The following is a 57,671-nucleotide window of genomic DNA, read 5'->3' as shown; positions in this document are numbered from 1 at the left end:
AGACTTTCCCTACACTTTAGAATAGCCTTGGTTAATCATCGGTTAATCAACGCCACACATTGTGTGCTGACTTGCAACGAACTAAGGCTTGACCATGCGGCATCTGTTTACCTTTTTGCTGGTGTTGTTCGCGGGATTCGCCCAGGCAGCGCCGGGCAATCCGTTTGAGACCAAACCCGACTTCCTCCCGGTGGGCAAAGCCTTCACCTTTACCTCCGAACGCCTGGAAAGTGGCGAAACCCAGCTGTATTGGCAGATTGCCGACGGTTATTACCTGTACCAGCAGCGCATGAAGTTCGACGGCCTGGCCGAAAAACCGACGCTGCCCCAAGGTGAAGCCCACAGCGACGAATTCTTTGGCGAACAGCAAGTGTATCGCCAGGGCCTGGAAGTGAAGATCCCGGCCGGGGCCACCGGTCAGGTCAAGCTGGGCTGGCAAGGCTGCGCCGATGCTGGCCTGTGCTACCCGCCGCAATCGATCACCGTGGACCTGGGCGGCAACCCTGCCGTGGCTGCCACCGCCCAAGCCCAGGACCAGAGCCTGGCCAGCGGCCTGCAACAGCGCAGCCTCGGTTGGAGCCTGCTGGTGTTCTTTGGCCTCGGCTTGTTGCTGGCATTTGCCCCGTGTTCATTGCCAATGCTGCCGATCCTGGCCGGCCTGGTGGTAGGCAGTGGCGCCAGCCCGCGTCGCGGTTTCGCCTTGGCCAGCAGCTACGTGGTGTGCATGGCGCTGGTGTATGCAGCGTTGGGTGTATTGGCCGCGCTGGCCGGCAGCAACCTGGCCGCACTTTTGCAAACGCCGTGGATCCTTGGCAGTTTCGCCGCGCTCTTCGTGATCCTCGCCCTGCCGATGTTTGGCTTCTTTGAACTGCAACTGCCCGCCTTCCTGCGTGATCGCCTGGACAACGTCAGCCGCCAGCAAAGCGGCGGCAGCCTGGTGGGTGCAGGCATCCTTGGCGCGCTGTCCGGCCTGCTGGTGGGCCCGTGCATGACTGCGCCCCTGGCCGGCGCCCTGCTGTACATCGCCCAGAGCGGCAACGCGTTGCACGGCGGCCTGATCCTGTTCGCCATGGGCATCGGCATCGGCATTCCGCTGTTGCTGCTGGTGACCGTGGGCAACCGCTTCCTGCCCAAACCGGGCACCTGGATGAACGTGCTCAAGGGCGTCTTCGGTTTCCTGTTCCTGGGCACTGCCGTGCTGATGATTCGCCCGGTCATCGGCGAAAGCCTGTGGCTCGGCCTGTGGGGCGTGTTGGCGCTGGTGATGGCCTACTGCGGCTGGACCCTGGCCCGCGAATACGGCCTGGCCGCCAAGGTGTTCGGTGCCGGCTCCCTGGTGCTGGGCCTGTGGGGCGCGGTACTGGTGGTGGGTGCGGCCGGTGGCAGCGATGATCTGTGGCAACCGCTGAAGGTCTACAGCGGCTCGAAAATGGCGGCTGCGCCTAGCGCCCACGACGCCTTCATGACGATCAACGACCCGGCCGTGCTGCAAAGCCAGCTCGACGCCGCCAAGGCCCAGGGCCAATGGGTGCTGGTGGACTACTACGCCGACTGGTGCGTGTCCTGCAAGATCATGGAAAAACAGGTCTTCGGTAAACCTGAGGTGATGGACGCCCTCAAGGACGTGCGCCTGCTGCGCCTGGACGTCACCGCCGACAACGCCGCCAGCCGCGAGCTGCTCGGCCGCTACAAAGTGCCAGGGCCGCCAAGCTTTGTGTGGATCGGCCCGGACGGTGAAGAACGCCGCGCCCAACGCATCACCGGCGAAGTGGATGCCGCCGCCTTCCTGCAACGCTGGACGCAAACCCGAGACGCGCGCTGATGCTGACCCTGACCATCGGTACTTTCGCCATCGCCCTGAATCACATCCTGCTGATCAGCGCGCTGATCCTGGCCACCGTGGTGGGCTGGCGCGTGGCCAAGCGTGGCGGTGAGAACCCGGAATCGGTGCTGTTCAGCCTGTTCCTGCTGGGCATGTTGGCGGCGCGCATCAGCTTTGTGCTGATGTACTGGAGCGATTACCGCAACGACTGGCTGCAGATGGTCGACCTGCGCGACGGGGGTTTCCTCGCCTGGCCCGGCGTGATCGTGCTGATACTCGGTGCCTTGGCCTACGGCTGGCGCCGCCCGGCCCTGCGCAAGCCGCTGGGTGCCGGGGTGGTGACCGGCCTGGTGTTCTGGGGCCTGACCAGTTTGTCCCTGAGCCTCTACGACAAGGGCTCGCAGCTGCCGGACATCACCTTGCGCAATGCCAATGGCGACGTGGTGCAACTGGCCGATTACAAAGGCGGCCCGTTGGTGATCAACCTGTGGGCCACCTGGTGCCCGCCGTGCCGGCGCGAGATGCCGGTGCTGGAGCGCGCGCAACACCAACGCCCCGACGTGACCTTCCTGTTCGTCAACCAGGCCGAAAGCATGCAGAGCGTCAGCACCTTCCTCGCCACCCAGGGCCTGACCCTCGACAACGTGCTGTTCGACGCCAGCGGCCGCCTCGGCCAGGCCGTGGGCTCCATGGCGTTGCCGACTACCCTCTTCTACCAAGCCGATGGGCGGCTGATCAACAGCCATCTGGGCGAACTGTCCCAGGCCAGCCTGGCCCGTGCCATGGAACCCTTCGACGCCACAATAAGGAAACCGACATGCCAAGCCTCCGCCACCTGCTGATCTCGCTGCCGCTGACGCTCGCGGCCACCCTGGCCCAGGCCGAAGAGTGGCCCGCTCCGATCAAACAGATCGAGGCCAAGGGGGCCAAGATCCTCGGCAAATTCGACGCCCCCAGCGGCCTCACCGGCTACGCCGCGCAATACCAGAACCGGGGCATGGCGCTGTACCTGACCGCCGACGGCAAAAGTGTAATCGCCGGCAACCTGTACGACGCCCAGGGCAATGACCTGAGCAGCGCGCCCCTGGACAAACTGGTGTACGCGCCGATGGCCAAGGAAGTCTGGGCCAAGATGGAAAAAAGCAGCTGGATCCAGGATGGCGACGTGAAAGCGCCGCGCATCGTCTACCTGTTCAGCGACCCCAACTGCCCCTACTGCAACATGTTCTGGGAACAGGCTCGCCCGTGGGTGAAGGCCGGCAAGGTGCAGTTGCGCCACATCATGGTCGGCATCATCCGCGAAGACAGCCCGGGCAAATCCGCCGCGCTGTTCGCCGCCAAAGACCCGCAAAAAGCCCTGGAAGAACACGAAGCCGCTGGCAAAGGCAGCAAGTTGCAGGCACTGGACAAGATCCCGGCCGATATCGAAGCCAAGCTGGATGCCAACATGAAGTTGATGGATGAGCTGGAATTGTCGGCGACGCCGGCGATTTTCTATCTGGACGACAAGGGTGGGCTTCAGCAGCAGCAAGGGGCGCCGTCGCCGGATAAGTTGGTGAAGATCCTGGGGCCAAAATAAGCGGCGCCTAGGCAAACGCCATCGCAGGCAAGCCAGCTCCCACATTTGAATGTATTCGCAATTCAAAATGTGGGAGCTGGCTTGCCTGCGATGAGGCCCGTCTGGACTGCCGAGATTAAAGCCCCTCCAACTCCGCCATCAAATCACTCAACCGATCCACCTTCTCGGCACTGATCTCATTGGCCGCCAACCCGTCGATATACTCGGCCAACTCCGCTACCGTGCTGCACTCGAACATCGCCCGCAGCGGCACATCCCGCTGCAAGGTCTTCTGTACGCGCGAGGCAATTTGCGTGGCCAACAGCGAGTGCCCGCCCAGTTCGAAGAAGTTGTCCTGCACCCCCACCCGCTCCACTTTCAACACTTCAGCCCAGATCGCAGCCAAGGTGGTTTCCAGTTCGTTACGCGGCGCCAGGTAATCCTGGCTGTGCAACTGGCCGATCTCCAGGGCCGGCAGCGCCTTGCGGTCGAGTTTGCCATTGGCGTTGAGCGGCAGGCGGTCGAGCCATAGCCAGTGCAGCGGCACCATGTATTCCGGCAATTCGGCACGCAGGCGCTGCTTGATGCGGTCCAGGCGTTCGCTTGGGTTCAGCGCTTCATCCGCCGCCACCAGATAGCCGACCAGATGCTTGCCGTTGACGCCTTCCTGCACGCCCACCGCCGCATCCCGGACTTCCGGTTGCTCATGCAGGCGCGCTTCGATTTCACCCAGTTCGATGCGGTAGCCGCGAATCTTCACCTGATGGTCGACACGCCCAACGTATTCCAGCACGCCGTCACCGCGGCGGCGCGCCAGGTCGCCGGTGCGATACAGCCGCTCACCCGGTGCGCCGAACGGGTTCGGCACAAACACCGGTGCCGTGCGCAATGGGTCGCTGACGTAACCGCGACCGACACCGGTGCCCGCCACGCACAACTCACCCACGGCGCCTTGCGGCACCAACTCCAGTGCGCCATCGAGCAGGTACAAGCGGTTGTTGTCGGTCGGCGTGCCAATTGGCAGGTAAGTACCACGGGTAGAGGCCAGATCGACACGGAAGAACGCCACGTCATCCGAGCATTCCGCAGGGCCATAAGCGTTCACCAGGCCAATCCCTGGGTAACGCAGCAACCACTGGTGCGCCAATTCAGGCGGCATGGCTTCACCGGTCGGCAGCATCCAGCGCAGACCGTCCAGGCCGATGCGGTCCTGGGCCAACATGCCCTGGATCAGCGACGGTACGCTTTCCAGCACCGTGATGCCCTGGGCCTGCACATGTTCCAGCAGGCCCTGGGGATCATGGGCCAGGGTGTTCGGCACGATATCCACCCGTGCGCCAAACAACGGCGCAGCGAGGAACTGCCACACGGAAATATCGAAGCTTTGCGAGGCAGTCTGCGCGATCACGTCCACCGGACTCAGGTCCAGATACGGCACCTTGCTCAACTGGTTATTGAGCATGCCGCGCTGCTCCACCATCACGCCTTTGGGCAGGCCGGTAGAGCCGGAGGTGTAGATCACGTAGGCGAGGTTGTCCGGGCCGCTGTAGACGCCGGGATTTTCGCCACGCGCCGGGATTTCTTCCCACACCAGCAACTGGCAGTCGAAACCCTCCAGCAATTCGATGGCCTGCTCGCGGGATGCTTCGGTGCAGACCAGCAACGGCGTGCGGCTCAGGTCGATGATGCTGCGCAGGCGCTGGCTGGGCAGGCCTGGGTCCAGCGGTAAGTAGCCTGCACCGGCCTTGAAGCTGCCGATGATCATGCCGAGCAGGTCGAGATTACGTTCGGCCAGCAATGCCACCGGCTGATCCAGACCGACACCCGCGGCTATCAGCGCATGGCCGAGGCCGTTACTGCGGCGGTTCAGTTCGTCATAGCTCCATTGCTGATCAAGGCAACTGGCGGCAATGCGCTGTGGATGCGCGGCGACCTGTTCTTCGAACAGTTCGATGTAGCTGCGCCCCAGCGGGTAAACATGCTCACTCTGGTTGCAGCCCTCCACCAGGAACTCACGCTCCTGCTCGCCAATCAGCGGCAGGTCGGCCATGTCGCCATGGAAGCCTTGGACCAACGCCAGCAGCAGGCGCTTGAACTCGCCGAGCATGCCTTGCACGGTGGTTTCGTCGAAGTAGCGCTGGTCGTAAGACAGGTGCAAGCCCAGGTCATCGCTCGGATAACACACGGCCGTCAGCGGGAAGTTGGTGTGGGTGCGGCCGGAGTCCGAGGTGGCATTCAGGCTTTGTGCATGGTCCAGTACCGAGACCTCCACCGGGGCGTTTTCGAACACGAACAGGCTGTCGAACAGCGGCTGGCCCTTGGGCAGTTCGCTGTGCTCCTGAATGGTCACCAGCGGCAGGTATTCGTACTCGCGCAACTGCATGTTGCTGTCGAGCAGGTTGCTCAACCACTGGCGCACGCTGCAGGGTTGATCGTCCTCGGGCAGCTTCACCCGCAGGGCGATGCTGTTGATGAACAGGCCGACGGTGCGCTGCATCTCCGGCATTTCCACCGGGCGCCCCGCCACGGTGACGCCGAACAGCACGTCGCGATCGCCGCTCAGACGGCGCAGCACCAAGGCCCATGCCGCCTGGGCGAAGGTGTTGACCGTCAGTTGGTGAGCCTGGGCCAGCTCAAGCAGTTGTGCGCCGTCACGGGCATCGAGGCGGGTGTAGCAGTCGCCCACCACCATGCCGCCGTGGCCGGCGTGGTCACGCATGAATGGCCGGTCGCTCGGGATCGGCGTGGTGCGCTCGAAGCCTTGCAGGTTCTGCTGCCACCACTGGCGCGCTTCATTAAGGTTCTGGCGTTGCAGCCAGGCGATGTAGTCGCGGTAGCGCGGCGGCGTGGCCAACTGCGCGTCGCGGCCTTCGCCAAGGGCCCTGTAGATCTCGAAGAAGTCATTCATCAGCAACGAACGGCACCAGGCATCGATGAGGATGTGATGGTTGCTCATCATGAACCAGTAGCGCTCGGCACCGACGCGGATCAGGCGCAGGTGGAACGGTGCCTGGTTGAGCAGATCGAACCCGGCTTCCCGCTCGGCCTTGAGCAAGGCTTGCAGGCGCGGCTCCTGTTCGCTTTCCGGGTCGTTGCTCCAATCCAGGTATTCGATCGGCGTGCTGCCCGGCTTGTGGATCACTTGCAACATGTCTTCGCCGACGTTCCAGCAGAACGACGCGCGCAGGGCTTCGTGACGGGCGATCACCGCCTGCCAGGCCTGGGCGAAACGCTCGGGGTCGAGGGCACTGTTGATGCGGTAGCGATCCTGCATGTAATAGAGGCCGGTGCCCGGCTCCAGCAAGGTATGCAACAGCAGGCCTTCCTGCATCGGGGTCAGCGGGTACACGTCTTCGATGACGCCGGCCGGCACCGGCAGCGCATCCAGTTGCAGCTGGGTCAGGTGCGCCAGGGGGAAGTCGGACGGCGTCAGGCCACCGGCATCGTCCTGCAGGCAATGGGCGACCAGGCCTTGCAACTCGGCCAGGTACGCATCCGCCAGTTCACGGATGGTGTGTTGATCGTGGCGCTCGCGGCTGAAGGTCCAGCGCAATACCAGTTCACCGCCGTACACCTGGCTGTCGACGCTCAACTCATTGGGCAGCGGCGCGTCGGGGTCGTGGGCCAAACCTGCGGATTCGTCCAGCGGGTGGAACAGCGCATCGCTGCCGAAGCTCTGGTCGAACTGGCCGAGGTAGTTGAAGGTGATGCTTGCCGTCGGCAATGCCGCCATGGCGTGCTTGACCCCGTCCTCCGCGAGGTAACGCAGCACGCCATACCCCAAGCCTTTGTGCGGCACGCCGCGCAGTTGCTCCTTGATCGCCTTGATCGAGTCGCCCTGCCCGGCTTGCGGCGTCAGGCGCAGCGGGTAAGCACTGGTGAACCAGCCGACGCTGCGGGTCAGGTCGATGTCATCGAACAGCGCTTCGCGGCCGTGGCCTTCCAGCTGGATCAGCGCCGACGCATGGCCGCTCCAACGGCACAGCACACGGGCCAGGGCGGTCAGCAGCAGGTCGTTGACCTGGGTGCGATACGCACTCGGGGCCTGTTGCAGCAACTGGCGGGTACGCTCGGCATCCAGGCGCACGCTGACGGTGTCGGCATCGCGGTTGCGCAGCGAGCCTTGTGGGCGTGCCACCGGCAATGCCGCGTCAGGCCCGGCCAACTGGTGTTGCCACACACTCAACTCTTCACGCAGGGATTCGCTGCCAGCATAGGCCTGCAAGCGGGCGGCCCAGTCACGCAGCGCGCTGGTCTTGGCCGGCAGGCTGACGGATTGGCCGTCGCTCAGTTGGCGATAGACATTTTGCAGGTCTTCAAGCAACACACGCCAGGACACGCCGTCCACCACTAGGTGATGAATCGCAATCAGCAGGCGTTGTTGGCCCTCGGGACCGTCCACCAGCAAGGCGCGCAACAGCGGGCCGTGTTCCAGGTCGAGGCTGCGTTGGGTATCGGTGAACAGCGCGGTGCAATCAGCCATGTCACGCACCTGCGCCTGCATCAACACGCCACCTTGCGGCACCGCCAAGTGTTCGGCGTGCCATTGCGCATCACGCGAGGTGAAGCTCAGGCGCAAGGCGTCGTGGTGTTCCAGCACCGCCAACAGCGCTTGCTCCAGGCGGTGTGGGTCGAGCAATTGCAACGGCTTGAGCAGCAGCGCCTGGTTCCAGTGCTGGCGGTTCGGGATCTCGGTGTCAAAGAACCAATGCTGGATCGGCGTCAGCCCCGAGCGGCCGGTGAGCACGCCCTGCTCCGCGGTGACTTGCTCGGAGCGCGTGGCGACGGCCGCCAGGGTTTGCACGGTCTGGTGCTGGAACAGGTCGCGGGGGCTGAAATGAATGCCCGCCTGCCGCGCACGGCTGACCACCTGGATCGACAGGATCGAGTCGCCGCCCAGTTCAAAGAAGTTATCGTCGAGGCCGACTTGCTGCACGTTCAACACCGCGCACCAGATGGCGGCCAGCGTGCTTTCCAGTTCATTGCGCGGAGCCACGTAGTGTTGACGGTTGGCCTCCGGGTCCGGTTGCGGCAAGGCACGGCGGTCGAGTTTGCCGTTGGCGGTGAGCGGCATGCTGTCGAGCACGATCAGGTGCGCGGGCACCATGTAGTCCGGCAGTTGCGCCTTGAGATGAGCCTTCAGCGCGTCACGCAGCGCGCCGTGTTCGGCATCGCTGGCCAGGTACGCCACCAGCTGTTTGCCACTCGGCGAATCCAGCGCCAGCACCACGGCTTCACGCACGGCTTCGTGCTCCAGCAGGCGGGTTTCGATCTCGCCCAGCTCGATGCGGAAACCACGGATCTTCACCTGATGGTCGATCCGCCCCAGGTACTCCACCAAGCCATCGGCGCGTTGGCGCACCAGGTCGCCGGTGCGGTACAGGCGCCCGCCGTCATGGGCGAACGGGTCAGCGACAAAACGCTCGGCCGTCATGCCCGGGCGTTGGTGATAACCCTGGGCCAAACCCGCGCCGCCGACGTACAGCTCGCCGGTCGCGCCTTGGGGCACCAGCGCCAGGTCGGCGTCGAGAATGTAGGCCACGCGATCGCCAATGATGCTGCCGATCGGCACGCTGCCAGCGCCCTCTTCCAGTTGCTCGGGCGCAAGGCTGGCCAGCGGCATGACCACGGTTTCCGTCGGGCCATAGGCGTTGAAGAACACCTCGGGCTGGAAGGCCGCACGAATGCGCTGCAAGTGTTCGCCAGTCAGTGCTTCACCGCCGGTGATGCACATGCGCACCGGCAAGGTCTGTTGTTGGGTCGCCAGCCATTGCGCCAACTGGCTGCCGTAGCTGGGCGTGAAGCCCAGGATGTTGATGCGATGAGTGCGGATCAGCCCGCAGATTTCCTCGGCATCCCACTGGCCCTGGGCGCGCAATACCACCTGGGCACCGCTGAGCAACGGCACCAGCAAACGCTCGGTGGCGGCATCGAAGTTGATCGAGTAGAAGTGCAGCTCGCAGTCGTCCGCACGCATGCCGAAGCGCTGGATCACTGCCGCGCAGTGCATGGCGATCTCACCGTGTGCCACCACCACGCCTTTCGGTTTGCCGGTGGAGCCGGAGGTGTAGATCAAGTACGCCTGGTGTTGCGGCAGGCTGATAAACGGCAGCTCATCCGACGGGTAGTTGGCGAGCACCGGCAGGTCATCTTCCAGGCACCAGCACGCCACCGTCGCCGGCAATTCGCCGAGGGCTTCGAACATCGCCGCGTCGCTGAGCAGCAGGCCGATGCCACTGTCTTCGATCATGTAGTGCAGGCGGTCGAGCGGGTATTCCGGGTCCAGCGGCACATAGGCGCCGCCGGCCTTGAGGATCGCCAGCAGGCCGACCACCATTTCCAGGGAACGCGGCAACGCCAGGCCGACACGCACCTGCGGGCCCACGCCACGCTCGCGCAGCATCCAGGCCAGGCGGTTGGCGCGTTCGTTCAGTTCGCGGTAGCTGAGGGTAGCGCCGGCAAAGGTCAGTGCAGGGGCATCGCCACGGGCTGCGGCCTGTTGGCTGAACAGCTGATGAATGCACTGGTCGAGGCGATGCTCGCCCTTTTCGATGCCCAGGCTGTCTTGCAACGCGTGTTGCTCGACGACGGTGAGCAAGGGCAGTTCGCTGAGTCGCTGCTGCGGATCGGCGATCAGCGCTTCCAGCAGGTTGCGCCAATGCTCGGCCATGCGTGCAATGCGCGGCTCGTCGAACAGGTCGGTGCTGTAGGTCAGGCAGCAACCCAGGCGATGGTCGAGGTCGGTGACTTCCAGGTTGAGGTCGAACTTGGTGGCGCGGGCATCGTTGGCCAGGTACTCGACGGTCATGCCGGCCAGTTGCCGGCTTTGCTGGAATTCCCAGCGCTGCACGTTGCACATCACCTGGAACAGCGGGTTGTACGCCGCACTGCGCGGCGGTTGCAGGGCTTCCACCACGTGGTCGAACGGCAGGTCTTGATGGGACTGGCCTTCGATTACGGTGTGACGCACTTGCTCGAATAGCTCGCCGACGTTCATCTGCCCGTTGAGCTGGCAACGCAGTACTTGGGTATTGAGGAACGCGCCGATCAGCCCTTCGCTTTCCGGACGGATACGGTTGGCCACCGGCGCGCCGATGCGCAGGTCAGTCTGGCCGCTGTAGCGGTAGAGCAACACGGCCAGGGTGGCGGTCATGGTCATGAACAAGGTCAGGCCGCGCTCGGCATTGAAGGCACGCACGCGGGCGGCCAGGTCATCGCTCAAGTCAAAGCGGTACAGCTCGCCCTGATGGCTTTGCACCGGTGGCCGTGGGCGGTCGCCGGGCAGTTCCAGCAGCGGGTGTTCGTTGCCCAACTGCTGCGTCCAATAGTCGAGTTGGCGCTGGCGCTCGCCAGACTCCAGCCACTGGCGCTGCCACACGCTGTAGTCGAGGTATTGCACCGGCAACGGCGCCAGCGGCGAGTCACGCTCATCGATAAAGGCTTCGTACAGCGCGCTGAGTTCACGGGCAAAGATGTCCATGGCCCAGCCTTCGGTGACAATGTGGTGCAGGGTCAGCACCAGGTAGTGTTCCTGCTCGCCGGCCTTGACCAGGCAGGCGCGCAACAGCGGCCCGGTTTCCAGATTGAACGGGGTGTGGGCTTCAACATCGGCCAGTTGCTGCAGACGCTGCTGGCGCTCGGTTTCGTTGAGCGCCGAGAAGTCCTGCCAGTCCATGCGCAGGCCGGTCTGTGGCGAGACCTTCTGGTACGCCACGCCATCCACGCTCGGGAAGGTGGTGCGCAGGGTTTCGTGGCGCATGATCAGCGCTTGCAACGCGGCCTCGAAACGGCCAACGTCGAGCACGCCGCGCAAGCGCGCCATACCGCCCACGTTGTACGCCGGGCTGTCCGGCTCCATCTGCCAGAGGAACCACATGCGCTGTTGGGAATAGGACAACGCCACAGGCTGGCGGCGGTCGACCTTGGCAATGGCGGTTTGCTGGTTGCGTTGGCCCGAGGCCTGGATCTGCCCGACCTGCTCGGCAAAGGCGCCCAGCTCACTGGCTTCGAACAGGGTGCGCAGCGGCAGCTCCACATCGCACGCCTGACGGGTGCGGGAGATGATCTGGGTGGCGAGCAACGAATGTCCACCGAGGGCGAAGAAGTCATCACGCAAGCCGATGCGTGGCACGCCAAGGACTTCGCGCCAGATTGCAGCGATCTGCTGTTGCAACGGGGTTTCGGGCTCGATGTGCTCGCGGGTTTGCCACACGGGCTCGGGCAACGCACGGCGGTCGAGCTTGCCGCTGGGGCTCAGGGGCATGTGCTCCAGGCGCATCAACAGCGCGGGTACCATGTACTCCGGCAGTTCGGCGGCCAGGGCGGTTTTTACGTCGACTTCATCCCGCTCGGCGTGGGCGGTGTAGTAACCGATCAGTTGCGCATCACGCACCAGCACCACGGCCTGGGCGATGCCGTCCAGGGCCAGCATGCGTGCTTCGATTTCTTGCGGTTCCACACGGAAGCCGCGCAACTTGACCTGCTGATCGAGGCGGCCGAGGTACTCGATGACCCCATCGGCCGTCCAGCGGGCACGGTCACCGGTGCGATACAGGCGTGCGCCCTGGTGGTCGGCGACAAAACGCTCGGCAGTCAAGCTGGCGCGCCCCAGGTAACCCCGGGCCAGGCCGATACCGCCGATGCACAACTCGCCCGGTACACCCAGCGGCACGGGGTTGAGCTGTTCATCCAGCACGCGGCAGATCACATTGCCCAGCGGGCGGCCAATCGGCGAGCGCTCGCCATCTGCAGCGGTGCAGTGCCAATGGGTCACGTTGATCGCGGTTTCGGTCGGGCCATAGCGGTTGTGCAATTGCACCGCCGGCAACTGCGCCAACACGCGGTTGCGCAATTCGGCAGGCAAGGTTTCGCCACCGGAGAACAGGCGACGCAGGCTGGTGCATTCGGCTACCAACGGCTCATCGATAAACAGCTGCAACAGCGGCGGCACAAAGTGCAGCGTGGTCACGCCATGCTCTTGCACCAATTGCGCGATGCGGTGCGGATCACGGTGTTCACCCGGGCCAGCGAGTACCAGGCGGCAACCGGTGATCAGTGGCCAGAAGCATTCCCACACCGACACGTCGAAACTGATCGGCGCCTTTTGCATCAGCACGTCGGTGTCGTTGAGTTGATACGTGGCTTGCATCCACTGCAAGCGCTCGGCCAAGGCGCCATGGGTGTTGCCCACGCCTTTGGGTTGACCAGTGGAGCCGGAGGTGTAGATCACGTAGGCAAGGTTATCGCCGTCGAGGTGCAGGCCGGGGGCCTGGGTCGGCCAGCTATCGAGGTGCAGGCTGTCCATGGCGATGACGCACACGCCCTCGGCCGTCGGCAGGTGTTCCAGCAACGCGGTCTGGGTCAGCAGCAGGTGCACGCCGCTGTCCTTGAGCATGTAGGCCAGGCGGTCGGCGGGGTAATCCGGGTCCAGCGGCACGTAGGCACCACCGGCCTTGATGATCGCCAGCAAGCCGATCAGCAACTGCGGCGAACGCTCGGCGGCGATGGCCACGCACACGTCCGGGCCGACGCCTTTGTCGCGCAGGTAATGGGCCAGGCGGTTGGCCTGGGTGTGCAGTTGGGCGAAGGTCAGGCTGCCGCCGTCCCAGACCACGGCGGTGTTATCCGAGACCTGCTGGTTGAGCAGTTCGGGCAACCACTGCCGGGCCGGCGCGCAGGGAGCCTCGCTGTAACGCGCCTGCTCATCATGCTGCATCAGCACGAGGTCGCCGATGGCTTGCTGGGGGTGCTCGCAGACGGCCTGCAACAGGTGGATGTAGTGCTCGGCCAGACGTTGGATGGTCGCGTTTTCGAACAACTCATCGGCGTAGTCGAACGACAGGCTCAGGCGCCCGTTGCGGTCCTCTTCGGTGTGCAGTTGCAGGTCGAACTTGGCTTCGCGGCTGTGCCACGGCAACTCGTCGGCGAGCATGCCGGGCAGGCGGCGCAAGGCGCTCAAATCGCGTTGCTGGTGGTTGAACATGACCTGGAACAAGCCTTGCTCGCGGGCTTGGGGGAAGGCTTCCAGCAGCTGTTCGAACGGCAGGTCCTGGTGAGCCTGGGCACCCAGCGCTGCTTGGCGGGTTGCGGTCAGCAGTTCAGTGAACGGCAGGCGCCCATCCAGCGCAGCACGCAACACCAGGGTGTTGATGAAGAAGCCGACCAGGCCTTGGGTTTCCTGGCGTGGGCGGTTGGCATTGGGCACGCCGATGCGGATATCACGCTGGCCGCTGTAGCGATAGAGCAGGCTCTGGAACGCGGCCAACAACAGCATGAACGGCGTGGATTCGTTGGCCTGGGCGGTCTGGCGAATGGCTTCGCTGAGGCTCGCGCCCAGGCGCACCGTGTGGCGCGCGGCAGTGTGGCGGTGTTGTGCCGAGCGCGGATGGTCGGTGGCCAGGCTGAGCGTCGGATGCTCATCGCCCAATTGCGCTTTCCAGTACGCCAGTTGGCGCTGGCCTTCGCCTTCAGCCAGCCATTGGCGCTGCCAACTGCCGTAGTCGGCGTACTGCAGGGCCAGTGCCGGCAACTCCAGACGTTGGCCTTGGGTGGCCGCGGCGTACAGCTGGGAGAATTCGTCGATCAGGATGTTCAGCGACCAGCCATCGGCGATGATGTGGTGCAACGTCACCAGCAGGTGGTGCTCTTCATCGTCCAGGCGCAGCAGGGTCACCCACAGCAGCGGGCCTTTTTCCAGGTCGAACTGGGTGCGCGCTTCGTCCTCGCGGATCTGTTGTGCGCGGGCCTCACGCTCGGCGGCGGGCAGGTCGCTGAGGTCGATGACGTGCAGGTCGAACCCGGTGGTTGCGTCGACACGCTGGCAGGCTTGCCCGTCTCGTTCGTAGAAGCGGGTGCGCAGGGCTTCATGGCGCTCGATCAACTGCTGGAAGCTGGCGCGCACCGCGTCTTCGTCCAGTTCGCCACGCAAACGCAGGGCACCGGGAATGGTGTAGGCGCTGCTCTGCGGGTCCAGTTGCCAGGTGATCCACAGGCGGTTCTGTGCCAGGGATTGGGGCAACTCGTCCTGGCGCGACAACGCATGAATCGCGCCTTGGGCGACGCCACCGTCCTGCTGCAATTGCGCGATATTGGCGGCAAAACCTTGCAGGGTCGGCGCTTCGAACAGCATGCGCAGGTTCAGCTCCAGGCCGAGGGCCTCACGCAGGCGCGCCACGACTTGGGTGGCGGTGATGGAGTTACCGCCGAGCAGGAAGAAGTGATCATCCGCCGCGACCGTAGCAACCTGAAGTTGCTCGCACCAGATCGCTGCGATCTGGCTCTGCAATTCTGATTCCAGCGCGGCGTCGCCAGCGTGCGCCTGCAGGTCGGGGAATTGTGCGTAGCTGTCGAGGCTGCCATCAGCGTGGCGCAGGGCACAGGCCGCACGTTGCACCTTGCCGCTGGACGTCTTCGGCAAGGCGCCGGGGTTGAGCAGCACCACCACGCTTGGCGCCTCTTGATAGGCCTCGGCCACGGCTTGGCGGATCGCCTTGATCAGCGCTTCGGGTGGCAGGATTTTCTGCACGCTGCGACTGATTTCAACGGCGATACCGATGCCCTCCAGGCCCTGGTCATTGACGGCAAATGCCGCGACACGGCCCTTGCGCACCACTTCCACTTCGCGCTCGATGGTCTGCTCGATGTCCTGCGGGTACAGGTTGTGGCCACGCACGATCAGCAGGTCTTTGAGGCGACCGGTGATGTACACCTCGCCGTCGCGGATAAAACCCAGGTCGCCCGTGCGCAGCCAGGTACGGCCGGCGTGTTGCACGAAGGTCTTGGCGGTGGCTTCGGGGTTGCGCCAGTAGCCGTGGGCGATGCTCGGGCCGGTGGCCCAGAGTTCGCCGACGCTGTTGTCGGCCAGTTCTGAGAGGGTGTGCGGATCGACGATCAGCACCGCATGGTCCGGCTGGCGGGTGCCGCAACTCATGATCGCACTGCCCTGCCCCGGTTCGGCGCGGTTGGCGGCCAGGGCTTGCTCATCAACACGCAGTGCCGGGATGCCGTGGCCACGGGTGCCACCGGCGACAAACAGCGTCGCCTCGGCCAGGCCGTAGGAGGCGAAGAAATTGTTCGGGGTGAACCCACAGGTGGCGAACTTCTCGGCGAAGCGTTCCAGGGTGTCGAGGCGGATCGGTTCGGAGCCGGAATAGGCCACACGCCATTGGCTCAGGTCCAGGCGTTCCAGGGCCGATTCGCTGACCCGCTCGCTGCACAGGCGGTAGGCGAAATCCGGGCCGCCGCTGATGGTACCGCCGTATTCACTCATCGCTTCAAGCCAGCGCAACGGCCGGCCGAGGAAGTAGGCCGGCGACATCAGCACGCAGGGCACGCCGCTGAAGATCGGTTGCAGCAGGCCGCCGATCAAGCCCATGTCGTGGTACAGCGGCAGCCAGCTGACAATCACGTCGTCCGGGTTGAGGTCGATGCCAAACCCGCGACGGATCAGTACTTCGTTGGCCACCAGGTTGCCGTGGCTGACTTGCACGCCTTTGGGCAAGGCGGTGGAACCGGAGGTGTATTGCAGGAAAGCGATGTCGTCGGGGTGCAGGACCGGGCCAGTCCAATCGCCGGTATTTTCCAGGCTGTCGACGCTCAAGACCGGTGGCGCATTTTCAATCTGCGACAAGCCCTCGGCGAGGCTGGCGATGGTCAACAGCAGGCGCGGCTCGGCGTCGCTGATGATCGACAGCAGGCGCTCCTGATGGTGACGGCGCGTGGATTCCGGCGGATACGCCGGCACCGCGATCACGCCCGCGTACAGGCAACCAAAGAACGCCGCGACGTAGTCCGGACCGCTGGGGAACAACAGCACGGCACGGTCGCCCAAATCCGCATTGGCCTGCAAGGCGGCGGCGATGGTGCGGGCGCGTTGGTCCAGCTCGCGGTAGCTGAGCACCACGTTGTGCTCGGCAGCGTCGGCGAGGAAGCGCAGGGCGACCTGGTCCGGGGTCTGCGCGGCGCGACGTTGAAGGGACTGGACCAGCGTTTGGGGGAGTTCGAAGGCGTCCATCATGGGGTTCCTGCCTGAAAGCGGCTTACGGGAAAATCGGGAATTCGTGGGGCGTGTTCAGCCAGCTACGCGTTGCCGCGCTGCGCCATTGCGCCAGCGGGCCAGGTGTTCGTCGGCATAACGGCGTATGCAGCGCAGCACGGCGCTTTCGTGCTGCACGAGGAAGAAGTGGTGACCGTCGAACAGGTCGAGGGAGAAACCACTGGCGGCGTCGGCCTGCCAGTCGAGCAACTGGTCGGCGCGCACGCTGTCTTGCTTGCCGCCGAACACATGGATCGGCATGCCCAGCGGCGCACGCTCGCCATAGGTGAAGCTGCCACACAGCAGGAAGTCGGCGCGCAGGATCGGCAGCATCAACTGCATCAGTTCGGGGTTGGCCAGGGCTTCTTCGGCGGTGCCTTGCAGCTCGCGCAGGCGGGCGATGAGTTGTTCGTCGGTCTTTTCGATGGCGTATTCGCTGACGTCGCGACGCGCAGGGCCGGCAGTGCCGGACGCAAACAAGGCCAGTGGTGCGGGAACGTTGCGTGCGTTCAGCGCGTGCGCCAATTCGAACGCCAGCAGGCCACCGAGGCTATGGCCGAACAGCGCATAAGGGCCGACCAGGTCGCGGCTGATTTCATCGGCGAGTTGCGCGGCCAAGGCCTTGATATCGCGCTGCAAAGGCTCATCCATACGCATGCCACGGCCGGGCAATTCCAGCGGGCACACCTGCAACCAGTCAGGCAGGGCTCGACGCCAGCGCGCATACACCATGGCGCTGGCGCCCGAATAGGGCAGGCAGAACAGGCGCAGTCGAGTCGGCGTAGTCATCGCGTGACGACTCCAAACTGAAACACGCTGTATGCACGATAAAAACCCATTTCGTTCTCCTGCGGGTACGGATCCTTGGCCGTTTGGCTAACGGGCCTGTCACCCAGAAGAACGGACGGCCCCGACAAATAATTAGTCGCCGGGGACGAGCGAGACGTGGTTCACACCGAACAAGAAAGCATAAGATTAGTTCGCCTTCTCATTTGACAATCATTATCATTAAGCATAATTTGTTGCCCGATGTGTAGGAGGCCTCAGCAAGGACGCCCTCCCCTAACCTCTTTTGCGACAAGGTGATTTCCATGACGGAACAAGTAACCACAGGCAGGTGCGACTCACCGCTTCTCCAGGCATTCGTCGACAATCGACTGATTCTGGTGAAGATCGCGGCACGCATCACCGGGTGCCGCTCCCGTGCCGAAGACGTAGTGCAGGACGCCTACTTCCGGCTGCAATCGGCGCCGACGATCACCTCATCGTTCAAGGCCCAATTGAGTTACCTGTTCCAGATCGTGCGCAACCTGGCGATCGATCACTACCGCAAGCAAGCCCTGGAGCTCAAGTACTCCGGGACGGAAGAGGAAGGCTTGAATGTGGTCATTCACGGCGCTTCACCGGAAACCTCCCACATCAATTTCAACACCCTGGAAAACATCGCCGACGCCCTGACGGAGCTGCCACAACGCACCCGCTACGCGTTCGAGATGTACCGCCTGCACGGCGTACCGCAAAAGGACATCGCCAAGGAACTGGGCGTCTCGCCCACGCTGGTGAACTTCATGATCCGCGATGCGCTGGTGCACTGCCGCAAGGTGTCGGGCAGCCATAGCGATACGTTTGCGCGCCGCGTCTGACACGCCACAGGAACCTGTAGGGGCCAGCTTGTGGGAGCGGCGGTGCGACGACTCGACTTGTTCGCGAATGCGGTAGTTCAGTCACTCATCGGTTGAATGACGCACCGCTTTCGCGAGCAAGCCCGCTCCCACAAAAAACAGCCCCCACATTTGGTTATGTGGTGTACCTGTCAGGGCGTCGCCATCACGTCGATGCGATACGGCTCGAAAATCTTCAGCATCTGCCCGTTGTCCCGCAAGCGCTTGAGCAACGCGGAAAACGCTTCGCCGGTAATCGGCGCCTTCGGTCGCAATAACGCGTAGTGGTGGTAGACCTGATCGATACGCTCGGACACCAGGAACTGCCCGGCCATGTCCGCGTTGCGCACCATGAAATCACTCAGGTACGAGCGCGTGACCAGCGCAATATCGGCCCGCCCGCGCGCCACCATCAGCAAATTGCTGTCATGGGAATAGGTCAACGTGGCGTTGAAGTGCTCGGCCATGTACTTGGGGTCGGGATTGAAGTTGGCGAAGGCGTAGTGATAACCGCTGAACACTGCCAGGCGCTTGCCGGTCAGGTCGGCGAAATAGCTCTGATCGCGACCGGTCGCACGCTGGGCAACAAAGATTTCGGCATCTTCCAGCCCCATGTCGACGTTGGTGTGGGGAATCGCCTTCCAGCCCCATTCGGGATTTTCGAAGATGGCCATGTCGACCCGGCCCTGTTCGAAATCACGGAAGCGACGCGGAATGGAAGTGGGCACCAGCACGAACTGGTAGTCGGTTTGCAAGGCGTTCAGGGCTTCCACCAGTTGCGGCAACAAACCGGTGTCGGCGCCTTGTTCAGGGCGTACGGTGTACGGCGGAAAATGCGCCGCCCCAATCCTCACCAATTGCGCAGCCGAAGCCGGCATCCACCCCGCGGTACCCAGTGCCCATAGAGTTAGTCCTGCAGCCAGCCGCCATGGCGAAAACATCGAGGCACACACCGTTCAACACATTGATGGCGATAAGCTAGGCGTTTTTGTCAGGCGAGACAACTTTCCACCGCCAAATTAATAGCTTGCGCGTCAGTCGGCTTTCAGAACCAGCAACAGGGCTTCTTCAGCCAACTCCTCGAGCGTCAGGCTGCCTTGGGCGCGGAACCAGGTGGTGGTCCAGGACAGGGCGCCGGTCAGGAAGCGTCGAGTAATAAATACATCGCCCTTGATATAGCCCGCCGCCTTGGCTTCGCCCAGCACCTGCAGCCAGAGCTCTTCGTACACATCCCGCAATGCCAGCACCTGCGCCTGGCCCTCGGCCGACAACGAGCGCCACTCGTACACCAGCACCGCCATGGCCTCGCCGCTGCCGCCCATGATCGACTGCAATTCGCAGCGAATCAGCGCCAGCACGCGCTCGCGCACGTCTTTCGCCTCTTCCAGCGAGGCACGCATCATCGCGGTGTTGTAGTGGATGGTTTCTTCCATCACCGCCCGCAGGATCTCGTCCTTGCTCTTGAAGTGATGAAAGATGCTGCCGGACTGAATGCCCACCGCACTGGCCAGGTCGCGCACCGTGGTGCGCTCAAAGCCCTTGTTGCGAAACAAGTGGGCCGCGGTTTGCAGCAACTTGCCCCGCGCACTGTCAGGGTCGGTCAAACGGCCTTCGTCGACCATGGTGCGCATCACCCGCAGGGCTTTGTGCTCATCCATGTCTCTCTCCTTCACTGCTACTGACGTCTTGGCCGGCAATTTAGGCCGTGGTCGCCAACCAAGCAAGCGCTTGGGTCAAAACTTGTGTCGAGAGTTTACAAACCAAGCGCTTGCTTGGTAGTCTCGACGCCAGCCCTCTGGAGAAGGACTTCGCATGAGCAAGACGGTTCGTATCGGCTGCGCCAGCGCGTTCTGGGGTGACACCTGCACCGCCGCCGCCCAATTGGTACACGGCGGCGCGCTGGATTACCTGGTGTTCGACTACTTGGCGGAAGTCACGATGTCGATCCTCGCCGGCGCCCGGATGAAAGATCCCCAGGCCGGCTACGCCACGGACTTTGTCGAGGTGCTCACACCGCTGCTGGCCGATATCCAGCGCCAGGGCATTCGCGTCATCAGCAACGCGGGCGGCATTCACCCCCAGGCATGCGCCGCCGCCCTCCAGGCTGCCTGCGACAAGGCGCAAGTCCCGCTGAAAATCGCCGTGCTGCTGGGCGACGACCTTCACCCCCAACTCAAGCACCTGCACGGCATCCACGACATGTTCAACGGCGCGCCGTTGCCACCCATGTGCGTCTCGGCCAACGCCTACCTCGGCGCCCCCGGCATCGCCCAGGCGCTTGAACTGGGCGCTGACATCGTGATCACCGGCCGCGTGGTGGACAGCGCCGTGGTCAGCGCAGCGCTGGTGCATGAATTCAACTGGTCCTGGCAAGACTACGACCGCCTCGCCCACGCCGCGCTGGCCGGGCATATCATCGAATGTGGCGCCCAGTGCACCGGTGGCAATTTCACCGATTGGCGCGACGTCCCCGACTACGAGCACATCGGTTTTCCCATCGTCGAGGTCAGCGCCGACGGGACGTTCACAGTGAACAAAGCCGAGGGCACGGGCGGGCTGATCAGCGAATTGAGTGTGGCCGAGCAGCTGCTGTATGAAATCGGCGACCCGCGTGCGTATTTGCTGCCCGACGTGATCTGCGATTTCAGCCAGGTCCAATTGCAGCAACACGGCCTCGATTGCGTGCGCGTGCACGGCGCCAAGGGCTCGCCGCCCACCGCTCACTACAAGGTCAGCGCCACTTACCCGGATGGTTTTCGCTGCACCGCCAGTTGCCTGCTGGCGGGGATCGACGCCGTGGCCAAGGCCGAGCGCGTCAGCCAGGCGATCATCAACAAGACCTCGGAGCTGTTCAGCCAGCGCGGCTGGGCGCCCTACACCGAAGTGAATATCGAACTGCTCGGCAGTGAAGCCACCTACGGCGCCCACGCCTTGCGCCGCGACTGCCGCGAGGTGGTGGTGAAACTGGCGGTGCGTCACCCGAACAAGCAGGCGCTGGTGCTGTTCGCCCGCGAGATCGCCCAGGCGGCCACCGGCATGGCGCCAGGGCTGACGGGCATCGTCGGCGGGCGGCCAACGGTGTACCCGCTGATTCGGCTGTTTTCCTTCTTGATCGACAAAACCCACTGCGAGCCCGTAGTCGAGTTCCAAGGTGCGCGCCACGTTTGCGTATTGCCTGCCGACACCGCCCTCGCTCCGCTCGCCGCACCGGTTGATCCGCCCAAACCCCAAGGCGCCGCCGACGCCAGCGTGCCGCTGGTGAAACTGGCGGTGGCGCGTTCCGGCGACAAGGGCAACCACAGCAACATCGGCGTGATCGCCCGCCACCCCGACTACCTGCCGTGGATCGCCGAGGCGCTGACCCCGGAAGTGATCGTCGACTGGATGGGCCACGTGCTCGACCCTGTGCAGGGCCGCGTCGAACGCTGGTATTTGCCCGGCAGCCACAGCCTCAACTTCCTGCTGGAAAACGCCTTGGGCGGCGGCGGTATCGCCAGCCTGCGCATCGACCCCCAGGGCAAGGCCTTCGCCCAGCAGCTGCTGGAAATTCCCATCGCCGTGCCGCAACACATCGCCGATCAACTCCGCTAAAGGACCGTCACCGTGGCCTTCGACTCGATCTTCAAAGCCGACCTGTTCCAGGGGCAAACCGTGATAGTCACCGGGGGCGGCAGTGGCATTGGCCGCTGCACCGCCCATGAACTGGCGGCACTCGGCGCCACGGTGATGCTGGTGGGACGCAAGCCCGAGAAGCTGCAGCAGGTGGCCGCCGAAATCAGCGAAGACGGCGGCACGGCCCATTGGCTGGCGTGCGACATTCGCGACGAAGACGCCGTGAAGGCGCTGGTCAGCCAGGTCCTGCACGAGCATGGCCCGATCCACGGTCTGGTGAATAACGCGGGTGGCCAGTACCCGTCGCCGCTCGCCTCGATCAACCAGAAGGGCTTTGAAATCGTGCTGCGCACCAACCTGGTGGGCGGCTTCCTGATGGCGCGCGAGGTGTTCAACCAGTCGATGAGCAAACACGGCGGCGCCATCGTCAACATGCTCGCCGACATGTGGAGCGGCATGCCCGGCATGGGCCACTCGGGCGCGGCACGTTCGGGCATGGACAACTTCACCAAGACCGCCGCCTTCGAGTGGGGTTATGCCGGGGTGCGGGTCAACGCCGTGGCGCCGGGCTGGATTGCTTCCAGCGGCATGGACACCTACGAAGGCGCGTTCAAGGCCGTGATCCCGACATTGCGGGAGCACGTGCCGCTCAAGCGTATCGGCACCGAGTCGGAAGTCAGCGCGGCCATTGTGTTCCTGCTCAGCCCCGCCGCCGCCTTCATCAGCGGCAGCACCCTGCGCATCGACGGCGCCGCCAGCCTGGGCAACCGCGCCTGGCCGCTGCACAAGGCGCAGCCGCCGAGCGAGCCGTTCAATGGCTTCCACCGTGCGTACCTGCCGGATGTACTCAAGGCGGAGCAATAAACCATGCCGGTGATTGAATCCCTGATCGACAGCCACAGCGCCCAGTTCGCCCAAAACCGCGAGGCCATGCTCGCCGCCCTCACCCACCTGCGTCAGCTGGAACAAAACCTGCTGGCCAAGGCCGATGAGGCCAAGCCCAAGTTCGACAAGCGCGGCCAACTGTTGCCACGCGAGCGCCTGAATTTGCTGCTGGACCCCGGCGCACCCTTTCTGGAACTGGCAGGCCTGGCCGGCTACAAACTCCACGACGACAAGGATGGCAGCGCCGCCGGTGGCGGGTTGATCGCCGGCATCGGCTACGTCAGCGGCGTGCGCATGCTGGTGGTGGCCAACAACAGCGCAATCAAGGGCGGGACCATTTCCCCCACCGGCCTGAAAAAGTCCCTGCGCCTGCAACAGATCGCCATGGAAAACCAACTGCCGGTGGTGACCCTCGCCGAAAGCGGCGGCGCCAACCTCAACTACGCCGCCGAGATTTTTGTCGAAGGCGCACGCAGTTTTGCCAACCAGGCACGCATGTCGGCCATGGGCCTGCCGCAGATCACCGTGGTGCACGGCTCGGCCACGGCGGGCGGCGCCTATCAGCCGGGGCTGTCGGATTACGTAGTGGTGGTGCGCGGCAAGGCCAAGCTGTTTCTCGCCGGGCCGCCGCTGCTTAAGGCCGCCACCGGCGAAGTGGCCACGGATGAGGCACTGGGCGGCGCCGAGATGCACGCGCAAATCGCCGGCACCGCCGAATACCTGGCGGAAAACGATGCGGACGGCGTGCGTATCGCCCGGGAGATCGTGGGCCTGCTGCCCTGGAATGATCGCCTGCCACTGACGCCCCAAAAGACCTATGCAGCGCCTTTGTACCCCATCGAAGAGCTGCTGGGCCTGATCCCGGACGACCCGAAAAAACCCTACGACGTGCGCGAAATCCTCGCGCGCCTGGCCGACGGTTCGCAGTTTCTCGAATTCAAGGGCGAGTTCGACGCCCACACCGTCTGCGGCCATCTGCATATCCAGGGCCGCGCCGTGGGTGTGATCGGCAACAACGGCCCCATCACGCCCAAGGGCGCGAGCAAGGCCGCGCAGTTTATCCAGCTGTGCGACCAGAGCCGCACGCCGCTGCTGTTCCTGCACAACACCACCGGTTTCATGGTGGGCACCGAGTCGGAGCAACAAGGCGTGATCAAGCACGGCGCCAAGATGATCCAGGCGGTGGCCAACGCCCGGGTGCCTAAACTCACGGTGGTGGTTGGCGGTTCCTACGGCGCCGGCAACTACGCGATGTGTGGCCGTGGCCTGGACCCGCGCTTCATCTTCGCCTGGCCCAACAGCCGCACGGCGGTGATGGGTGGCGCGCAGGCGGGCAAGGTGCTGCGCATCGTCACCGAGGCCAAGCAGCTGAAAGACGGCCTGGTGCCCGACCCCAAGGTGCTGGACATGCTGGAGCAGGTCACCGCGCAGAAGCTCGACAGCCAGTCCACTGCGCTGTATGGCAGCGCGAACCTGTGGGATGACGGGCTGATTGACCCTCGGGACACCCGCACCTTGCTCGGCTTTTTGCTGGATATCTGCCACGAGGCCGAGGTGCGTGAGTTGCACGCCAATACCTTCGGTGTAGGGCGTTTTTAGGAGAACAATAAAAATGATCTTTACCCAGGAACACCAGGAACTGCGCCGCACCGTGCGTGCCTTCGTCGACCGCGAGATCAACCCCTACGTGGACGAATGGGAAAAAGCCGGGCGCTTTCCCATCCACGACATCTTCCGCAAGGCCGGCGAACTCGGCCTGCTGGGCATTTCCAAGCCGGAGCAATTCGGCGGCATGGGCCTGGACTACAGCTATTCGATCGTCGCCGCTGAAGAGTTCGGCACCGTGCGCTGCGGCGGCATCCCCATGTCCATCGGCGTGCAGACCGACATGTGCACCCCCGCCCTCGCCCGCTTCGGTTCCGATGAACTGCGCGAGGAGTTCCTGCGCCCGGCCATCAGCGGCGAGCAGGTAGGTTGCATCGGCGTGTCGGAAACCGGGGCCGGTTCCGATGTGGCCGGGTTGAAGACCCATGCGCGCAAAGACGGCGACGACTACGTCATCAACGGCAGCAAGATGTGGATCACCAACTCCCCCAGCGCCGACTTTATCTGCTTGCTGGCCAACACCTCCGACGACAAGCCGCACATCAACAAATCCTTGATCATGGTGCCGATGAACACCCCCGGCATCAGCGTCAGCCCGCCCCTGGAAAAGCTCGGCATGCACAGCTCGGAGACCGCCCAAGTGTTCTTCGACGGCGTGCGCGTGCCGCAGCGCAACCGCATCGGCCACGAAGGCGCAGGCTTCATGATGCAGATGCTGCAGTTCCAGGAAGAACGCCTGTTTGGCGCGGCCAATATGATCAAGGGCCTGGAGTATTGCATCGACAGCACCATCGACTACTGCAACGAACGCCAGACGTTCGGCAAGGCGCTGATCGACAACCAGGTCATCCACTTTCGCCTGGCTGAACTGTCCACCGAAATCGAATGCCTGCGCGCCTTGGTCTATCAGGCCACCGAGCAATACATCAAGGGCCAGGACGTGACCCGCCTGGCCTCCATGGCCAAGCTCAAGGCCGGGCGCCTGGGCCGCGAAGTCAGCGACAGCTGCCTGCAATACTGGGGCGGCATGGGTTTCATGTGGGACAACCCGGTGGCACGGGCGTATCGCGATGTGCGTTTGGTGTCGATTGGCGGAGGGGCCGACGAGATCATGCTGGGCATCATCTGCAAACTGATGGGCACCCTGCCCGGGAAAAAATCATGAACACCCTGCTGCTCGAACCTCACAACGGCGTGCTGCACATCACCCTCAACCGCCCTGAGTGCCGCAATGCGATGAGCCTGGAGATGGTCAACGAGCTGCGCAGCGTGCTGGCGCAGCTGGACGGTGAGACCCGGGCGGTGGTGATCAGCGGCGCCGGCGGGCATTTCTGTGCCGGGGCGGATGTGAAGGACCTGGTCACTGCAGGCAATCAACTGGAAGCGCTGAACCGCGCGTTCGGCACCTTGCTGCAAGAGGCCGAAGCCGTGCCGCAGGTCGTCATCGTGGTGCTGCAAGGCGCGGTGCTGGGGGGTGGTTTTGGCTTGGCCTGTGTGAGTGATATTGCGCTTGCCGACCACCAGGCGCAGTTCGGCTTGCCGGAGACCAGCCTTGGGTTGCTGCCAGCGCAGATTGCACCGTTTGTGGTGAAGAGGATTGGTTTGACCCAGGCTCGCCGGCTGGCGCTGACGGCGGCGCGGTTTGATGGGGTGGAGGCGGAGCGACTGGGTGTCGTGCACTTTACCGAGCGCGATCCACAGGCGTTGGCGGAGCGGCTGGATGAGGTATTGGGCCAGGTGCTCAAATGTGCACCGGGAGCAAATGCGCGGACCAAAGCCTTGTTGCTGGCCAGTGTGGAGGAGCCGCTGGAGGCTGTGCTGGATCGCGGGGCGCAGTGGTTTGCCGAGTCCGTAAGGAGTGAGGAAGGGATAGAGGGGACACAGGCGTTTGTGCAGAAAAGGAAGCCGAGGTGGTGCAGATGACGCCATCGCCGGCAAGCCGGCTCCTACAGAGGAAGGTGTTCACACATTCAAACTGTAGGAGCCGGCTTGTCGGCGATGAGGCCAGACCCGACACCCCACCAGCCAAGGGATAACCCCATGCCCGCATTCAGCAAAATCCTCATCGCCAACCGCGGCGAAATCGCCTGCCGCATCCAGCGCACGGCCCAAGCCTTGGGCTACCGCACCGTGGCCGTCTACAGCGACGCCGACGCCCAGGCCCCGCACGTGCAGATGGCCGACGAAGCCGTGTGCATCGGCCCCGCCCCGGTGCAACAGTCTTACCTCAACATTCAGGCCATCCTCAACGCCGCCACACTCACCGGCGCCGACGCCCTCCACCCGGGCTACGGCTTCCTCTCGGAAAACCCTGAATTCGCCCGCGTCTGCCAGCACGCCGGCCTGACCTTTATCGGCCCCAGCGCCGAGGCGATCGAACTGATGGGTAGCAAGCGCCTGTCCAAACTCGCCATGCTCGACGCCGGGGTGCCGTGCATCGCCGGTTACCAAGGCAGCGCCCAAGACGACGCCACGTTGCAATACGAGGCCGAGCGCATCGGCTACCCACTGATGATCAAGGCCAGCGCCGGCGGCGGCGGGCGTGGCATGCGCCTGGTGCACAGCGCCGAGGCCCTGCTGGACAACCTGCACACGGCGCGCTCCGAAGCCCGGAACGCGTTTGGCAGCGACGAGCTGATCCTCGAACAGGCGTTGATCGAGCCGCGCCATGTGGAAATCCAGGTGTTCGGTGACAGCCATGGCAACCTGATCCACCTTGGCGAGCGAGATTGCTCGGTCCAGCGTCGCCATCAGAAGGTCATCGAGGAAGCGCCCTGCCCGGTGATGACCGCGCCACTGCGCCACGCCATGGGTGAAGCCGCCCTCAAGGCCGGGCGCGCGGTGAACTACGTGGGCGCCGGTACCGTGGAGTTCATGCTCGACCGCAGCGGCCAGTTCTACTTCCTGGAGATGAACACCCGCCTGCAGGTGGAGCACCCGGTCACCGAGCTGATCACCGGCCTCGACCTGGTGGGCTGGCAGTTGCAGATCGCTGCCGGCCACGCGTTGCCACTGACCCAGCAGGAGGTGACCCTGAACGGCCATGCCATGGAAGTGCGCCTGTACGCCGAAGACCCGACCCAGGGTTTCCTGCCGCAAACCGGTGAAGTGCTGCGCTGGGAGCCGGCCCCCGATGCCCGTATTGATCACGGTGTCAGCCAGGGCCAGTGCATCAGCCCGTTCTACGACGCCATGCTCGGCAAGATCATCGCCCATGGCAGTACCCGCGAAGAGGCGCGGCGCAAACTGCTGCGGGCGGTGGAAGACACCTTGTTGCTGGGCGTGACCACCAACCAGCAGCTGCTGGTGGACCTGCTCAAGCATCCGGACTTTATCGACGGTCAATTCAGCACCGGATTTATCGCCGAGCACTTCAGTGACATCACCCAGCCGAAAGCGACGGCCGAACAACTGGCCCTGGCCGCCGCGCTGTTTTATCAGCACGGCGCCAATCAGCATGCCCAGGGCCTTGCGGGATGGCGCAACAACGCTGGCGCCCCCAGCACTTATCGCCTGGAAGCCCATGGCGACATCCACACCGTCACCGCCGAGCCGCTGCAATTGAGCACCGACGGTCGTCACGCCACCCTGATACTCAACGGCATACGTCGACGTATCGCCTACCACCTCGACGGCAACCACCTGTGGCTGCCCGGCCTTACGGTGATCAATCGCACCCAGCACGTCGCCAGCCGCCAGGCCGATGCCAGCGGCGGTACGGTCAAGGCGCCGATGGACGGTGCCATCGTCGATGTACATGTCAGCCATGGCGACCGCGTGACCAAAGGCCAACTGCTGCTGGTGCTCGAAGCCATGAAAATGGAGCACCCGCTGATTGCCGGGGTCGATGGCGTGATCAAGACGCTGCAGGTGGTGACGGGCGACCAGGTGCGCAATCGCCAAGTGTTGCTGGAGATCGAATAAGGCCTGGGCGGAACTACGCGGCCGGGCTACGCTCTATCCCCATCAGGAAGGGATGAGTACGGGAACCTGCGCGATGCCTCATTGGCTGATTATTGACCTTGAAGCCACAACGGATGAAGGCGGCTGGCCCGTGACGGAGATGGAAGTCATCGAGATCGGCGCGAGCCTGGTGAACCGCCAGGGCCGCGAGCTGGATCACTTCCAGCGCTTTGTGCGGCCGTTGCGCCGTCCATTGCTGACGCCCTTCTGCCGCCAACTGACCCACATCACCCAGGCCAACATCGACGCTGCGGCGCCGATCACCGAGGTGTGGCCGTTGTTCGAACGCTGGCTGGGCCAGCACCAGGCACGCCTGGAAGGCTGGGCCAGCTGGGGCGACTACGACCGCGCGCAGCTGGAGCTGGAGTGGCAACGCCATGGCCTGGCCAGTGCGCTGGCCCATACGCCCCACGTGAACCTCAAGCAGCGCTTTGCCAAGGCCCGGCGCCTGGACAAGCCGCTGGGGCTCAACGGCGCGCTGCAATTGGCGGGCATGCAGTTCCATGGCCAGCAACACCGGGCGCTGGAAGACGCGCGCAACACCGCACGCCTGCTGCCGTTGATTTTGCCGGTCTAGGCAGCCTCCGCTGGCTTGGGCATACTGGCCGCCCTTTTCCGAAATACTGCTCACCCGTAGGAGCCGGAAACTGTGGCGAGCAAGCTTGCTTGCGCTGGGGTGCGAAGCGCCCCCAAAAGCCGGAGACTGCTACGCAGTCCACGGGAGCAAGCTCCCTCGCCACAGCAAGCCGGCTCCTACGGGGGGGCGGGAAGCCTTAACCCATTTTCCGAGGATTCGCCCATGTTCAAAGTCAACGAGTACTTCGACGGCACCGTCAAGTCGATCGCTTTCGGCACCGCAGAAGGTCCGGCGACCATCGGCGTGATGGCCCCGGGTGAATACGAGTTCGGCACCGCCCAGCGTGAAATCATGCACGTGGTGTCCGGCGCCCTGACCGTCAAGCTGCCAGACGCCGCCGACTGGGAAACCTTCGCCGCCGGCAGCCAGTTCAACGTACCGGCCAACAGCAAGTTCCAACTGAAGGTCGCCGTCGACACCGCTTACCTGTGCGAATACCGCGGCTAACCTTCTCCGGCCGTCAAAAAAATGCCCGTCTCTCGCGAGACGGGCATTTTTTATTCCAGGATCGTCACCGGCATGCCTACGGCCAATTGGCCGATGCCGTCGTTGACCAGGTTCTGGCCGAACATCACGTCACCGCCCTGCTCGCGATAGGTCTTGAGCGTGGCCAAGGGCTCGCGGTCGGCACTGCGTTCGCCGCTGGCCGGATCGATAGTGGTGAGGATGCAGCGCGAACAGGACTTGACCACGCGAAACTCCACGTCGCCGATGCGCACGCGTTTCCAGGTGTCTTCGGCGAACGCCTCGCTGCCCTCGATCACCAGGTTGGGACGAAAGCGCAGCATTTCCATGGGGCGACCGATGCGTTGGGAAAGGTCGTCCAGCGACGCCTGGCCGATCAGCAACAGCGGGAAGCCATCGGCGAACCCGACCTGGTCGTCATCCTTGCCGTAACCGGCCTCGGTGGTGCGTGCACGCTCCAAAGGCACCTGCACCAGGCGTGTGGGTTTGCCGATGAAATCGCTGACCCAGGCTGCGGCTTCATCGCCGGCGTCCGGTACACGCAGGGTGTCACGCCAGATGGTCACGCCGCGCAACTCGGCCTCGCTGCCGGGCAATGCCACGTCCAGCGCGGTCTGGCCCGGGGTGCTCAGGGTGAGGCCGCCGCTGCTGTTCCACAGGGCAGACAACTGGCTCATCTTGGCCACGGCGCGCTGGGTGAGGAAACGCCCGCTGGCTTCATCCACCAGCATCCAGCGTCGGTCACCGTCCAACCCCAGTTTATCCAGGCCGATCTGCTGCAAGGTTTCGGCCTTGCCGGACTTCAAGGGGTAACGGTACAACGCGCTGAGACGAAGCATGGGCCTGCTTTCCTGCAAGAATAAAACGCCACCCTATCCCAAACACGCCCGTCTTTGTAGTGAGCGGGTTTACCCCGCGCCGCCGTGTGTCAGTTAACGCTGGGCCGCCTGACACGACGCCGCGCGGGGCGAGCCCGCTCACTACAAGTTACCGCGTACTGCTGTAGTGAGCGGGTTTACCCCGCGCCGCGGTGTGCCAGTCAACGCTGGGCCGCCTGACACGACGCCGCGCGGGGCGAGCCCGCTCACTACAAGTTACCGTGCGGGCTGTCAGGCAGGGGCGTGGTCGAGCATCAGGCGCTGGCGCACCACGTCCACCAGTTTGTCCGGCTGGAACTTGGACAGGAAGTTGTCGCAGCCGACCTTCTTCACCATCGAATCGTTGAAGCTGCCCGACAGTGAGGTGTGGAGCACCACGTAGAGCCCACGCAGGCGTGGGTCGTTGCGGATCTCGGTGGTGAGGCGGTAACCGTCCATCTCGGGCATTTCGGCGTCGGTGAAGATCATCAGCAACTTGTCGGTCATCACCTGGCCGCTGTCGGCCCAGGCCTTGAGCATGTTCAGCGCCTTGAGGCCGTCACTGGCAATGTGCATCTTCACCCCCAGTTGGCCAAGGGTGTCACGCAACTGCGACAGGGCCACGTTGGAGTCGTCCACCAGCAGCACTTCGCGGCCACGGGCGCGCTCGAGCACCGGGTCTTCGAGTTTTTCGCGGGAAACCTTGGCGTTGTACGGCACGATCTCGGCGAGGACTTTTTCCACGTCGATGATTTCCACCAGTTGGTCATCAACCTTGCTGATGGCGGTGAGGTAATGCTGGCGGCCGGCACTGCTCGGCGGCGGCAGGATGGCTTCCCAGTTCATGTTGACGATGCGGTCGACGCCGCCCACCAGGAACGCCTGCACCGAGCGGTTGTATTCGGTGACGATGATGGTGCTGTTCGGCCCCGGCACCAGCGGGCGCATGCCGATGGCCTGGGACAGGTCGATCACCGGCAGGGTCTGGCCGCGCAGGTTGACCACGCCGCAGACGAACGGGTGCCGCTGGGGCATCAACGTCAGCTTGGGCAACTGCAGAACTTCCTGCACCTTGAACACGTTGATCGCGAACAGCTGGCGCCCGAACAGGCGGAACATGAGGATCTCCAGGCGATTCTCACCCACCAGTTGCGTGCGTTGATCTACCGTGTCGAGAATGCCGGCCATTAAAAGCTCCTGATGGGCGCGTGGGTTCGCGCTGAGAGAATGTGCTGCTCACTAAGGTTTGTTATCGGCGGCAAATGCCAGACCTTGACCCCCGTAAAATGCCACGTAAATTCATTGATGTCACACTGACATCATGCTTTACTGCAACGGCCTCTCCAGACGGCATCACAGCGACGTCGCGCGACATTCAAATCGACGCGAGGTTCCACCCTGTAAGGGATTCCCCTATACACAATCAGGCCCAACCTGATATTCGCGATATCTAATAGCCATTAATGTGACGCCATTCTCATTGCATGAATGGAGTCAGGCTTTTGTTTGCCATCCCAAGCCCTCGGCCCACGGGTCTTCCAGACATTCACGTGGCGGCAACTGAAGTTGTGCAATCGCCCCTGATAATGAGGGCCGCGCACGGCTTTCGTGATCATTCAAATAAGCGTCCTACTGAAATCCCAGAAACGGGCTACAGATTTCAGTCATATTTCAGCGGTAGTTTTAAGCCATTCACCCGATGCGGCATCTCATCACCGGACCTAATGTTGCGGAGACTTGCATGATGAATAACGCGAACGAATGGCAAACTGCACTTCCCGATTTTTTGCTTGAAGCAGAAATGCTGCTGGCCAAGTCGGAAGAGTGCCTGAACCATTTGCACTTGATTCGCAACGACAGCGACGCCATAGACTGCATGAAAGCCAGCCTCGCCAAACTGGCCGAAAAGGCCGAAGGCCTGGCCCTGCAGGCGATCAGCGAGTTCTCGCGTCACATTCAGTACCTGATTGCCAATGCCGCAAGCCCCATGCAGTTGCATGACCAGGCGCTTGATGCCTTGCAGGACTGTTTGAGGTTGTTGGCCTGGCAACTGGAGTTGATCGACATCCGCACTGGAGAATTAGGGCTGGATGAAACCGAGCAAACAACGCTGATTGCGACTGTCACCTTGCAAATCCCACAAAAAGACTTCGGTTATAAACCGCAGCAGCGCATGCACCACGCGTCTTGAGTGTCGAACAGGTCGTAATTAATAGGCGAGTTATCTAAAAACGACCGTCAGCCTAAACGGACGCTACGTCATTGCGGGCAATACATATCAATTAGCCATCAGCGCAATAACGGTACAAACCAACTTTATAAATACAACTGCCCTCTCTTTAAAACTCTGGGATTACCGCCCAGGGCGTCTGCGTGGTTAATTAAGCCGGCCAAGAGAGGCGCCAGGCGACCAACGGTAATAGTGGTGGTACTATGCCCCGCTCGAAGTGACTCAACTTCATCATGTATAAAAACGATTCGGCACCGCATCCCAAACAGAGCCCTGTCAGCCGCCGTGACCGGTCTTCCCGCAGCGAACCTTCATTGGCTCCATCCGCTATGTACGCCAGCCTCAAGTCACTCATCGCAAGGTCCGTGTCCCGCAGCAATGCACGCCGTATGGTCCTTGCCCTGTGCCTGTGTTCGCTGCTGGTCAGTGTGTGGGCCTACGCGCGCTCGGCGCCGCTGCCGTTGCTGATCCTGCTGCTCAACGCGGCGACCCTGATCGTGGTGGGCCTGCAACAGTGGAGCTCGCGCAAATCGATCAAGTTCCAGCCGCAGGAACTCGCCGACCGCCTGCTGCAGGTCCAGGAAAACGAACGCCATCGCCTCAGCCGCGAACTGCATGACGACATCGGCCAGTTGCTCACCGCCGCCAAGCTGCAAAGTGAATGGCTCAAGCGTCGCCTGCCCGAAGACCTGCAAAGCCAATGCAGCGTGCTGTGCAACACCCTCAATGAAACCCTGGCCAAGGTGCGCGACGTGTCCGCCATCCTCAACCCACGGCAGCTGGCCAGCCTGGGGTTGGAGGCGAGCCTGCGCGCGCACCTGCTCAAGACCCTGGAAAACACCTCGATTCACTGGAGCCTGGAATGCCAGCAACGGCTGACCGGCATCCCGGAAGAAATGGCCGTCGCGGCCTTTCGTATCACCCAGGAAGCGGTGACCAACATGCTACGCCACGCCCAGGCGCGCAATCTGTTGGTACGCCTGCAACGCCTGCCCGAAGGCCTGTCGCTGAGTATCTGCGATGACGGCCAGGGCTTTTCGCCCGCCATCAACCCCGGCCTGGAAGGCCAACGGGGCATGGCCGGCATGTCAGAGCGGATCGATCAGCTTGGCGGCTCATTGACCGTCAGCAGCCAACCAGGCAAAGGGACACGGATCGACGCGCTTTTCCCCTGGGCGCCCCGCGCCCTCGAACGGGCCAGTTCCCCTAAGGTTCTCGAGTGACCTGCAAATTACTCCTGGTGGATGACCACGCACTGATCAGGGCCGGCGTACGCGCGCTGGTCCAGGATATTGATGGCTATACGGTAATCGGCGAAGCCAGCGATGGCGCGCAATTGCTGGAAAAATTCAGCGCCCTGCAGCCTGATATTGTGCTGCTGGACCTGTCGATGAAGCACACAGGTGGCCTCGACGCCCTGCAGCAGCTCAAGGCCGCCTACCCCAAGAGCAAGGTGCTGATCCTGTCGATGCACACCGACCCCGAGCTGATCATGCGCGCGCTGGAATGCGGCGCCCATGGCTACCTGCTCAAGGACACCACCGCCAACGAGCTGGAACACGCCCTGGCGGCCCTGCGCAACAACGAGCGCTACCTGAGCCCGGCCATCGCCCATACGGTGATCAACCAGGCGCTGGTGCGCAGCCAGGGCCCGGCCTCCCCTGCCGCCCACAGCCATAACCTCACCGCTCGCCAGCTGGAGATCCTGCGCTTGATCGTGCGCGGCAAATCCACCCGGGAGATCGCCCACGGCCTGGGCCTGAGCATCAAGACCGTGGAAGCACACCGCTCGCAGATCATGAAACGCCTGCAGATATTCGATGTGGCGGGTTTGGTGTTATTCGCCGTTCGCGAGCAGATCATCAGCCTGGACGACTAGGGGCGAACCCTCCGGCAGGTGCACGCGCAACGCCTTGGGCAAAGCGCTGAAGCGCAGGTCGTCGCCCTTGAGCGGCTCGCCGTCGAGGTTGATGTACAAGCCTTCGGCCACCTTGATCTCCACCCACGGCAGGCGCGCCCGTACAAACAGGTTGTCCAACCCCCAGCCATCGGTCATCAGGGTGAGCAGCGTGCCGACCACCTCCTGAGGCGCCGGCAGGATGCTGATGTCCAGCAGGCCGTCATCGGCCAACGCCCCCGGGCACAGCACATGCCCACCGCCTGCCTGGCGGCCGTTGCCGATGCCCAGCGCGAGCAGGTCGCCCTTCCAATGGAAGCCCGGGCCTTCCAGTTCACCGTAGGCCGCCTTTAACTCGCTGAAGCGGGTCAGGCCGGTAAACAGATAAGCCGCGCCGCCGAGGACTTTTTTCAGGTCTTCGGAGGTGTTGGCGGTGACCTGGCTGCCGAAGCCGCCGGTGGCCATGTTGAGGAAGATCTGCCCACCGGCCTGGCCGAGGTCGATCGCCCTGGGCGGCACGTCCAGCAGCGCCAGTGCTTGGGCGGGCTCCAGGGGTACGCCGGCGGCTTTGGCGAAGTCGTTGGCGGTACCCAGGGGCATCATCACCAGGCTGGCGTCGGTCTTGGCCAAGGCCATGGCTTCGGCCACGTCGCGCAGGGTGCCGTCGCCGCCGCCGGCGATGATATGGGTGTAGTTGCCTTCCAGGGCTTCGTTGACCAGGCGTTGGGCATCGCCGCCTTCCCAGGTCACCCGTACTGCCAGCTCCCAACCTTGTTCACGCCGGGCTTGCACGGCGGCGCGTACGTCCTCGTTCAGGGCTTGCTTGCCGTGGAGGATGAGTAGGGCTTTGGGGGTGGTCATGGGGTGAATCTCCTGATTCGAAGGTGCTTGGAGGATGTGGACCTTTGGGGAGGGGGATTGGTTTGGTTTACCGGGTGTATATCCGTTATTTAGGTAACGGCTGGTATGGGTTCCGCCCTTACGGCGGGTCACTTTGGAAAAGCCCCAAAGTAACCAAAGGGCTCTTGCCCCAACACTCGGCACCTCGCTCACGCTCGGTGTGCCCGTAATCCGACAGTGATTTGGGGGGCCGCCGCCACGCGCCATCCATGGCGCGGGGCGGCTAAACCGGCATCCCTGCCGGTTTACTCCCCAAATCCCTGCCGAATTCCGGCCAGCGTGTTTGACGGGGCGCTTCAGATCAAAATCAAAAGCACAGCGGCCTGACAGCCGGCTTGAGTGGTGTAGATCAAGAGCGAAGAGCTATCGCTGGTTTGATTGGGCTTGTGGGTGTACCGAGATGCCTGACGCGGCGCCATCACTGTGGGAGCTGGCTTGCCTGCGATGGCATCAACGCGGTGTACCTGATTCACCGCAGTGTCTGCATCGCCGGCAAGCCAGCTCCTACACGTATCCGCTTTTGATCTAACCACTCAGGTCGGCTACTAGGCCGCCGTGCTCTTGCTTTTGATTTTGATCTGGGGCGCCCCGTCAAACACGCTGGCCGAACGCAGGCTTTGGAGCGTGGGTAACCCGGCAGGACGCCGGGTTAGCCGCGCTGGGCCAAGGATGGCCCATCGCGGCGGCCCACGCTCCAAAGCCTTCGTTCGGGCACACCGAGCCTAAGCGAGGTGCCGAGTGTTGGGGCAAGAGCGTTTTGCTTACTTTTGCGCTCTTCAAAAGTGAGCCGCTGTAAGAGCGGAACCATAAGACGCCGTTACCTAAATAACGGATATGTACACCGTCAACTCTTGTGAAGCTTACTCATCAGTTGCGCCTCAGCCTGAGTCAACCCACAAGACTGCGTCAACTCATCCACCGTCGCCCCCATCCCCACCAATTTCGCCGCCTGCGCAAACGAAAGGCTGGAAGGATCACGCTGTTCCAACTGCGCCAACTTGTCCGGCAATGGCCCCAGGATCGCGCGCAACTCGTGCACCTCGTCCCCCACCTTCACCGCACTCTGCTGGAAGTGATCAACCCGCTTGGCCAACTCCACCAGGCGTCGGTCTCGCACGGCATCACGCTCGGCCTGCTGCAAAGCCAATTCCCGCTGCTGACGCACATAACGCAGCACAAATGCCAGCGTCCCGGCCCACAACAGGGCCAGGACGATCACCGCCGCCTCAAAGAACAATCAGATGCTCTCCAGTTCCGACCATTCTTCTTCGCTCATCATCTTGTCCAGCTCAACCAGAATCAGCAGCTCGCCGTTCTTGTTGCACACGCCCTGGATAAACTTGGCGGATTCTTCGTTACCCACGTTCGGCGCGGTTTCCACTTCCGATTGGCGCAGGTAGACCACTTCGGCCACGCTGTCGACCATGATCCCGACCACTTGCTTGTCGGCTTCGATGATGACGATACGGGTGTTGTCGTTGACTTCAGTCGGCACCAGGCCAAAGCGCTGGCGGGTGTCGATCACCGTCACCACGTTGCCGCGCAGGTTGATGATACCCAGCACGTAGCTTGGGGCACCCGGTACCGGCGCGATCTCGGTGTAGCGCAGCACTTCCTGCACGCGCATCACGTTGATGCCATAGGACTCGTTGTCCAGTTTGAAGGTCACCCATTGCAGGATCGGATCATCCAAACCTTGTGCGGACGCTGATTTATTCATACCCCTGACCCCTTCAAATGCCGCATGACACGGCGTGTGTGCTTCATTGGCCGCATTCGCATGCGACCCTTATTGTTCAATCAACTGTGTTTGTTCAGTGGCATCGACTTGACGGCGCCGCTGGCGATCAGCTCGGCCAGCTCGGCGACGTCAAGCAACGCGCACATGTGTTCGATCACGGTGCCCGCCAGCCACGGCCGTTGGCCCCGGTGGCTGCGCCATTTGATTTCGTTCGGGTCCAGGCGCAACGAGCGGCTGACTTGATGCACCGCCAGCCCCCACTCGTAGCCCTGCACCGAGATCACGTACTGCAAGCCCTGGCGGAAGTCATCGCGGTAGCGGTCGGGCATGACCCAACGCGCGGTATCGAGGACTTTCAAGTTGCCCGCCTGGCTCGGCAGGATGCCGAGGAACCACTCCGGTTGCCCGAACAGCGGTGTCAGTTCCTGGCCTTCCAGCGAATAGATCGAACCCAGGCACACCAGCGGCACGGCCAGGGTCAGACCAGCGACATCGAACAGCAGGCACTCGAACGGCTCGGCCGCCCAGGACGGTCGGTCGTCGCCCGTCACCGGTGGCGGCGTGATGCTCGGTGGCAGGTGCACCTCGACCACGGGCGCTACCGGCGCCACCACCACGGGGACGATCGGCACCACGACCGGGGCGACAACCACCTGGGCGTCACGCGCTTGTTCTTCCAACACGGCCAGCTGGAATTCATCCAACGTGCTGTCTGGTTCGACGGCCGGCTCCAGCACCAGGATCGGTTCGGGCAGTTCTTCCGCGGTCGCATCCTGCAGCAAGGCATCCAGGTAGGATTCCAGCGCCAGTTGCGGCCGGGTCTTGAGTTCGACGGGACGGTTCATCACGCCACCTGCGCCACAAGCTGCTGGGACAGCAGGTGCTTGAGCAACGCCCGGTAGGCCAGCACGCCACGGCTTTTCGGGTCGAACTGCGACGGCGCGAGGCCTGCGCGGCTGGCGTCACGCAGGCGCGTGTCCACCGGGATGTAGCCGTTCCAGATGGTGTCCGGGTAGGCATCGCGCAACACGCGCAGCGTACCGAGGGACGCCTGGGTGCGGCGGTCGAACAAGGTCGGCACGATGCTGAACGGCAGCGCCTGCTTGCGCGAGCGGTTGATCATCGCCAGGGTGCTGACCATGCGTTCCAGGCCTTTGACGGCCAGGTGCTCGGTCTGCACCGGGATCACCAACTGCTGGCTGGCTGCCAAGGCGTTGACCATCAACACGCCCAGCAACGGCGGGCTGTCGATGATTGCGTAGTCGAAGTCCTGCCACAATTGCGCCAGGGTCTTGGCGATCACCAGGCCCAGGCCGCTCTGCCCCGGCGACTGGCGCTCAAGGGTGGCCAGGGCGGTGCTGGACGGCAGCAGGGAAATGCTTTCATTGCTGGTGGGCAGCAGCAGTTGCCCCGGCAAGTCGGCCGGTACGCTGCCCTTGTGCAGGAACAGGTCGTAGTTGCTGTGTTCCAGCGCATCCGGGTCGTAGCCGAAATAGCTGGTCATGGAGCCGTGGGGGTCCAGGTCGACCACAACCACACGCTTGCCCGCCTCGGCCAGCAAGCCGGCTAAGGCGATGGAGGTGGTGGTCTTGCCGACCCCACCTTTTTGATTGGCAACTGCCCAGACTCTCATTCGGTTGGTTCCTCCCGGTGGGCACAGGCGCGACCGAGACATTGCATAGGGTTATTGAGCCGGTGACGGAGAATTGACGTTGCCCGAACGAACCGGCGGCTTTGCAGGGGCCGGTGCAGTTTGTGTGCCAGCCCGCTTCAACGCCGCATCCGGTGTCGCATTTGCCGTTCCCGTGCCCGTCAGACTGCGGCGCACATCCAGGTTGCGCGACACCACCAGCACCACGCGACGGTTCTTCGCACGGCCCTCGGCCGTGGCGTTATTGGCCACCGGCTGGAACTCACCATAGCCCACCGACGCCAGGCGCCCCGGGTTCACGCCCTGCATCGCGAGCATGCGCACGATGCTTGCCGCACGCGCCGAAGACAGCTCCCAGTTGGTCGGGTACTGCGCGGTGCTGATGGGGAAATTGTCGGTAAAGCCTTCCACGTGGATCGGGTTTTCGAACGGCTTGAGGATCGCCGCCACCTTGTCGATGATGGTGAACGCCTGGTCGCTGGGCATCGCGTCGGCACTGGCGAACAACAGGCTGGAATTGAGTTCGATCTCCACCCACAACTCATTGCCGCGCACGGTCATCTGGTTGGAGCTGATCAGGTCGCCAAAGGCGGCGCTGATGTCATCGGCGATGCTTTTCAGCGGGTCGCTGGTGCCGCCTACACCGGCTGCGGTTTCATCGCTGTCGTTGACCAGCGGCTTGGCCGGGGTCACAGTCTTGGGCCGTTCTTCACCAATGGGTATCGGCTTGAGGGCGCGGTCGGCATCGTTGAACACGCCGATCAGCGCCTGGGAAATGACTTTGTACTTGCCTTCGTTAATCGACGAAATGGAATACATCACCACGAAAAACGCGAACAGCAAGGTGATGAAGTCCGCATAGGACACCAGCCACCGCTCGTGGTTGACGTGTTCTTCAGGTTCGCGACGGCGACGGCTCATAGTCGATACCCCCCATCAATCCATGAAGCCCTGGAGCTTCAATTCGATGGAGCGCGGGTTCTCACCTTCGGCAATCGACAAAATACCTTCGAGCAACATCTCGCGATAACGCGACTGGCGCATGGCAATCGACTTGAGCTTGCTCGCCACCGGCAACAACACCAGGTTGGCACTGGCCACACCGTAGATGGTGGCGACAAACGCCACGGCAATGCCACTGCCCAGCTGCGAAGGGTCGGCCAGGTTGCCCATCACGTGGATCAGGCCCATCACCGCACCGATGATGCCGATGGTCGGCGCATAGCCGCCCATGCTTTCAAAGACTTTGGCGGCGTTGATGTCGCGGCTTTCCTGGGTGTAGAAATCCACTTCCAGGATGCTGCGGATCGCTTCCGGTTCGGCGCCGTCCACCAGCAACTGCAGGCCTTTGCGCGCGTAGCTGTCGGGCTCCGCATCGGCCACGCCTTCGAGGCCCAGCAGGCCTTCCTTGCGCGCGGTGAGGCTCCAGTTGACCACGCGGTCGATGCCGCCTGGCAGGTCAACGCGGGGTGGGAAGATGATCCACACCAGGATCTGCATGGCGCGCTTGAACGAGCTCAGCGGCGATTGCAACAGTGCCGCGCCCACGGTGCCGCCGATCACGATCAGCGCGGCCGGGCCGTTGGCCAAGGCGCCGAGGTGGCCGCCTTCGAGGTAGTTGCCGCCGATGATCGCGACGAACGCCATGATGATGCCGATCAGGCTCAAGACATCCATCAGAGGCAGGCCTCCACCAGATGCTTGCCGATGTCGTCCAGGCTGTAGACCGCATCGGCCAGGTCAGCCTTGACGATGGCCATGGGCATGCCATAGATCACACAGCTGGCTTCGTCCTGGGCCCAGATGGCGCTGCCGCCCTGCTTGAGCAGGCGCGCGCCTTCGCGGCCGTCGGCGCCCATGCCGGTGAGCACCACCGCCAGAACTTTGTCGCCGTAGGACTTGGCTGCCGAACCGAAGGTGATATCCACGCACGGCTTGTAGTTGAGGCGCTCATCACCCGGCAGGATTTTGATCGCGCCACGGCCGTCCACCATCATCTGCTTGCCGCCCGGGGCCAGCAGCGCCAGGCCAGGACGCAGGATGTCGCCATCCTCGGCTTCCTTGACGCTGATGCGGCACAGCTTGTCCAGGCGCTCGGCGAAGGCCTTGGTGAACGCAGCCGGCATGTGTTGCACCAGCACGATCGGTGCCGGGAAGTTGGCCGGCAGTTGGGTCAGCACACGTTGCAGGGCAACCGGGCCGCCCGTGGACGTGCCGATGGCCACCAGTTTGTAGGCTTTGCGCTTGGGCGCAGGCGAATGAGCGGCAGCCGGCGCAGCAGCCCGCACCGGCGCAGGCGCCACAGGGCGCGCGACCGGTGCCGGCGCAGGACGCCCGAACGAACTGGTCGGGGCCGCTGCGGGAGCCGGTGTCGGCGTTGGCGCCGGGGTGCTGAACAGGCTGCGACGGTTACTGCGGGAAATGCTGTGCACCTTCTCGCACAGCATCTGCTTGACCTTCTCGGGGTTGCGCGAGATGTCTTCGAAGTTCTTCGGCAGGAAGTCCACCGCGCCGGCGTCCAGCGCATCCAGGGTGACCCGGGCGCCTTCGTGGGTCAGCGAGGAGAACATCAACACCGGGGTCGGGCAGCGTTGCATGATGTGCCGGACTGCGGTGATGCCATCCATCATCGGCATCTCGTAGTCCATGGTGATCACGTCCGGCTTCAACGCAATGGCTTGATCAATCGCCTCTTTGCCGTTGGTGGCCGTGCCGACCACCTGGATCGTTGGATCGGCGGAAAGAATTTCCGAGACGCGGCGGCGGAAGAAACCCGAATCGTCCACCACCAGGACCTTGACTGCCATAAACACTCCGTTAGGCGGGGCGGGCAATACCGCCCTGCCCCACCAGAATCAAATACGCCGAGCGGCGTAACGCTTGAGCATGCTCGGAACATCGAGAATCAGCGCGATCCGGCCGTCACCGGTGATGGTCGCACCCGACATGCCCGGGGTTCCCTGCAGCATTTTGCCCAAAGGCTTGATGACCACTTCTTCCTGGCCCACCAGTTGATCGACCACAAAGCCGATACGCTGGGTGCCCACGGAGAGAATCACCACATGGCCTTCGCGCTGCTCTTCATGCTTGGCCGATGCCACCAGCCAGCGCTTGAGGTAGAACAGTGGCAACGCCTTGTCGCGCACGATTACCACTTCCTGGCCGTCCACCACGTTGGTGCGCGACAGGTCGAGGTGGAAGATCTCGTTGACGTTGACCAGCGGGAAGGCGAACGCCTGGTTGCCCAGCATCACCATCAGGGTCGGCATGATCGCCAAGGTCAACGGCACCTTGATCACGATCTTCGAGCCCTGGCCCTTGGTCGAGTAAATGTTGATCGAGCCATTGAGCTGGCTGATCTTAGTCTTCACCACGTCCATGCCCACGCCACGGCCGGACACGTCGGAGATCTCGGTCTTGGTCGAGAAGCCCGGGGCGAAGATCAGGTTGTAGCACTCGGTGTCGGTCAGGCGGTCGGCGGCGTCCTTGTCCATCACGCCACGCTTGACCGCGATATTGCGCAAAATGGTCGGGTCCATGCCCTTGCCGTCGTCGGTAATCGATAGCAGGATGTGGTCGCCTTCCTGCTCGGCGGCCAGGACCACCTTGCCGTTGCGCGACTTGCCTGCGGCTTCGCGCTCTTCCGGGGTTTCCACGCCATGGTCGACAGCGTTGCGCACCAAGTGGACCAGCGGGTCGGCCAGGGCCTCGACCAGGTTTTTGTCGAGGTCGGTTTCTTCACCCACCAGTTCCAGGTTGATTTCTTTCTTGAGCTGGCGCGCCAGGTCGCGAACCAGACGCGGGAAGCGGCCGAAGACTTTCTTGATCGGCTGCATGCGCGTCTTCATCACGGCGGTCTGCAGGTCGGCGGTGACCACATCAAGGTTCGACACGGCCTTTTGCATGGCTTCATCGCCACTGCTCAGGCCCAGGCGCACCAGGCGGTTACGCACCAGCACCAGTTCGCCGACCATGTTCATGATGTCGTCCAGGCGCGCGGTATCAACCCGCACGGTGGTTTCGGCTTCACTGACAGGCTTGTCGGCCACCGGCGCGGCGGCCGCCCGTGCAGGCGCTGGTGCAGCAGCGGCTGCAGGGGCCGGGGCTGGCTTGGCGGCGGGCGCGGCGGCTTTGGCGGCCACCGGTGCGGCCGTCGCCACCGCAGCGGCCGGGGCCACTTCGGAGAACTTGCCTTTGCCGTGCAACTCGTCGAGCAGGGATTCGAATTCGTGATCGGAAATCAGCCCGTCGTCGGCCGGCGCGGCACTGGCGGCCGGCGCGGCGGCGGTTGCGGCGACTTCCGGCAAGGCGTCGGCCACAAAGGTGCCCTTGCCGTGCAGTTGGTCGAGCAACGCTTCGAATTCGTCGTCGGTAATGTCGGTGTTGGCTGACGCAGCCGGCGCTTCAGGCGCGGCGGCAGGCGCCACGGCGTCGGCGGCGAACTGGCCTTTGCCGTGCAACTGGTCGAGCAGTGACTCGAACTCGGCGTCGGTGATGTCTTCGCTGGTCGGTGCCGCGACTTCAGCCGCCGGAGCAGCCGGGGCCTCAGCCTCGGCCTTGACGGCACTGAGGGAGTTGAGCAGTTGTTCGAACTCGCTGTCCGTCACATCCGGCTCGGCTTCCACCACAGGCTCGGGCGCCGCAGCCGCAACGGGTGCGGCCGAGGTGTCGGCAGGCTCTGCCAGGCGCGCCAGGGCGGCCAGCAGTTCCGGGGTGGCGGCAGTGATCGGTGCACGGTCGCGCACTTCGCTGAACATGCCGTTGACCGCATCCAGTGCTTCGAGAATCACGTCCATCAATTCCGAGTCAACGTGACGCTCACCCTTGCGCAGGATGTCGAACACGTTCTCGGCGATGTGGCAGCACTCCACCAGCTCATGGAGCTGGAGGAAGCCGGCGCCCCCTTTTACAGTGTGAAAACCGCGAAAAATTGCATTGAGCAGGTTCGCATCATCCGGTCGGCTTTCCAGCTCGACCAGTTGCTCGGACAACTGCTCTAAAATTTCGCCGGCCTCTACAAGGAAATCCTGAAGGATTTCTTCATCGGCGCCGAAGCTCATGTGGGTGCTCCTTAGAAGCCTAAACTGGATAACAGGTCATCAACATCATCTTGACCCGATACAACGTCTTCACGTTTATCGGCATGAATCTGCGGACCTTCACCCTTGGCGAGATGTTTTTGTGGATCTTTTTCCGAGAGGATCGCTGCGCGGTCATGTTCGATACCGGCAAAGCGGTCAACCTGGCCTGCCATAAGCACCAATTTGAGCAAGTTGCTTTCCACTTCGGTGACCAATTGGGTCACACGCTTGATCACCTGGCCGGTGAGGTCCTGGTAATCCTGGGCCAGCAGAATGTCGTTGAGGTTGCTGGAAACCGTGCGGTTTTCCTGCTCGCTGCGCGACAGAAAGCCGTCGACCCGACGCGCCAATTCACGAAACTCTTCCGCGCCCACTTCCCGACGCATGAAGCGGCCCCAGTCAACGCTGAGGGCCTGGGCTTCATTGGCCATGCCATTGACCAGGGGCGTGGCGTTCTCCACCAGGTCCATGGTGCGGTTGGCCGCCGCCTCGGTCAGCCTGACCACGTAGGACAGGCGTTCGGTGGCATCGGTGATTTGCGAAATCTCTTCGGCCTGGGGCATGTGCGGGTCAATCTGGAAATTGACGATCGCACTGTGCAGCTCGCGCGTGAGCTTGCCCACTTCCTGGTACAGGCCGCGGTCACGGGTCTGGTTGAGCTCATGGATTAACTGCACCGCGTCGCCGAACTGGCCTTTTTCAAGGCTGTCGACCAACTGGTGAGCATGCTTTTTCAGGGTCGACTCGAAGTCTCCCTGTGACGTTTCTTTATGCTCCATAGCTCCCCCGTGGCAGCATCAATGACCGATGCGTTCGAAGATTTTCTCGATCTTCTCTTTCAAGGCCAGCGCAGTGAATGGCTTGACCACGTAACCGTTTACCCCGGCTTGGGCGGCTTCGATGATCTGCTCACGCTTGGCTTCGGCGGTCACCATCAGCACAGGCAGGCTGCGCAGTTTTTCATCAGCACGCACGTGGCGCAGCAAATCGATACCGGTCATGCCCGGCATGTTCCAGTCGGTTACCAGAAAGTCGATGCTCCCGCTGTTGAGGATCGGAATCGCTGTAATGCCGTCATCCGCCTCGACCGTGTTTGTGAACCCAAGGTCACGCAACAGGTTTTTTATGATCCGCCGCATCGTTGAGAAGTCATCAACGATGAGGATTTTCATGTTCTTGTCCAATTCGACCTCCAAGCAGTCTTAAACGCGCCCAGCACCTGGACGCGCCATTTCAATCAACAGGCGTTACACAAAAAGGACTGCCCAGGGCACCACGGTACGAACCCGCGAAAGCGATGGCTTTCACGGTAGCGTCTGCAGTGTCCCCACACTGCCTGTCAGCGCGCGCGCCACTCTCCCAACCGCCCCCGCAAGCGGGCTGCGCACTGGCTGTGCAGCTGGCTGACACGCGATTCGCTGACCCCCAGGACCTCACCGATTTCCTTGAGGTTCAGCTCTTCGTCGTAGTACAGCGCCAACACCAGTCGCTCACGCTCCGGCAAATTGGCGATCGCGTCCGCCAACGCACCCTGGAAGCGTTCATCTTCCAGGTCACGCGACGGCTCCAGATGTGCACTCGCGCCGTCCTCGTGCAGCCCTTCGTGTTCGCCGTCCTGCAACAGGTCGTCGAAACTGAACAGGCGGCTGCCCAAGGTATCGTTCAAAATCCCGTAGTAATCATCGAGACTCAATTGGAGTTCGGCCGCAACTTCATGATCTTTAGCGTCACGACCGGTTTTTGCTTCAATTGCGCGAATTGCATCACTGACCATGCGCGTATTGCGGTGCACCGAACGCGGTGCCCAATCGCCTTTGCGCACTTCATCGAGCATTGCGCCACGAATACGGATACCCGCATACGTCTCGAAACTTGCACCCTTGCTCGCGTCGTATTTGGTCGACACTTCGAGCAGGCCGATCATGCCGGCCTGGATCAGGTCTTCGACCTGGACGCTGGCCGGCAGGCGTGCCAGCAGGTGATAGGCGATACGCTTGACCAACGGCGCGTAGCGCTCGATCAACTCGCCCTGGCTGTCACGGGCAGACTTCTTGTACGCGTTGTAGCCAGTCGCTGTCATAGCACGGGTCCTGCGCTCGTCTGATGCACCAATCGCTCGACGAAAAACTCCAGATGCCCCCGTGGGTTGGCGGGCAACGGCCAGGTATCGACCTTCTGGGCAATGGCCTTGAACGCCAGTGCGCACTTCGAACGAGGGAACGCTTCATAGACCGCACGCTGCTTTTGCACGGCCTTGCGCACACACTCGTCATAAGGAACTGCGCCGACGTATTGTAAGGCGACATCGAGGAAGCGATCCGTGACCTTGGTCAACTTGGCGAACAGGTTTCGCCCTTCCTGCGGGCTTTGGGCCATGTTGGCCAGCACGCGGAAGCGGTTCATGCCGTAGTCACGGTTAAGCAGTTTGATCAGGGCGTAGGCGTCGGTGATCGAGGTGGGTTCGTCGCAGACCACCAGCAGCACTTCTTGCGCTGCGCGCACGAAGCTGACCACGGACTCGCCGATCCCGGCGGCGGTGTCGATCACCAGCACGTCGAGGTTGTCGCCGATATCGCTGAAGGCCTGGATCAGGCCGGCATGCTGCGCCGGGCTCAGGTGCACCATGCTCTGGGTGCCCGAGGCGGCCGGCACGATCCGAATGCCACCGGGGCCCTGGAGCAGCACATCGCGCAGCTCACAACGGCCTTCGATCACATCGGCGAGGGTGTGTTTGGGTGTCAGCCCCAGCAGAACGTCGACGTTCGCCAACCCCAGGTCAGCATCCAGCAGCATGACGCGACGGCCAAGCTCTGCCAGGGCCAGGGACAAATTCACTGACACGTTAGTTTTCCCGACGCCACCTTTGCCGCCGGTCACCGCGATCACCTGTACGGGATGCATGCTGCCCATTTTATTTCTTTACCTTGTCTTGCTTAGACGCAGGCTACATGGCTTGGCCGCGTGAATCGCTTGCAGACCATCGATGTAGATACATTTCACGGTGTTCATGCTGCCCTCAACCGACCCGTTTTGCCGGGTTGTGGTAAAGGTCAGCGAACATATCGGCCATCGCTTCCTCGCTAGGCTCTTCTTGCATTTGCACGCTGACTGCACGGCTGACCAGCTGATGACGGCGCGGCAGATGCAGATCATCCGGGATCCGCGGCCCGTCGGTCAGGTAGGCAACCGGCAATTCGTGGCTGATGGCCAGGCTCAACACCTCGCCCAGACTCGCCGTTTCATCGAGTTTAGTCAGGATGCAACCGGCCAGGCCGCAGCGCTTGTAGCTATGATACGCAGCGGTAAGAACCTGTTTCTGGCTAGTGGTTGCAAGCACCAGGTAATTCTTCGACTTGATGCCACGCCCGGCCAGGCTTTCCAGCTGCATGCGCAACGCCGGGTCGCTGGCTTGCAGGCCAGCGGTATCGATCAATACCACGCGCTTGCGCAGCAGTGGGTCGAGGGCGTTGGCCAGGGACTGGCCCGGGTCGACGTGGGTCACCGACACATTGAGAATACGCCCCAGGGTCTTGAGCTGCTCCTGGGCACCAATACGGTAGCTGTCCATGCTCACCAGCGCGATGTTCTGCGCGCCGTACTTGAGCACGTAACGCGCGGCCAGTTTGGCCAGGGTGGTGGTCTTGCCCATGCCGGCAGGGCCGACCATGGCGATCACACCGCCCTCTTCCAGGGGCTCGATTTCCGGGGTGACGATCATGCGCGCCAGGTGGGCCAGCAACATGCGCCAGGCCTGGCGAGGTTCTTCGACTTCGGCGGTCAGGGCCAGCAGGTCGCGGGACAACGGGCCGGACAAGCCGATACGTTGCAGGCGGCGCCACAGGTTGGCCTGTTGCGGCTTGCTGCCTTGCAACTGGGTCCAGGCCAGGGAGCCCAGCTGGACTTCCAGCAGCTCACGCAGGCCATTGAGTTCAAAACGCATCGAGTCAAACACACGCGGGTCGACTGCCGGCGCCGGGGCTGGCGCGGCAGGACGTGGTGGCTCTTTGAAGGTCGGCTCGACCAGCGGCTCGGCAGCGGTCAGCGGCAGGCCGGCGAATAGCTGGCGATTGGTGGTGGCATCGCTGTCGCCACGCATGCTCAGTTCGGCCTGGGCCGAGACAATGCGCGAGGCGGTCTTGCGCAACTCGTCTTCGAGTTCCATGTTCGGCACGCGCGGCGCCAGCGCCTGGGGGGTGTAATCCAGGGCAGCCGTCAGCTCGACACCACCGGCGATGCGGCGGTTTCCGATAATCGCGGCGTCGGCGCCCAGCTCATCACGAACCAGTTTCATGGCCTGACGCATATCGGCGGCGAAAAAACGCTTCACTTGCATAACCCACTACCCTCAGCCGTTGGGCCCTACTGTCGCGACGATAGTCACTTGCTTGTTGTCAGGAATTTCCTGATAAGCCAAAACGTGCAAATTCGGTACTGCCAGGCGCCCAAATCGCGACAACATCGCGCGGACGGGGCCGGCCACCAGCAGAATGATCGGCTGGCCTGCCATTTCCTGGCGCTGCGCGGCTTCGATCAACGAACGCTGCAGCTTCTCAGCCATGCTTGGCTCCAGCAGAACGCCCTCTTCCTGGCCTTGTCCTGCCTTCTGAATACTATTGAGCAATATTTGTTCCAACCTTGGTTCCAAGGTGATCACAGGCAGCTCGGAGTCAATCCCTACAATGCTTTGCACGATTGCACGCGACAATCCGACGCGCACTGCGGCCACCAGGGCGGCAGTATCTTGACTCTTGGCGGCATTGTTGGCGATGGCCTCGGCAATGCTGCGGATATCGCGCACCGGCACCTGTTCGGCCAGCAGCGCCTGCAGCACCTTGAGCAATTGCGACAGCGACAGCACACCCGGCACCAGCTCTTCGGCGAGTTTTGGCGAGGCTTTGCCCAGCAACCCCATCAATTGCTGGACTTCTTCGTGGCCGATCAGTTCGTGGGAGTGCTTGTAGAGGATCTGGTTGAGGTGGGTCGCGACCACCGTGCTGGCGTCTACCACGGTATAACCAAGAGACTGGGCCTGGCTGCGCTGGCTGACTTCGATCCACACCGCGTCAAGGCCAAAAGCCGGATCTTTGGCGGTGATGCCGTTGAGCGAACCGAACACTTGGCCGGGGTTGATCGCCAACTCGCGGTCCGGGTAGATCTCCGCTTCGGCGAGGATCACCCCCATCAGGGTCAAGCGGTAGGCGCTCGGGGCCAGGTCGAGGTTGTCGCGGATGTGCACGGTGGGCATCAAAAAGCCCAGGTCCTGCGACAGCTTCTTGCGCACGCCCTTGATCCGCGCGAGCAGTTGGCCGCCCTGGTTGCGGTCCACCAGCGGAATCAGGCGGTAGCCCACTTCCAGGCCGATCATGTCGATCGGGGTCACGTCATCCCAGCCCAACTCCTTGGTTTCCTGGGCGCGGGCCGGGGAAGGCAGCAAATCCTGCTGACGGGCGATTTCCTGCTGGGCCAGCACCTTGACCTGGTTTTGCTTGCGCCAGAACAGGTAAGCACCACCAGCGGCCATGGCCGCCATGCTGAGAAACGACACGTGGGGCATGCCCGGCACGATGCCCATGATCGCCATGATGCCGGCCGCCACGGCCAACGCCTTGGGGGAGGCGAACATCTGGCGGCTGATCTGCTTGCCCATGTCTTCGGAGCCCGAAGCACGGGTCACCATGATCGCCGCTGCTGTGGATAACAACAGTGATGGCAATTGCGCCACTAAACCGTCACCGATGGTCAGCAAGGCGTACACCTTGCCCGCATCGCCGAAGGTCATGCCGTGCTGGAAGATGCCGACCGCCATACCGCCGATCAGGTTGATGAATAGAATCAACAGGCCGGCAATGGCGTCACCGCGTACGAATTTGCTGGCACCGTCCATCGAACCGTAGAACTCGGCCTCTTGGGCCACTTCCAGGCGGCGGGCCTTGGCTTGGTTCTGATCGATCAGGCCGGCGTTGAGGTCGGCGTCGATGGCCATCTGTTTGCCGGGCATGGCGTCGAGGGTAAACCGCGCGCTCACCTCGGAGATCCGCCCGGCGCCCTTGGTGACCACCACGAAGTTGATGATCATGAGGATCGCGAACACCACGATACCGACCACGTAGTTGCCGCCGATCACCACCTCACCAAAGGCCTGGATCACCTTACCGGCGGCGGCGTGGCCGTCCTGGCCGTGCAGCATGACCACCCGGGTGGACGCCACGTTCAACGCCAGGCGCAGCAGGGTCGCTACCAGCAGGATGGTGGGGAAGACCGCAAAGTCCAGAGGGCGCAAGGCGTAGACGCAGACGAGCAGCACGACGACCGACAACGCAATGTTGAAGGTGAAAAACACGTCCAGGAGGAACGGCGGCATCGGCAACATCATCATTGCCAGCATCACCAGCAACAACAACGGCACACCCAGATTGCCTCGCGAAAGGTCAGTCAGGGTGCTGCGGGCCGTGCCGAGCATTTGAGAGCGATCCACCACCGGTATTCCTCGTTTCCTTGAAGCAAACTTTTGACGCCGAAAAGCGACTTGCAGGCAGTATTGCAAGAAGCCTTCCAACTTTTGCTTGGTAGGTACGAGTCCAGACCGTTTGTCACTCAGCGTCTACAAACATTCGCGGCTTGCAGCCCTTTGGGACGCTACCCGTCGCCATCACAGTGCTCCCGACTGCCGCTTGATAACGTGCAGCACTATCAAACCGCGAAGCCATGCCAACAACCCCTGTCAACTTTGACAGGTCAACCGCAATCGCCGACGAACGGTAAATTTGTAGTGAGCGGGTTGTCAGGAATCGCGGCGCAGTTCTGGGGGGATAGGCAGGTCTTTGAGCGGGTCCGGGCGCTTGCCCTTGCCCGCGCGGTACTGGCGGATCTGATAGACGTAGGCCAATACCTGCGCCACGGCCAGGTACAGCCCGGCCGGGATTTCCTGATCCAGGTCGGTGGAATAGAAGATCGACCGCGCCAGCTCGGGCGATTCCAGCAACAGGATGTCGTTGGCCACTGCAATTTCACGGATCTTCAGCGCGGTGAAGTCACTGCCCTTGGCCAGCAGCATCGGCGCGCCGCCCTTCTCCGGGTCGTACTTGAGCGCCACGGCGTAGTGGGTCGGGTTGGTGATGACCACGTCGGCCTCGGGCACCGCGGCCATCATCTTGCGCTGGGACATTTCGCGCTGCAGCTGGCGAATACGCTGCTTGACCTCGGGGCGGCCTTCCTGATCCTTGTGTTCGTCGCGCACTTCCTGCTTGGTCATCAGCAGCTTCTTGTGGCTTTCCCACAGCTGGATCGGCGCATCTACCGCCGCAATGATGATCAGGCCGCAGGCCATCCACAGCGAGCTCCAGCCCACCAATTGCACGCTGTGAATGATCGCCGACTCCAGCGGTTCATGGGCGATGCGCAGCAAATCATCAATGTCGGACGACAACACCGTCAGCGCCACAAACAAGATCAGAATGAATTTGGCCAAGGCCTTGAGCAGTTCCACCAGCGCCTTGCTGGAGAACATGCGCTTGAGCCCGGGCCCGGGGTTCATGCGGCTGAACTTGGGCGCCATGCTGCCGGGCGCAAACAACCAGCCGCCGAGGGAGACCGGGCCGATCAGCGCCGCCAGCAGCAGCGTAATCAGCACCGGTTGCACCGCCAGAATCGCGATTTTCCCCGAGTGCAACAGGTACAGCCCCATGGCGCCGGGGCTCAGCAGCACTTCGCGGGGCAGGGAGAAGTTGAGCTTCATCAACTCCATCAGGTCCAGCGCCAGGCCACCGCCGTAGATCAGCAGGCCACCGGCGCCGGCGAGCATCACCGCCAGGGTATTGAGTTCTTTGGAGCGGGCAATCTCGCCCTTTTCCCGGGAGTCCTTTTTACGTTTCTCCGTGGGGTCTTCTGTCTTGTCCTGGCCACTCTCGCTCTCGGCCATGGCTCAACGTGCCCGCGCCAGATCACGTAAGAACTGCAAGGCGTCGGTCGCCAGCGGTTGATACTGATTGAGAATGTCGGCCATGCCGATCCAGAAAATCCCCATGCCCAACACCAGGGTCAACGGGAAACCGATAGAGAAGATGTTCAACTGCGGCGCCGCACGGGTCATTACGCCAAACGCGATGTTGACCACCAGCAACGCAGTGATGGCCGGCAGCACCAGCAGCAACGATGCACCCAGCACCCAACTGAGCCGGCCGACCAGCTCCCAGAAGTGACTGACCACCAGCCCGGACCCCACCGGCAAGGTGGTGAAGCTCTCGGTCATCACCTCGAACACCACCAGGTGGCCGTTCATGGCCAGGAAGATCAAGGTCACCAGCATGGTCAAGAACTGCCCGATCACCGCCACCGACACACCGTTGGTGGGGTCGACCATGGACGCGAAGCCCATGCCCATCTGGATCGAGATGATCTGCCCGGCAATCACGAACGCCTGGAAAAACAACGTGAGGGAAAAGCCCAGCAGCGCGCCGATCAGGATCTGTTCGGCAATCAGCAATAGGGCACTGAGGTCCAGGGCATTCACCGGCGGCATCGGCGGCAGCCCGGGCACGATCACCACGGTGATGGCGAACGCGAAATACAGGCGGATGCGTCGCGGCACGAGGGTGGTGCCGAACACCGGCATGGTCATCAGCACGGCCGTGACACGGAACATCGGCAAGATGAAGGACGCCACCCAGGTGCTGATCTGGGTGTCGGTCAGTGCCAGCACAGACTGCATGGGCTCAGCCGATCAACTGCGGAATACTGCCGTACAGCTGCAGGATGTATTCCATAAAGGTTTGCACCAGCCACGGGCCGGCAACGATCAAGGTGATCAGCATCACCAACAGACGCGGCAGAAAACTCAAGGTCTGTTCGTTGATCTGGGTCGCGGCCTGGAACATCGCCACCAGCAGGCCCACCAACAGGCTGGGCACCACCAGCACGGCAACCATCATGGTGGTCAGCCACAGCGCTTCACGGAACAGGTCGACCGCAACTTCTGGCGTCATCGCGCTATACCCCGCCGAAACTGCTGGCCAGGGTGCCGATGATCAGCGCCCAGCCGTCCACCAGCACGAACAGCATGATCTTGAACGGCAACGAAATGATCAGCGGCGACAGCATCATCATACCCATCGCCATCAGCACGCTCGCCACCACCAGGTCGATGATCAGGAACGGGATGAAGATCATGAAGCCGATCTGGAACGCGGTCTTGAGCTCGGAGGTGACAAACGCCGGCACCAGGATCGTCAGCGGCGCCTGGTCCGGGCTGGCGATGTCGGTCCGCTTGGACAGGCGCATGAACAGTTCAAGGTCGCTGGAACGGGTCTGCGACAGCATGAAGTCCTTGATCGGGCCCTGGGCCTTGTCGATGGCGTCCTGGGCGGTGAGTTTTTCCGCCAGGTAAGGTTGCAGGGCTTGCTGGTTCACCTTGTCGAACACCGGCGCCATGATGAACAGCGTCAGGAACAAGGCCATGCCGGTGAGGATCTGGTTCGACGGCGTCTGCTGCAGGCCCAGGGCCTGGCGCAGGATCGAGAACACGATGATGATCCGCGTGAAGCTGGTCATCAGCATGACGAACGCCGGGATAAAGCTCAGCGCCGTCATGATCAGCAGGATCTGCAGGCTGACCGAATATTCCTGGGCCCCGGCCGCGTTGGTGCCCAGGGTGATCGCCGGGATCGACAACGGGTCGGCGGCCATCGCCATCGGCGCGACCAGCAACAGCATGAGCGTCAATAAAACGCGCATTACTTCTTATCCTTCTGATCCTTGCCCAGCAACTCCATCAGGCGCTGGGCGAATTCGGGTGTGGCGGCCTGGGTCTGGGCCACTTCCACCGGCGTCTTGAGCACGTGCAACGGGGTGATGCGGCCCGGCGTGATGCCAAGCAGAATCTGCTCATCACCCACCTGCACCAGCACCAGGCGATCCCGCGGGCCGAGGGCGCGCGAGCCGATCATCTCGATGACCTGGCCATTGCCCGGCCCGATGCGCTGCACACGGCGCATCAGCCAGGCCAGCACGAAGATCAGGCCGACCACCAACAGCAAGCCCAGCACCAACTGGGTCAACTGCCCACCGATGCCGCTGCTGACCACGGGTGCCGCCGCCGTCGTGGCCTGCGCCACCGGCTCGGCCGCCAGGGCGCTCAATGGCAGCGCCAGAAACAGTCCCGCCATCGAATACTTCATATCAGCGCAACTTCTTGATGCGTTCGCTTGGGCTGATCACGTCCGTCAGGCGGATGCCGAACTTCTCGTTGACCACCACCACCTCGCCGTGGGCGATCAGGGTGCCGTTGACCAGCACGTCCAGCGGCTCACCGGCCAGGCGATCGAGCTCGATCACCGAACCCTGGTTCAGTTGCAGCAGGTTGCGGATGTTGATTTCGGTGCTGCCCACTTCCATGGAGATCGACACCGGAATGTCGAGGATCACGTCCAGGTTCGGGCCATCAAGGCTCACCGGGTCGTTGTTCTTCGGCACGCTGCCGAATTCTTCCATCGCCAGGCGGTTGCCGGCCGGTGCAGTGGCAGCGTCGGCGGCCAGCAGCGCGTCGATGTCGTCTTGGCCGACATCGCCGGTTTCTTCCAGGGCCGCAGCCCATTCGTCAGCCAAGGCCTGATCTTCGGCGGAAGTGTTTTCGTGTTCGGTAGCCATTACATGTCCTCGGCGCAGCGAAAATTCATCAAAAAATTAGGGCGGATCAGCGACGGTTGATCGGCTCGACCACTTGCAACGCCAGGTTGCCCTTGTGGGAACCGAGCTTGACCTTGAACGACGGCACACCGTTGGCGCGCATGATCAGTTCTTCCGGCAGTTCCACCGGGATCACGTCACCCGGCTGCATGTGCAGGATGTCGCGCAGGCGCAACTGGCGACGGGCCACGGTGGCGCTCAGCGGCACGTCGACGTCCAGCAGGTCTTCGCGCAGGGCCTTGACCCAACGTTCGTCCTGGTCGTCGAGGTCGGACTGGAAACCGGCGTCGAGCATTTCGCGCACCGGCTCGATCATCGAGTACGGCATGGTCACGTGCAGGTCACCGCCACCGCCATCGAGTTCGATGTGGAAAGTGGACACCACAATGGCTTCGCTGGGGCCGACGATGTTGGCCATGGCCGGGTTCACTTCCGAGTTGATGTACTCGAAATTGACTTCCATGATCGCCTGCCAGGCTTCCTTCAAGTCGATGAAGGCCTGCTCCAGCACCATGCGCACCACACGCAGTTCGGTCGGGGTGAATTCACGCCCTTCGATCTTGGCGTGACGGCCGTCGCCGCCGAAGAAGTTGTCCACCAGCTTGAACACCAGCTTGGCGTCGAGAATGAACAGCGCGGTGCCGCGCAGCGGCTTGATCTTGACCAGGTTGAGGCTGGTGGGCACGTACAACGAGTGCACGTATTCACCGAACTTCATCACCTGCACGCCGCCCACCGCCACGTCCGCCGAACGGCGCAGCATGTTGAACATGCTGATACGGGTGTAGCGGGCGAAACGCTCGTTGATCATTTCCAGGGTCGGCATGCGTCCACGGACGATGCGATCCTGGCTGGTCAGGTCATAACTTTTGACGCTGCCGGGCTCGGCAGCCATTTCGGTCTGTACCAGACCATCGTCGACGCCATGCAACAGCGCGTCGATTTCATCCTGGGACAGCAGGTCTTGCACGGCCATGTCGTGATCCTACTGCAATACGAAGTTAGTGAAGAGCGCCTGCTCGACCACGACTTTGCCGAGCTCTTTCTGGGCCACTTCCTGCACGCTGGCAGTGACCTTCTGGCGCAGCATTTCCTGGCCTACCGGAGTGGCCAGGTTGTCGAAGCTCTGCCCGGAAAACAGCATCACCAGGTTGTTGCGGATCACCGGCATGTGCACTTTGAGCGCATCCAGGTCCGCCTGGTTACGTGCCAGCAAGGTGATGCTCACCTGCAGGTAGCGTTGACGACCGTTCTGATTGAAGTTGGCGACAAAGGCCGGAAGCATCGGCTCGAAGATTGCCGGTTGCTTGACGTTGGTGGCGGTTTCGGCGGCAGGGGCCGGTTTGCTGGCACTGCTGTGCATGATGTACCAGGTGCCGCCCACCGACGCGCCGATGGCCAGGACCAGGCCCAGCACAATCAACAAGATAAGCTTGAGCTTGCCTTTGGCTGCTGGGGGTTTTGCTGCGTCGTCGCTCTTCGCCATGCCAATAATCCGTCACTATTCGGGGATTCATAGATCTACGGAAAGGCAAGAGCAAGTGTTATGCCAGAGTTGTCTGGTGATCGGGGACGAAGGAACGCCGCAAATCAAATGTGGGAGCGGGCTTGCTCGCGAATGCGGTGGGCCAATCGACGAATCCGCTGACTGACACTGTGCTTTCGCGAGCAAGCCCGCTCCCACATTTAGATCTTTGCAGGGCTCACATTAGGCGTAGTAATCGACGGCGCTGGAGCCAATCACGGTGGAGGTGACCGGCGCGACAGCCGCTGCGACTTCGGCGTGATCGGCCATATCACCGCCATCACCACGGCCACCGCTACCACTCACGCCACGGGCCTGGTTTTGCTGTTGTTGCTGCTCTTGGCCCTGGCCCTGCCAGCCACGGGACTGGTCGGAAACGTTGACGTCCACCTGCCCCATACCCTGCTGGGCGAACATCTCACGCAGGCGGCCGGACTGGCTTTCCAGCGCTTCACGCACCACCGCATGGCCACTCATGAAGGTGACCTGGGCCTGCTGGTCGGCCGCCATGTTGACCTTGATGTCCAGGCGACCCAGCTCGGCCGGCTGCAACTGGATCTCGGCCGACTTGAGGTTGGCGCTGGACAGGTACATCACGCGGTTGACCACTTCTTCGGTCCAGCCGCTCTGGTGCATGGCCAACGGCGCGTTGGCCACGGGCGGCAAGGCGTTCGCGGTTTTCGGCGTGGCGGCCTGGGTCAGCGCCGCCAGACGGTTGGCGAAGTCATCGACACGGGTATCGCTGCTGGCGTCCTTCAAGTCCTTGAGGCCACCGTCGATGAGGCTGCTGAAGGTCTTGTCGCCACCGGTGTCGGTGCTGTCCTTGGCGGCCTGCTGGTCGACCATGTTGGCCAGGCCTGCGGCGAAGTTTTGCGCGGCGGTCGGCTGGTCCTGCGTCGGCGCAGGCGCGGCTTTTTGCGGCGTCTGGCTGCTGGCGGAGACGTGACCGCCCTGCTCCATCGCCAGGCGCACGGCGGGCATCGAATCCAGCGGGTCGGCGGAAGGGTCGAAAGCGGGTTGCTTGGCTTCGTCGGTGGCCGCCACAGGAGCGGCCACCACCGGCTGGGGCTCTTCAGGCGCAGCGGCAGGCGTCGGCGTCACCGTCGGCACAGGGACCGGCACGGCCACAGGGGTAACGGTGGCAATCAGCGCCGGGTCGACGACGGGGTCAACCGGGGGTTGCTGCACCAGGGACGGGTCGGTGGGTTTGTCGTCGTCGCTGCTGGCGCTGTCATCGGACTTGGCCGGCGGCGTGGCAGGCAAGGGTTTGCCGCTATCGGCAACCGCTGGCGTGCTGGCGGCAGGCTTGCTGCTGTTGTCAGCAGGCTTGGCGCTGGCGTCGGAGGTCTTGTCACGAGAAGGCTTGGACGGGGTGTCGTCGGTCTTTACCGTCGGCTTGGCGCCTTGGCTGGCGAACACCTGAGCGAAGCCAGGGCCCTTGTCCTGTGGGGCCGCAGCCGCTGCCGGAGGTGTCGCGGCGGGCGCTTGAGGCTTGGCTGCGGGGGCAGCCTGAAGGAGGGTGTTCGGGGCGACTGGCATAGGTAAAGGTCTCCACTGCATTGGGGATCGGGGATGCAGTATTGGGAGGTAGAGCAAGAGTCGGGCCAGGTTTTGGGGTTGGTTGGGTTTGCGGGGTACATATCCGTTATTTGGGTGATGGCTGCTTATGGTTCCGCCCTTACGGCGGGTCACTTTTGGAAAGAGCCCAAAAGTAACCAAAAGGCTCTTGCCCCAACACTCGGTGCCTCGCTTAGGCTCGGCATGCCCGTAATTCGACAGTGATTTGGGGGGCCGCCGCCACGCGCCATCCATGGCGCGGGGCGGCTAAGCCGGCGTCCTGCCGGCTTACCCCCCAAATCCCTGCCGAA

General features: G+C 62.9%; 45 protein-coding genes. 15 read left to right on the top strand and 30 right to left on the bottom strand.

What is annotated here, in order from left to right; genetic code table 11:
- The first annotated feature begins 94 nt into the window (after positions 1–94).
- From dsbD to dsbG, 3 genes are read left to right on the top strand one after another with little or no spacing between them, the layout of a single operon-like run.
- Complete coding sequence (dsbD, locus tag ACVWVP_RS13325; protein ID WP_457406402.1) at positions 95–1,822, top strand: protein-disulfide reductase DsbD; 1,728 nt, start codon at positions 95–97, stop codon at positions 1,820–1,822.
- Entirely contained in the window at positions 1,822–2,664 is an 843-nt protein-coding gene (locus ACVWVP_RS13320; RefSeq protein ID WP_259174180.1) for a TlpA disulfide reductase family protein, read from the top strand. Before dsbD ends, ACVWVP_RS13320 begins: the two co-directional genes overlap by 1 nt.
- The gene (gene dsbG, locus ACVWVP_RS13315; protein ID WP_457406400.1) at positions 2,640–3,401 is read left to right on the top strand and encodes a thiol:disulfide interchange protein DsbG; all 762 of its coding nucleotides are present in this window, start codon (positions 2,640–2,642) and stop codon (positions 3,399–3,401) included. Before ACVWVP_RS13320 ends, dsbG begins: the two co-directional genes overlap by 25 nt.
- Positions 3,402–3,516: 115 nt before the next feature.
- Here the strand turns inward: dsbG and ACVWVP_RS13310 are convergent, their stop codons facing one another.
- Entirely contained in the window at positions 3,517–16,395 is a 12,879-nt protein-coding gene (locus ACVWVP_RS13310) for a non-ribosomal peptide synthetase (protein WP_457406397.1), read from the bottom strand.
- A 54-nt stretch (positions 16,396–16,449) separates the two neighbouring features.
- A complete protein-coding gene (locus ACVWVP_RS13305; protein WP_259174195.1) occupies positions 16,450–17,202 on the bottom strand; it encodes a thioesterase II family protein in 753 nt (250 codons plus the stop codon).
- 302 nt (positions 17,203–17,504) lie between these two features.
- Between ACVWVP_RS13305 and ACVWVP_RS13300 the strand changes: the two genes are divergently transcribed.
- Complete coding sequence (locus tag ACVWVP_RS13300; RefSeq protein WP_176998039.1) at positions 17,505–18,056, top strand: RNA polymerase factor sigma-70; 552 nt, start codon at positions 17,505–17,507, stop codon at positions 18,054–18,056.
- 170 nt (positions 18,057–18,226) lie between these two features.
- On the opposite strand, the gene ACVWVP_RS13295 is transcribed toward ACVWVP_RS13300, so the two are convergent.
- Complete coding sequence (locus ACVWVP_RS13295; protein WP_259174203.1) at positions 18,227–19,015, bottom strand: substrate-binding periplasmic protein; 789 nt, start codon at positions 19,013–19,015, stop codon at positions 18,227–18,229.
- A gap of 93 nt (positions 19,016–19,108) precedes the next feature.
- The gene (locus ACVWVP_RS13290) at positions 19,109–19,732 is read right to left on the bottom strand and encodes a TetR/AcrR family transcriptional regulator (protein WP_178921290.1); all 624 of its coding nucleotides are present in this window, start codon (positions 19,730–19,732) and stop codon (positions 19,109–19,111) included.
- A gap of 154 nt (positions 19,733–19,886) precedes the next feature.
- Here ACVWVP_RS13290 and ACVWVP_RS13285 point away from each other — a divergent pair, with 154 nt between their 5' ends.
- The 8 genes from ACVWVP_RS13285 (at position 19,887) to ppnP (ending at position 29,223) form a co-directional block, all read left to right on the top strand.
- A complete protein-coding gene (locus ACVWVP_RS13285; protein ID WP_457406392.1) occupies positions 19,887–21,665 on the top strand; it encodes an acyclic terpene utilization AtuA family protein in 1,779 nt (592 codons plus the stop codon).
- A gap of 12 nt (positions 21,666–21,677) precedes the next feature.
- Positions 21,678–22,550 carry an SDR family oxidoreductase gene (locus ACVWVP_RS13280; RefSeq protein ID WP_457406390.1) on the top strand — a complete coding sequence of 291 codons (873 nt, stop codon included), beginning with the start codon at positions 21,678–21,680 and terminating at the stop codon, positions 22,548–22,550.
- Positions 22,551–22,553: 3 nt separating this feature from the next.
- Positions 22,554–24,170, top strand: a complete 1,617-nt coding sequence (atuC, locus tag ACVWVP_RS13275) for a geranyl-CoA carboxylase subunit beta (RefSeq protein WP_457406387.1) — start codon at positions 22,554–22,556, stop codon at positions 24,168–24,170.
- Between the two features lie 13 nt (positions 24,171–24,183).
- Positions 24,184–25,341, top strand: coding sequence for a citronellyl-CoA dehydrogenase (atuD, locus tag ACVWVP_RS13270; RefSeq protein ID WP_457406385.1), 1,158 nt, complete (start codon positions 24,184–24,186; stop codon positions 25,339–25,341).
- Positions 25,338–26,099, top strand: coding sequence for an enoyl-CoA hydratase/isomerase family protein (locus tag ACVWVP_RS13265; RefSeq protein WP_259174214.1), 762 nt, complete (start codon positions 25,338–25,340; stop codon positions 26,097–26,099). The genes atuD and ACVWVP_RS13265 overlap by 4 nt, the downstream gene beginning before the upstream one ends.
- A 117-nt stretch (positions 26,100–26,216) precedes the next feature.
- The gene (locus tag ACVWVP_RS13260; protein ID WP_457406382.1) at positions 26,217–28,100 is read left to right on the top strand and encodes an acetyl-CoA carboxylase biotin carboxylase subunit; all 1,884 of its coding nucleotides are present in this window, start codon (positions 26,217–26,219) and stop codon (positions 28,098–28,100) included.
- A gap of 73 nt (positions 28,101–28,173) precedes the next feature.
- Positions 28,174–28,716, top strand: a complete 543-nt coding sequence (locus tag ACVWVP_RS13255) for an exonuclease domain-containing protein (RefSeq protein ID WP_178925916.1) — start codon at positions 28,174–28,176, stop codon at positions 28,714–28,716.
- Between the two features lie 222 nt (positions 28,717–28,938).
- Positions 28,939–29,223: a pyrimidine/purine nucleoside phosphorylase gene (gene ppnP, locus ACVWVP_RS13250; RefSeq protein ID WP_176998029.1), complete on the top strand. Its 285-nt coding sequence runs from the start codon at positions 28,939–28,941 to the stop codon at positions 29,221–29,223.
- Between the two features lie 50 nt (positions 29,224–29,273).
- Here ppnP and ACVWVP_RS13245 read toward each other — a convergent pair whose 3' ends face one another.
- Both ACVWVP_RS13245 and ACVWVP_RS13240 read right to left on the bottom strand, forming a co-directional pair.
- Entirely contained in the window at positions 29,274–30,080 is an 807-nt protein-coding gene (locus ACVWVP_RS13245) for an MOSC domain-containing protein (RefSeq protein WP_457406379.1), read from the bottom strand.
- A 270-nt stretch (positions 30,081–30,350) separates the two neighbouring features.
- On the bottom strand, positions 30,351–31,286 hold the full coding sequence (locus ACVWVP_RS13240; RefSeq protein ID WP_178925918.1) for a chemotaxis protein CheV: 936 nt from the start codon (positions 31,284–31,286) through the stop codon (positions 30,351–30,353).
- 553 nt (positions 31,287–31,839) lie between these two features.
- Between ACVWVP_RS13240 and ACVWVP_RS13235 the strand changes: the two genes are divergently transcribed.
- From ACVWVP_RS13235 to ACVWVP_RS13225, 3 genes are all read left to right on the top strand, one after another.
- On the top strand, positions 31,840–32,289 hold the full coding sequence (locus tag ACVWVP_RS13235; RefSeq protein ID WP_178925919.1) for a hypothetical protein: 450 nt from the start codon (positions 31,840–31,842) through the stop codon (positions 32,287–32,289).
- A 368-nt stretch (positions 32,290–32,657) separates the two neighbouring features.
- Complete coding sequence (locus tag ACVWVP_RS13230; RefSeq protein ID WP_259174365.1) at positions 32,658–33,551, top strand: sensor histidine kinase; 894 nt, start codon at positions 32,658–32,660, stop codon at positions 33,549–33,551.
- Entirely contained in the window at positions 33,548–34,207 is a 660-nt protein-coding gene (locus tag ACVWVP_RS13225; RefSeq protein WP_178925920.1) for a response regulator transcription factor, read from the top strand. The genes ACVWVP_RS13230 and ACVWVP_RS13225 overlap by 4 nt, the downstream gene beginning before the upstream one ends.
- On the opposite strand, the gene yegS is transcribed toward ACVWVP_RS13225, so the two are convergent.
- The 24 genes from yegS to ACVWVP_RS13105 all read right to left on the bottom strand — a co-directional run bounded on the left by yegS (position 34,166) and on the right by ACVWVP_RS13105 (position 57,342).
- A complete protein-coding gene (gene yegS, locus ACVWVP_RS13220) occupies positions 34,166–35,086 on the bottom strand; it encodes a lipid kinase YegS (RefSeq protein WP_178925921.1) in 921 nt (306 codons plus the stop codon). The two genes, ACVWVP_RS13225 and yegS, sit on opposite strands and share 42 nt — an antisense overlap.
- Positions 35,087–35,969: 883 nt before the next feature.
- Complete coding sequence (locus ACVWVP_RS13215; RefSeq protein ID WP_178925715.1) at positions 35,970–36,362, bottom strand: DUF2802 domain-containing protein; 393 nt, start codon at positions 36,360–36,362, stop codon at positions 35,970–35,972.
- Positions 36,363–36,845 carry a chemotaxis protein CheW gene (locus ACVWVP_RS13210; RefSeq protein ID WP_010564003.1) on the bottom strand — a complete coding sequence of 161 codons (483 nt, stop codon included), beginning with the start codon at positions 36,843–36,845 and terminating at the stop codon, positions 36,363–36,365.
- 80 nt (positions 36,846–36,925) lie between these two features.
- Positions 36,926–37,711: a CheW domain-containing protein gene (locus tag ACVWVP_RS13205; RefSeq protein ID WP_457406373.1), complete on the bottom strand. Its 786-nt coding sequence runs from the start codon at positions 37,709–37,711 to the stop codon at positions 36,926–36,928.
- On the bottom strand, positions 37,711–38,499 hold the full coding sequence (locus ACVWVP_RS13200) for a ParA family protein (protein WP_016976611.1): 789 nt from the start codon (positions 38,497–38,499) through the stop codon (positions 37,711–37,713). The genes ACVWVP_RS13205 and ACVWVP_RS13200 overlap by 1 nt, the downstream gene beginning before the upstream one ends.
- Positions 38,500–38,550: 51 nt before the next feature.
- Complete coding sequence (gene motD / locus ACVWVP_RS13195) at positions 38,551–39,438, bottom strand: flagellar motor protein MotD (RefSeq protein WP_176999072.1); 888 nt, start codon at positions 39,436–39,438, stop codon at positions 38,551–38,553.
- A gap of 15 nt (positions 39,439–39,453) precedes the next feature.
- Complete coding sequence (locus ACVWVP_RS13190) at positions 39,454–40,194, bottom strand: flagellar motor protein (RefSeq protein ID WP_010208778.1); 741 nt, start codon at positions 40,192–40,194, stop codon at positions 39,454–39,456.
- Positions 40,194–41,324 carry a protein-glutamate methylesterase/protein-glutamine glutaminase gene (locus ACVWVP_RS13185; protein WP_178925712.1) on the bottom strand — a complete coding sequence of 377 codons (1,131 nt, stop codon included), beginning with the start codon at positions 41,322–41,324 and terminating at the stop codon, positions 40,194–40,196. Before ACVWVP_RS13185 ends, ACVWVP_RS13190 begins: the two co-directional genes overlap by 1 nt.
- Positions 41,325–41,372: 48 nt before the next feature.
- Positions 41,373–43,577, bottom strand: coding sequence for a chemotaxis protein CheA (locus ACVWVP_RS13180; protein WP_178925711.1), 2,205 nt, complete (start codon positions 43,575–43,577; stop codon positions 41,373–41,375).
- 11 nt (positions 43,578–43,588) lie between these two features.
- Positions 43,589–44,377 carry a protein phosphatase CheZ gene (locus ACVWVP_RS13175; protein ID WP_176999075.1) on the bottom strand — a complete coding sequence of 263 codons (789 nt, stop codon included), beginning with the start codon at positions 44,375–44,377 and terminating at the stop codon, positions 43,589–43,591.
- An 18-nt stretch (positions 44,378–44,395) separates the two neighbouring features.
- Positions 44,396–44,770 (bottom strand): chemotaxis response regulator CheY, encoded by a 375-nt coding sequence (locus tag ACVWVP_RS13170; protein WP_005790040.1) that lies wholly within the window; start codon positions 44,768–44,770, stop codon positions 44,396–44,398.
- Positions 44,771–44,937: 167 nt separating this feature from the next.
- Complete coding sequence (fliA, locus tag ACVWVP_RS13165; protein ID WP_135292003.1) at positions 44,938–45,678, bottom strand: RNA polymerase sigma factor FliA; 741 nt, start codon at positions 45,676–45,678, stop codon at positions 44,938–44,940.
- Entirely contained in the window at positions 45,675–46,508 is an 834-nt protein-coding gene (fleN, locus tag ACVWVP_RS13160; RefSeq protein ID WP_003192912.1) for a flagellar synthesis regulator FleN, read from the bottom strand. The genes fliA and fleN overlap by 4 nt, the downstream gene beginning before the upstream one ends.
- A gap of 106 nt (positions 46,509–46,614) precedes the next feature.
- The gene (gene flhF / locus ACVWVP_RS13155) at positions 46,615–47,931 is read right to left on the bottom strand and encodes a flagellar biosynthesis protein FlhF (RefSeq protein WP_178925710.1); all 1,317 of its coding nucleotides are present in this window, start codon (positions 47,929–47,931) and stop codon (positions 46,615–46,617) included.
- Positions 47,932–47,943: 12 nt separating this feature from the next.
- On the bottom strand, positions 47,944–50,058 hold the full coding sequence (flhA, locus tag ACVWVP_RS13150) for a flagellar biosynthesis protein FlhA (RefSeq protein WP_218172831.1): 2,115 nt from the start codon (positions 50,056–50,058) through the stop codon (positions 47,944–47,946).
- Between the two features lie 321 nt (positions 50,059–50,379).
- Positions 50,380–51,516: a flagellar biosynthesis protein FlhB gene (gene flhB, locus ACVWVP_RS13145; RefSeq protein ID WP_457406369.1), complete on the bottom strand. Its 1,137-nt coding sequence runs from the start codon at positions 51,514–51,516 to the stop codon at positions 50,380–50,382.
- 3 nt (positions 51,517–51,519) lie between these two features.
- Entirely contained in the window at positions 51,520–52,305 is a 786-nt protein-coding gene (fliR, locus tag ACVWVP_RS13140; protein ID WP_176999080.1) for a flagellar biosynthetic protein FliR, read from the bottom strand.
- Positions 52,306–52,309: 4 nt separating this feature from the next.
- The gene (gene fliQ, locus ACVWVP_RS13135) at positions 52,310–52,579 is read right to left on the bottom strand and encodes a flagellar biosynthesis protein FliQ (protein WP_003214552.1); all 270 of its coding nucleotides are present in this window, start codon (positions 52,577–52,579) and stop codon (positions 52,310–52,312) included.
- A 4-nt stretch (positions 52,580–52,583) separates the two neighbouring features.
- Positions 52,584–53,327, bottom strand: a complete 744-nt coding sequence (gene fliP / locus ACVWVP_RS13130) for a flagellar type III secretion system pore protein FliP (RefSeq protein WP_178925709.1) — start codon at positions 53,325–53,327, stop codon at positions 52,584–52,586.
- A complete protein-coding gene (gene fliO, locus ACVWVP_RS13125; RefSeq protein WP_178925708.1) occupies positions 53,327–53,770 on the bottom strand; it encodes a flagellar biosynthetic protein FliO in 444 nt (147 codons plus the stop codon). The genes fliP and fliO overlap by 1 nt, the downstream gene beginning before the upstream one ends.
- Before the next feature lies 1 nt (position 53,771).
- Positions 53,772–54,239 carry a flagellar motor switch protein FliN gene (gene fliN, locus ACVWVP_RS13120; RefSeq protein WP_003192941.1) on the bottom strand — a complete coding sequence of 156 codons (468 nt, stop codon included), beginning with the start codon at positions 54,237–54,239 and terminating at the stop codon, positions 53,772–53,774.
- A gap of 46 nt (positions 54,240–54,285) precedes the next feature.
- Positions 54,286–55,254 (bottom strand): flagellar motor switch protein FliM, encoded by a 969-nt coding sequence (gene fliM, locus ACVWVP_RS13115; protein ID WP_105523143.1) that lies wholly within the window; start codon positions 55,252–55,254, stop codon positions 54,286–54,288.
- A 9-nt stretch (positions 55,255–55,263) separates the two neighbouring features.
- Positions 55,264–55,764 (bottom strand): flagellar basal body-associated protein FliL, encoded by a 501-nt coding sequence (gene fliL, locus ACVWVP_RS13110; protein WP_457406366.1) that lies wholly within the window; start codon positions 55,762–55,764, stop codon positions 55,264–55,266.
- 222 nt (positions 55,765–55,986) lie between these two features.
- Positions 55,987–57,342, bottom strand: a complete 1,356-nt coding sequence (locus tag ACVWVP_RS13105; protein WP_259174298.1) for a flagellar hook-length control protein FliK — start codon at positions 57,340–57,342, stop codon at positions 55,987–55,989.
- Positions 57,343–57,671 lie beyond the last annotated feature (329 nt).

The organism is Pseudomonas sp. TE24901 (assembly GCF_054058375.1).
Note: the sequence above shows the minus strand (reverse complement) of the source record. Positions and strands in the feature narration are given on the sequence as shown.

Coding starts and splice junctions, on each gene's coding strand:
- dsbD (WP_457406402.1), top strand. CDS start 95: ATGCGGCATCTGTTTACCTTTTTGCTGGTGTTGTTCGCGGGATTCGCC.
- ACVWVP_RS13320 (WP_259174180.1), top strand. CDS start 1,822: ATGCTGACCCTGACCATCGGTACTTTCGCCATCGCCCTGAATCACATC.
- dsbG (WP_457406400.1), top strand. CDS start 2,640: ATGCCAAGCCTCCGCCACCTGCTGATCTCGCTGCCGCTGACGCTCGCG.
- ACVWVP_RS13310 (WP_457406397.1), bottom strand. CDS start 16,395: ATGATGGACGCCTTCGAACTCCCCCAAACGCTGGTCCAGTCCCTTCAA.
- ACVWVP_RS13305 (WP_259174195.1), bottom strand. CDS start 17,202: ATGACTACGCCGACTCGACTGCGCCTGTTCTGCCTGCCCTATTCGGGC.
- ACVWVP_RS13300 (WP_176998039.1), top strand. CDS start 17,505: ATGACGGAACAAGTAACCACAGGCAGGTGCGACTCACCGCTTCTCCAG.
- ACVWVP_RS13295 (WP_259174203.1), bottom strand. CDS start 19,015: ATGTTTTCGCCATGGCGGCTGGCTGCAGGACTAACTCTATGGGCACTG.
- ACVWVP_RS13290 (WP_178921290.1), bottom strand. CDS start 19,732: ATGGATGAGCACAAAGCCCTGCGGGTGATGCGCACCATGGTCGACGAA.
- ACVWVP_RS13285 (WP_457406392.1), top strand. CDS start 19,887: ATGAGCAAGACGGTTCGTATCGGCTGCGCCAGCGCGTTCTGGGGTGAC.
- atuC (WP_457406387.1), top strand. CDS start 22,554: ATGCCGGTGATTGAATCCCTGATCGACAGCCACAGCGCCCAGTTCGCC.
- atuD (WP_457406385.1), top strand. CDS start 24,184: ATGATCTTTACCCAGGAACACCAGGAACTGCGCCGCACCGTGCGTGCC.
- ACVWVP_RS13265 (WP_259174214.1), top strand. CDS start 25,338: ATGAACACCCTGCTGCTCGAACCTCACAACGGCGTGCTGCACATCACC.
- ACVWVP_RS13260 (WP_457406382.1), top strand. CDS start 26,217: ATGCCCGCATTCAGCAAAATCCTCATCGCCAACCGCGGCGAAATCGCC.
- ACVWVP_RS13255 (WP_178925916.1), top strand. CDS start 28,174: ATGCCTCATTGGCTGATTATTGACCTTGAAGCCACAACGGATGAAGGC.
- ppnP (WP_176998029.1), top strand. CDS start 28,939: ATGTTCAAAGTCAACGAGTACTTCGACGGCACCGTCAAGTCGATCGCT.
- ACVWVP_RS13245 (WP_457406379.1), bottom strand. CDS start 30,080: ATGCTTCGTCTCAGCGCGTTGTACCGTTACCCCTTGAAGTCCGGCAAG.
- ACVWVP_RS13240 (WP_178925918.1), bottom strand. CDS start 31,286: ATGGCCGGCATTCTCGACACGGTAGATCAACGCACGCAACTGGTGGGT.
- ACVWVP_RS13235 (WP_178925919.1), top strand. CDS start 31,840: ATGATGAATAACGCGAACGAATGGCAAACTGCACTTCCCGATTTTTTG.
- ACVWVP_RS13230 (WP_259174365.1), top strand. CDS start 32,658: ATGTACGCCAGCCTCAAGTCACTCATCGCAAGGTCCGTGTCCCGCAGC.
- yegS (WP_178925921.1), bottom strand. CDS start 35,086: ATGACCACCCCCAAAGCCCTACTCATCCTCCACGGCAAGCAAGCCCTG.
- ACVWVP_RS13210 (WP_010564003.1), bottom strand. CDS start 36,845: ATGAATAAATCAGCGTCCGCACAAGGTTTGGATGATCCGATCCTGCAA.
- ACVWVP_RS13205 (WP_457406373.1), bottom strand. CDS start 37,711: ATGAACCGTCCCGTCGAACTCAAGACCCGGCCGCAACTGGCGCTGGAA.
- ACVWVP_RS13200 (WP_016976611.1), bottom strand. CDS start 38,499: ATGAGAGTCTGGGCAGTTGCCAATCAAAAAGGTGGGGTCGGCAAGACC.
- motD (WP_176999072.1), bottom strand. CDS start 39,438: ATGAGCCGTCGCCGTCGCGAACCTGAAGAACACGTCAACCACGAGCGG.
- ACVWVP_RS13190 (WP_010208778.1), bottom strand. CDS start 40,194: ATGGATGTCTTGAGCCTGATCGGCATCATCATGGCGTTCGTCGCGATC.
- ACVWVP_RS13185 (WP_178925712.1), bottom strand. CDS start 41,324: ATGGCAGTCAAGGTCCTGGTGGTGGACGATTCGGGTTTCTTCCGCCGC.
- ACVWVP_RS13180 (WP_178925711.1), bottom strand. CDS start 43,577: ATGAGCTTCGGCGCCGATGAAGAAATCCTTCAGGATTTCCTTGTAGAG.
- ACVWVP_RS13175 (WP_176999075.1), bottom strand. CDS start 44,377: ATGGAGCATAAAGAAACGTCACAGGGAGACTTCGAGTCGACCCTGAAA.
- ACVWVP_RS13170 (WP_005790040.1), bottom strand. CDS start 44,770: ATGAAAATCCTCATCGTTGATGACTTCTCAACGATGCGGCGGATCATA.
- fliA (WP_135292003.1), bottom strand. CDS start 45,678: ATGACAGCGACTGGCTACAACGCGTACAAGAAGTCTGCCCGTGACAGC.
- fleN (WP_003192912.1), bottom strand. CDS start 46,508: ATGGGCAGCATGCATCCCGTACAGGTGATCGCGGTGACCGGCGGCAAA.
- flhF (WP_178925710.1), bottom strand. CDS start 47,931: ATGCAAGTGAAGCGTTTTTTCGCCGCCGATATGCGTCAGGCCATGAAA.
- flhA (WP_218172831.1), bottom strand. CDS start 50,058: ATGCTCGGCACGGCCCGCAGCACCCTGACTGACCTTTCGCGAGGCAAT.
- flhB (WP_457406369.1), bottom strand. CDS start 51,516: ATGGCCGAGAGCGAGAGTGGCCAGGACAAGACAGAAGACCCCACGGAG.
- fliR (WP_176999080.1), bottom strand. CDS start 52,305: ATGCAGTCTGTGCTGGCACTGACCGACACCCAGATCAGCACCTGGGTG.
- fliQ (WP_003214552.1), bottom strand. CDS start 52,579: ATGACGCCAGAAGTTGCGGTCGACCTGTTCCGTGAAGCGCTGTGGCTG.
- fliP (WP_178925709.1), bottom strand. CDS start 53,327: ATGCGCGTTTTATTGACGCTCATGCTGTTGCTGGTCGCGCCGATGGCG.
- fliO (WP_178925708.1), bottom strand. CDS start 53,770: ATGAAGTATTCGATGGCGGGACTGTTTCTGGCGCTGCCATTGAGCGCC.
- fliN (WP_003192941.1), bottom strand. CDS start 54,239: ATGGCTACCGAACACGAAAACACTTCCGCCGAAGATCAGGCCTTGGCT.
- fliM (WP_105523143.1), bottom strand. CDS start 55,254: ATGGCCGTGCAAGACCTGCTGTCCCAGGATGAAATCGACGCGCTGTTG.
- fliL (WP_457406366.1), bottom strand. CDS start 55,764: ATGGCGAAGAGCGACGACGCAGCAAAACCCCCAGCAGCCAAAGGCAAG.
- ACVWVP_RS13105 (WP_259174298.1), bottom strand. CDS start 57,342: ATGCCAGTCGCCCCGAACACCCTCCTTCAGGCTGCCCCCGCAGCCAAG.